We start from the raw sequence: 55,828 nt of genomic DNA on the forward strand, positions 1-55,828 counted from the left end.
CCAACGCCACCCCGTTCGGCCTGGCCGCCGGCATCTTCACCCGCGACCTGGCCCGCGCACACCGGGTCATCGCGCGGCTGGAGGCCGGCACCTGCTGGATCAACCAGTATAACGTCACGCCGATCGAACTCCCCTTCGGCGGCTACAAGCAATCGGGCCTGGGCCGCGAGAACAGCCGCGCGGCGCTCGATCACTACACCCAGCTCAAGAGCGTCTACGTGGCGCTGGGCGATGTCGAGGCACCCTATTGATGCGGGACTATGATTATATCGTCGTCGGCGCCGGCTCGGCCGGCTGCGTGCTGGCCAACCGCCTGACCGAGGACGGGCGCAGCCGCGTCCTGCTGCTGGAATTCGGCGGCAGCGACCGCTCGATCATCGTGCAGATGCCCAGCGCCCTGGCCATGCCCATGCATTCCAAACGCTTCAACTGGTTCTACGAAAGCGAGCCGGAGCCGCATCTGGACAATCGCCGCATGCACACCCCGCGCGGCAAGGGGCTCGGCGGCTCATCCTCCATCAACGGCATGGTCTATGTGCGCGGCCACGCGCTGGATTACCAGGAATGGGAGGAAAGCGGTGCTGCCGGCTGGGGCTATCGCCACGTCCTGCCTTATTTCCGCCGCGCCGAGGATTGCGCCGAGGGCGAGGATTCCTATCGCGGACGCGGCGGCCTGCTGCACACGCAATACGGCACGCTGGACAATCCCCTGCACGACGCCTGGATGAAGGCGGGCGAACAGGCCGGCTACGGCCGCACCGGCGATTATAACGGCTTCCGCCAGGAAGGTTTCGACCGGATGAGCATGACGGTGTATCGCGGCCGGCGCTGGAGCACCGCGAACGCCTATCTGCGCCCGGCGCTCAAGCGCCCCAACCTGTTTCTGGAAACCCATGCCCGCGTCACGCGCCTCCTCTTCGATGGCCGGCGCGCCACCGGCCTGTCCTATACGCGCCATGGCGTGTCCCATACCGTTCGCGCGACCCGCGAAATCATTCTCTGCGGCGGTCCCATCAACTCCCCGCAGCTTCTCAAACTATCGGGAATCGGCCCGGCGGCGGAACTGCGCGATCACGGCATCACGGTCCTGGCCGACCGGCCCGGCGTGGGCGAAAATCTCCAGGATCATCTGGAATTCTACTTCCAGGTCGCCTGCCGCCAGCCGGTCACGCTCTATTCCGCCATGTCCCCCTGGGCAAAGGCCCGGATCGGCCTGCGCTGGCTGCTGTTCAAGGACGGGCTGGGCGCCACCAACCATTTCGAAAGCTGCGGCTTCATCCGCAGCCGCGCCGGCATCCGCTATCCCGACATCCAGTTCCATTTCCTGCCCCTAGCCGTCACCTATGACGGCAAGGGCCTGGCCCAGGGCCATGGCTACCAGGCCCATGTCGGCCCGATGCGCTCGAAAAGCCGGGGCTGGGTCCGCCTGCGCTCGGCCGACCCGGCGGAAAAGCCGAAGATCCAGTTCAACTACATGAGCCATCCGGACGACTGGACCGACATGCGCGCCTGCGTGCGCCTGACGCGCGAGATCTTCGCCCAGCCCGCCTTCGACCCGTTCCGGGGCGAGGAACTGCAACCCGGCACCGACTGCACGAGCGACGACCGGATCGACGCCTTCATCCGCCGGAAGGTCGAAAGCGCGCTGCACCCCTCCTGCACCTGCAGGATGGGGGCCACGGACGACCCGATGGCCGTGGTCGATCCCGAGACCCGCGTGATCGGGGTCGAGGGCCTCCGCGTGGTCGATTCCTCGATCATGCCACGCGTCACCAACGGCAACCTGAACGGCCCGACCGTCATGATCGCGGAAAAGGCCGCCGATCACATCAGGGGCCTGCCCCCCCTGCCCGCCTCCAACGCCCCGTTCTTCGAAGCCCCGGACTGGCAGACCCGGCAGCGTCTCGGCAAAGCCTGACCACCGGCGCGCCCTCTGTCGTTTTCCGCCGTACAGATGGCGCGCGCCTCCTTGTGCCGTGCCGCTGGCGGGCGCACCATCGCCGCCCATGATCAGCCTCTTCGACCTCTTCAAGATCGGCATCGGCCCCTCCTCGTCCCATACGGTCGGGCCGATGCGCGCCGCCCGGCGCTTTATCGCGCATCTCACCCCCGCGATGCCCGTCGCACGCCTGCGCGTCACGCTCTACGGCTCGCTGGCATGGACCGCCAGCGGCCACGCCACCGACAAGGCCGTCATCCTCGGCCTGGCGGGCGAAACGCCGGAAAGCGTCGATCCCGACGCCGCCGACGACATCGTGCGCACGATCGGCGCCGATCGCACGGTGCCGGTCCATGGCCGCACCGTCGCCTTCGACCCCGCCCACGACATCGTGCTGGACCGCGACACGATTCCGCCCGTCCATCCCAACACAATGCAGTTCCAGGCCCTTTCCGCCGACGGCACGGTGCTGGACACCGCACGCTTCTGTTCGGTCGGCGGCGGCTTCATCGTGCCCGAGGACGCGACGAAACAGGCCGGCTACGCCCAGCCCGACATGAAGCTGGATTTCACCAGCGGCATCGAACTGCTGGACCGCACGCGCGAAAGCGGATTGAGCATCGCAGGAATTGTCCTGGCCAACGAGGCGTGTCTCCGCCCCCATGCCGAGATCACGGCCTATCTGGACCGGATCATCGACACCATGATGGCCTGCGTCGAACGCGGCCTGGTCCAGCACGGCACGCTGCCCGGCCGGATCAAGGTCCGCCGCCGCGCGGCCGCCCTGCACGACCGCCTGCGGGAGCGCGCCCGCCTCAACCAGCGCCCCCCGCACGAGGCGATGGACTGGGTCAGCCTGTTCGCCATTGCCGTCAACGAGGAAAACGCCGCCGGCGGCCGCGTCGTCACCGCGCCCACCAACGGCGCGGCGGGCGTGATCCCGGCCGTGCTGCGCTATTACCGCGATTTCTGCCCCGACGCCTCGCGCCAGGGCATGCATGATTTCCTGCTGACGGCATCGGCGGTCGGCGGATTGTTCAAGCTCAACGCCTCCATCTCGGGCGCCGAGGTCGGCTGCCAGGGCGAGGTCGGGGTGGCCTCGTCCATGGCGGCGGCGGGCCTGGCGGCGGCACTGGGCGCGACCCCGCTCCAGATCGAGAACGCCGCCGAGATCGGCATGGAACATCATCTGGGCATGACCTGCGACCCGGTCGCCGGCCTGGTGCAGATCCCCTGCATCGAACGCAACGCCTTCGGCGCGGTCAAGGCCATCAACGCCGCCTCGCTGGCCATGCATGGCGACGGCGCCCATCATGTCTCGCTCGATCAGGTCATCCGCACCATGGCGGAAACCGGCCGCGACATGAACCACCGCTACAAGGAAACGGCGCTGGGCGGCCTCGCGGTCAATTTCCCGGAATGCTGATCGTCCCCCCGCTGCCCGACGGCCCGCTCAACTGCCGATACGGATCGGCGAGACCAGGTCGCGCAGGCAGGCGACGATCGACCGAGGGGTCAACTGCCCGCTGCGGGGATTTTCCGCATTGGGCACGATCTCGATCGTCGCGGTAAAGCGCGCGGAATCCGCCTCGACCGTAATCGTGTGGATATTGCGATCCACCGCCGGGTCGGCGATGACGCGAACATCCGTGCGCGCGGGCCCCAGCCCGGCCAGCGCCAGGGCGGCGGCGACATTGGTATTGGCCGGAAAGGCGATGGCGGCCTCATCCGCCGTGCCGGTAAAAATCACGGTGGGCGCGGTCATGGCATGGATATCGATCGCATTCGCGACGATATGCGGCGCACCGGCCAGGCTGGCGGGTGATTTGCGGACGTCGATAGCATGCCGGCCTTCGCCTGGAAACTGACGGACGCCCAGGTCACCGACGTCACGACCTTCCTGCGCAACAGTTGGGGCAACCGCGCCGCCCCGTCACCCCGGCCGACGCGGCCCGCGCCCGCCAGGCACTCAACGCCCCACAATCCCTGCCACGCTAAGGCTGCTTGCAGAGGCGGCCACCGAAAGATGGTCAGAGAGGGCCGGACGAATTCGGACAGCGTGATAATACCAATTCCGCCTCGTGCAGACTCATGCCGGTCTTCGCCCCGACACAGGAATCCCCGGTCGGGTGCCGAAATTGGCCGCGCAGCCTATGCCTAGGATGAGAAGACACTGGCCGAATTGCCGCAGCCTTATGACATGCATCCGAACCAGATTACGGCCTGGAAGGCGCAACGTCTTTGTCGGGCGGTTGTGGCGATCGGTCAAATACGAGGATGTCTATCTCCGCGCCTATGACAGCATTGGCAACGCGCGCGGCTCTTGTGTCTGCTGTGTCCTTGGAGTGGTCTGGATGGCCGCGAAGTATGCCCTCAGGCGATCCCGGTCTATTCGGCTTATCCGTGAGCCACTGAGATGAACCGTTCCAATCGCTATACGACCCCACAAGGTTCCCCTGCGGGCAAGCACCCGGCCTTTCTCTCCGTATAGCGACGGCTCGCCCTGCGTCAGCCAGTCGAACGTTCCCAGACCTATGATAATCAGAAACTCCGGCCGGAGTGCCCGCACAATACGTTCCGCGTTGTGCAGACTGAAAATCTCAAGATCGTCTCGCAGTGTTTTCGCTATCCGGTTCCACGCTACGACGCTTGGAGCCCGGAAGAAGATCGCATTAAGCCCGGTGCATCGCGCCACCACTTCCGCTCCCCATATCGCCCTCACTTGTTTGGCAAGCGGCCAGTCCTCGGTGGCATAGTCGCAGGTCTCCGGCCACGTCTCGTGATGATCGACACAGTCAACCGCTCGACCTCCCGGCTGATACCCAAGGAACAGAAACGGCGCATCGACTACCGGCGGCCCATATAAGATGCGAAAGCCCAAGGCATATTCACCAAGAGCTTCTTCTGACTGGCAATAGTATTTCTTCGTATCCGCGTAGACATTCCGGCATATATCCTCGACGTCTTGGTTGTGCATCATTTTGCCTTTCTGTAGTCAAAGCCGAGCACCTTCCGATGCGGGGGTCAAGGCGGACGCTACAAGCGCCACAGCAGGCCCCTGGATCAGTCGCGAAGAGGGCCGACTAAGACTCCTCGGAAGCCTCAGGAGGCTTGCAGTGGTCCACTAGCTGTCAGCTAGTATCCTCCTGCGCTGACACAAACCAAAATAGGCAAGTAAATGTTACCTATTTCGCGTGCGTACCTCGTGAGTACTTTACGTCACCCCCAGTCCCCCGTTCTCTGCCACGAGCAGACGGCGCCAAACGGGGGTTCCAGGATGGTGGTTGCAGAAGCGCGTATTTAAGTCACTGTCAAAGAACTATAGATCTGAAAAATCTGACTTCTACAGTGAAGTGGCGCCGCCGGCTGGGGCTATCGCCACGCCCGGCCCTATTTCCGTATTGTACGGATCAAGTCCAGCCCCTAGCCGCCGGTGACCTGCCGCGTCCATTCCGGCAGGTTGTAGTAATTCGAAATCCGCGCGACCTTGCCCTCGCGCAGGGTAAAGAATGCCCCCGCCGGCAGCACATAGGTCTGGCCGGCGGCCTCCGGCAGCCCCTCGTCGGTACTCAGATAGGTGCCATGGACGACGAATTCCGCCGCCGCCCGGCTGCCATCGTCATTGACCATCACCACCACGTCGCGGATCTCCTCGCGATAGCAGCGGTCCATGCGCTGCAGAAAGGCGCGGAACGCCGTCGCCCCGCTCTCGCTGCCGCCCTGGTTGATGTCATGCACGACATCATCGGTCAGCAGGGCCAGAAAGGCCGCGCGGTCGCCGGAATTGAAGATGCGGTAATAGCTCTCGATGACCGCGCGCGCGGTGGCAATGGACATGACGGGCTCCGATCGGTCAGGCAGGATATCCGACAGTCTGATAAGGCCCTTGCCACGGCGAGGGAATGTCGGGGCCAGCCTGGCGGCACAAAAAAATCGACCCGATCCGGTTTTCCTGCGTTTCATGTCGGAACCGAACCGTCATCCGACGCGAACATTCGGGTGACGGGCCGGCAGGCCCGACATGATGGCCGGGAGCCCTGCCGGTCAGAAGGAGAATGTCCGAATGCCCAGCCGTACCGGCCGCCTGCTCGCGATGCTGGCCCTGCTGGCCTTCCCGACGGCCGGGTCGCGCGCCGCCGCCGATCCGGCCGCCTGCGCGCCGGTCCGCCTGTCCAATGTCGGCTGGACGGATGCCGAGGCCGTCACCGCCGTCGCCGCCACCCTGTTCGAGGCACTCGGCTACGCGCCCCGCACGCCGATGCTGGCCCTGACCATGACCTACGTGGCCATGCGCGACCGGCGCGTGGATGCGTTTCTCAGCAATTGGGAACCTTCGGGCAGCACCCCGATCGCGCCGTTCCTGGCCGACGGGTCGGTGGAACGGCTGGCCACCAACCTGTCGGGCGCGCATTACACGCTGGCGGTGCCCGATTATGTCTGGCAGGCGGGCCTGCGCGACTATCGCGATATCGCGGCATGGGGCTCGCGCCTGGGCTACATGATCTTCGGGCTGGAAGCCGGCAATGACGGCAACGCGCTGGTGCTGGACATGATCCGCGCCAACCAGTTCCAGCTTCAACGCTTCCGCCTGGTGGAAAGCAGCGAACAGGGCATGCTCAGCCAGGTCGACCGCACGATCCAGAGCCACCGCCCGATCGTGTTCCTGGCGTGGGAACCCCATCCCATGAACCTGCGCTTCGCCCTGCGCTACCTGACCGGCGGCGACAAGGTCTTCGGCCCCGATGGCGGCGCCACCGTCAATACCGTGATCCGGCGCGGCTACCGCACGGACTGCCCCAACGCGGCGCGCCTGCTGGCCCGGATCCGCTTCACGATCCCCGACGAGAACATCATGATGCTGGCCATCCAGCGCGACCATATGCCCCCGCCCCAGGTCGCCCGGCGCTGGCTGCGCGGCCATCCCGACGCCTGGCATGCATGGCTGGACGGCGTGACCACCCGCGACGGCGCGCCGTCCCTGCCCGCCATACGGGCATTTCTCGCGCCCGGCGGGTAAATCCGACGGATCGAATGAAATTTATGTCGTATCGGGACAAGATGTGCCTATTCATGGTTCCGTATCCTCGTTTCGGACAAGCAATCAAACTGCCCGGCACGGGCCGGCCACGATCGGGAGAATGATCATGTCAGAAGGGGCATCGGCCGGCATCAAGCCGCGCCTGCGCGTCGGCTTCATTCTCGCCGAGCATTTCACGCTGTCCGCCTTCGCCCTGTTCGTCGACCATCTGCGCCTCGCCGCCGACAAGGACGATCGCAGCCGCCCGATCCACTGTTCCTGGCAGGTCCTCTCCGCCTCGGTCCATCCGGTGCGCTCCAGTTGCGGCGTGGCCATCGCGCGCGACGCCCCGCTGGGCGATCCCAGGGCCTTCGACCATATCGTCGTGGTCGGCGGCCTGCTGCACGGGCAGGAGCAGATCGATTACGTCACCACCGCCTGGCTGCGCCGCGCCGCCGCCATGGGCATCACCCTGATCGGCGTCTGCACCGGCACCTTCGCCCTGTGCCGCGCCGGGCTGATGGACAATCGCCGCGTCTGCGTCAGCTGGTACCACCGCCAGGATTTCCAGGAGGCATTCCCCACCCACGAGCCGGTCAGCGACCAGATGTTCCTCGACGATGGCGACCGCATCACCTGCTCCGGCGGCGGGGCGGCGGCCGACGTGGCCATGCATCTGATCGAACGCAGCATCGGCCGCCCGGCGGGGCTCAAGGCCAGCCATATCCTGCTGATGGAACGCGCCGGCACCGCCGGCAACCAGACAAGGCTGCAACCCCAGCCGCCGACCCTGGCCTCGGCCACCCGCTTCGCCGACCCGCGGGTGCGGCGCGCGGTGTTGCACATGGAACAGAACATGGCGCGCCCGCTGCCGATCGCGCAGCTCGCCGCCCGGCTGGGGATCTCCAGCCGCCAGCTCGAACGGCTGTTCCAGACCACGCTGGGCCGCAAGCCGCAGGATTTCTATCGCACATTGCGCCTGCGCCACGCCCGCGCCCTGCTGGAAGCCGGCGAAATGAGCGTGACCGAAATCGCCATCGAGATGGGCTTTTCCGACTGCTCGCATTTCTCCCGTCATTTCAAGAACATGTTCGGCATCAGCCCCAGCGCCTGCCATCGCACGGCCCTGCCCGACTTCGCCGCCCGCCGCGCCGCGCCGGACGTGCTGTCCCATGCCGGCATCAGGCTGTTCTCCGACCGGTAAGGCCCCCCGAGCATGGCCTATGCCGACGCCCATATCCTCATCGTCACCTGCGCCAGCCAGACCGGTCTGGTCGCCGCCTGGTCGGGCTGCCTGTTCGACGCGGGCGCGAACATCATCGAGATCCATCAGCATGCGGATCTGGCGGAGGGCCAGTTCTTCATGCGCATCGCCTTCACCGCCGCCACCCCGCCCGACCGGGCGATCCTGGCCCAGGTGGCCGCACGGTTCGACGCGCACTGGCAGTTCTACCCGGCCGGCGCGCGGCAGCGCGTGCTGATCATGGTGTCGAAATTCGACCATTGCCTGGCCGACCTGCTCTATCGCTGGCGCATCGGCGAACTGGCGATGGACCCGGTGGCCATCGTGTCGAACCACCCGCGCGAGGCCACCCGCGCCGTCGCCACCGACGACATCCCGTTCCACTACCTGCCCGTCACCCCCATGACCAAGGCGGCGCAGGAAGAGCAGCTATGGCGCCTGGTGACCGAAACCGGGGCCGACCTGGTCGTGCTGGCCCGCTACATGCAGGTATTGTCGAACGAGATGGCGGCGAAACTCTCCGGCCGCTGCATCAACATCCACCATTCCTTCCTGCCCAGCTTCAAGGGATCGCGCCCCTATCACCAGGCCCAGGCCCGCGGCGTCAAGCTCATCGGCGCCACCGCCCACTATGTCACGGCAGACCTCGACGAAGGCCCGATCATCGAACAGGATGTCGAACGCATCTCGCATGCCGACACGCCCGACGACCTGATCCGCAAGGGCCGCGACGTGGAACGGCGCGTGCTGTCCAAGGCCGTGCATTACCATCTGCAACGGCGCGTGATCGTCAACGGGCATCGCACGGTGGTGTTTCCGGACTGACCGGGCCGGTCATGTCTTTCATCCCCGGGGACGTGTATAGGATCGCGGACATGTCCCGGAAGATGAATCTTTTCGATGAAAAAAGTCATTATCATTACAAATCCGACGGCCGGACATCATAGTCGCTCAAGAATTTCCCGCTTCGTACGCCATCTGGAGCAGGCCGGCCCGCGCGCGACAATCGCGCGGACGCAATATCCCGGCCACGCGACCATCCTCGCCCGCGACGCCGCCGCCAGCGGGCTCTATTCCCACATCATCGCGGCGGGCGGAGACGGCACGATCGCGGAAGTCGCGGCGGGCATGATCGGCACCTCCGCCATCCTGGGCATCCTCCCCCTCGGCTCGGCCAACGTGCTGGCGCACGAGCTGAAGATCCCCTTCAACGAGATCAGGAACGCCGCCCTGATCCAGGCCGGCCATTTCACGACCATCTGGCCCGGCTATCTCCACACAAAGGCGGGGCGCCAGCTTTTCGTACAGATGGCCAGCATCGGGTTCGACGCCCACATCGTCCACGGCACCTCGACGCGCCTGAAGGCATGGGTGGGCCGCGCCGCCTACGCCGTCAGCACGCTCTCATCCCTCTTCCGGTTCGAATTGACGGAATTTACCGTGCTGATCGACGATATTCCCCATCGGGCCACGACCGTCATTGTCTCGAAAGGCTCGCTCTACGCCGGAAAATACGAGCTGACGCACCATTCCGCACACGGGGACAGGAATTTTTCCGTCATCCTGTTCGAAACATCCGGCAAGCTGGCCCTGGTCAGGACCATTCTCTCGCTGTTCCTCGGCAGGATCGGGCAGCAGAAGGGCACACGGACCCTGACCGCCTCGACCGTCCGGATTCCGTCCCCCGCCGCCATTCCCATCCAGAGCGACGGCGACCGCAAAGGATTTTCCCCGGTTCATCTCGATATTTCCGCATCGCCACTGCACGTGGCGACGGGTCCTACCCCTCCGCCGGCAGGGTAAAGACCACCGGTTCCACCCCCAGATCGGCCAGCAGGCGGGTCAGCACGGCGCGGGGGATCACCCAGGTTTCGGTATTGTCCAGCGGATGACAGGTGATGGCATCGGCCTCCAGCAGCGAGGATTCGATGGCAAAGCGGACCTGGCGCCGCGTATCGGCCACCAGGCTGAGCGGCCCCAGCGCACCCGGTTCGGTATCAAGCACCGCACGCATCAGCTCCGGGCTGCCGAAGGACAGGCGCTTGGTCCCGATCAGCCCCGGCAGGGCCTTCATGTCCAGCCGCCGGTCCGCCGGCACGCTCACCAGCACCAGAACGCCCTTTGCATCTTTCAGGAAGGCATTCTTGGTATGCACCCCATCCAGCCCCGCATAATGCAGATGCGCCTCCTCCACCGTGCGGACGGGCGGATGGCTTATGCCGCGCGGCTGGAAATCCAGCCGCTCCAGCAGGGCACGCAGATCTTCACGCATCAATGGATGTTCCTTCTCATGCGTCCAGCATGCCGAGCGCCCGCAGATGGTCAAGCAGCACCCGCGCCGCCTCGGCCGGGTCCGGATTGTCCAGCACCCGCCCTCCGCCGGCCGGCGCGGCCGACCCGATCAGCCGGGGTCGCGCGCGATAGGGTCGCTCCGTCCCTTCCGGCGGGGCGATGGTCTCCGCATCCGCCACAGCGACCGCATGCATCGCCACCCGCCGCGCGCGGTCGAAGACAAAGGGCGGCGCCGGCGCCGCATCATGCGCGCACAGGATGCAGGGCAGCCTGATCCGCGCGTCCTGCCGCGCGCCCAACGGCAGGCCGATCGTCACCGGCAGCCAGCCGTCCGCCACGGTGCCGATCGCCACCACGCCGGCAAGCAGCGGCCAGCCAAGCCGCTCGGCCAGCAGATAGGGCAGCATGCCGCTATCCTCACCACCGCAGGCCCGCGACCCCGCCAGCACCAGATCGGGCGGCGCGGCAGACAGATGCGCGGCCAGAATCGCGACAGGATCGCCCACCCCCCGCAGACACGCGATCTGTCCCAGCCCATGACCGGCCGCCTGCCCCAGGGCCGCCGCCGGCAGACCCACATGCACCCCACCGACCGCCCCGCCCGCCGACAGCGCCAGCCCGATCGCCGCAATCTCGCCGCTTGGCGGAGCCGGACGGCCGGAGACAGGGTCGATCCCGCCCGAGAGCAGCACCACGCTGCGCATCACCCTTCCCCCCGCAGCAGGGCGATCAGCGCCGGCATGACCGCCTGCGCATCGGCAATGATCGACAACCCCGCCCGCGCAACGATCGCCGCATGCAGGTCGGTATTGACCGCCACCACATGCTCCACCTTGCCCAATCCCTGAAGATGCTGCGGCGCGCCGGCAATGCCGACCGCCAGATAGCAGCGCGCGTCCAGCACCGTGCCCGACGCGCCAACCTGCGCCGCGCGCGGCATCAGCCCGGCATCGCACACCACACGGCTCGCCCCCTCGGTCGCACCCAAAAGGCGGGACAGGGTATGGAAACTGTCAAAATCCCGCACCCCGTGCCCCGCCGCCATCACAAACGGCGCCTCGGCCAGGGGCATGCCGGCGGCCTGCGCCGCGATCACCGGCCCGACCTGTATCCGCGCCGCCATTGCCGGCACGTCCGGCGCCGGGCATGGCCGGCCTTCGCGCCGCGTCCCGCCATAGGGCGCGACACGATCGATCGGCAGGGTCAGCAATCGGGCCGGCACGGCCGCCCGCTCGCGCCGCACGCCCCCAACGGGCCGGATCGCCTGGCGCGCGCTCAGCATTTCGACTCCAGTCTGGATCGGCCACCCCGACCGCGCAGCCAGCCGACGCGCCCAATCCCCCCCCGCCGGGCTTTCCGCCAGCACCACATGACGCGGCGCAAACGGCGCCAGCGCCGCCAGCATCGCCCCCGGCATCGCGTCCGGGCCAATGGCCGTCTCCAGGCACACCACACGGTCCGCACCCGCCTCGCCAACCGCCTCGGCCACGTCTCTCCCAACCAGCAAGGCAACGACGCCACCATCCGTGCCGGCCAGCACGCGCGCGCTCCCCAGAGTCTGGCGCCCCCAACGGTCCAGCCGACCGTCCGGCGCCTCGACGACCGCCGCAACCCAGAAGGCAGGCGTTTCGAGGCGAATCATCACCGGTTCACGCGGCCCGGCATCCGGCACAATCGCCATACCGTCCCAGCCGGCGCGCACCAGGCGCGGCCGGGCACCGCCCGGCACCAGACAGCGCGCCCGTTCAGCACGCGGATCGCGTCTGGGCCGCCCCGTCATCACACCATTGCTCCTGCCACCACCGCCGCCAGCACCAGTTCGGCCACGTCACGGATCTCGGGGCGCGGGCCGGTCACGCCTTCCAGCATCGCGGTGCAGCCGGGGCAGGCCACCGCCACCAGGCCCGCTCCCGCCGCTCGCGCCTGCTCCATCCGCAGGTCCGGAATGCGGGTGACGGCATCGACATCGCTGACCGGACTGCCGCCCCCGCCGCCACAGCACATGGCGCGCATGCCATGACGCGCCATTTCCACCCGGTCGGTGCAGGCTGCATCCAGCAGGCGGCGGGGCGCATCGATCTCGCCATTATACCGGCCCAGATAGCAGGGATCGTGATAGGCAACGCGCGTACTCTCCCGCCGCTCCAGGCGCAGCCGCCCGTCGCGCACCAGCTCGTCCAGCAGGCCGGTATGGTGCTGAACCTCCCATCGGCCGCCCAGCGCCGGATATTCGTTGCGCAGCACATGCAGCGCATGCGGATCGGCGGTAACGATCTTCGTAAAGCGCCGCGCCTTCAGCGCCGAGATGGCTTCCGCCGCCAGAGACTGGAATGTCGCCTCATCCCCCAGGCGGCGCGCCAGATCCCCGCAATCGACCTCGTCCGCGCCCAAGGTGGCGAAGCGCAATCCGGCCCGGCGCATCAGCGTGACCAGCGCCCGCAATGTGCGGCCATAGCGCGCGTCGAACGCCCCCTCACCCAGCCACAGCAGGATGTCCGACTCGCCCCCCGGCGGCAGCACCGGCATATCAAGGGCCGCAATCATGTCCCCCCGCGCCGCCAGATCCCGGCCGCCCGGCTCGGCCCGCTCGCGCGAAGCCCGCAATGCCTGCGCCGCGCCGTCACGCGTGGCCCCCAGCATCAGGGTCTGTCCCCGACGCAGCGCCACCACCGCGTCGACATGCTCGATCAGCATCGGACACTCCTCGACACAGGCGCGACACGTGGTGCAGGCCCACAGCGTGTCGCGATGCAACACATTGCCGACGATGGGCTGCCCCATTCCCCCCTTGCCCTGCAACACCGGCACCGATGGCGCCGGCCGCCCCGCATAAGGAGGCGGCACGGCACGCATCGCCCCCGACAGGGTCTGGATCAGCGCCTTGGGGTTCAGGCGCTGCCCGGCGGCGAAAGCAGGGCACGCCTCCTCGCACCGCCCGCACTGGATGCAGGCATCAAAAGCAGCCAGTTCCGGCCCCGAAAAATCGGCAGGCACCAGTACGCCCAGACGCGGCGCCGCAAGATCGAGCGGCCGTAACCCCGTATCGCGCCCCTTCCCGGTGAAACGGCCCGGCCGCGTATGACCAGCCAGCCATGCCACGCCCGCCAACGCATGGCGCATCGGCCCCAGCGCCACCAACCGCAGCAGCGCCACCCCGCCCAAGCCGCCCAGCACCACCGACGGGATCACCGGCAATGCCGACGCGCCGATCGCCATGAACAGGGCGGCCAATCCGTTGCCCACACACCATGCGGCCAGAGCTGCCGGCAGCCACAGGAAGGCGCCTCCCGACAAGGCGGGCGGCGCCTTCGGCACCCGCCGCCGCCACACCAGCAGCGCACCGATACCCCCCATTCCAAAAGCCAGCGCCGCCAGCGCCCAGACGATCCCCCCCGCACCCAGCAGAGCCGCCAGCAGCGCCAGCGCCGCCCCGCCCAACACGCCCCCGGCCGCCATCGCATGCATCCGCGCCGCCGCCGGACGGCGCGCGACGACATGATGCACATCCACCAGATAGCGCCGGGGCACCTGACGCAGCCCGGCCAGCCAACCGGTCGCCGGGCGCCCCTTCAGCCAACGCGCCAGCAGCACCAGCCAACCCATCGCCGCCGCCAGCGCAATACCCCCGATCTCCCCCACGATCAGCACGCGCATCAGGCTAGAGATCCTTGCACAGCCGCAGCGCGTCATAGAGCGCGGCATGGACGTTACGCGCCGCCACGGCATCGCCGATACGGAACAGCGCATACTCCCCGACCCTGATCCGTTCCATCACCGGCTGGGGCCGTCCGGCGACCAGCGCGTGCGCGTCGGTCTGCCCTTCATTGACCGAGGCCGCCTTCAACCCGTCATAAACAATCGTATCCGGCGCCCCGCCGCGATCGACCACGATGTGATCGACCACCCGCTCCTCTTCCGCGCCCGTCATGGTGTTACGCAGCACGGCGACCAGCCGGTTGCCCTCGCGCCAGGTCTCGATCAGCTCCATGTTCGGCGTCGTCACAACGTTCAACCGATAGAATTCGCGCAGATGCACCGGCTGATTGGTGGTACCGACCTCCTGCGCCACCAGCCGATCATGCGTCACCAGTTCGATCAGACACCCCCGCGTGGCCAGCAATTCCGCCACCGAGGACGCATTATGCTGCCCCATTTCGTCGAAGATCAGCACGCTGCCCGTCGGCGCAACCCGCCCCGCCAGCACGTCCCGCGTCGTATGGTGCAGGTCGCTGCCCGGATCGTCACCCAGGATCGCATCGCCGCCCGTCGCCACAATCACCACATCCGGCGCACACAGCAGGATATCGGTCGCCGTCGCGTCCTCGCCCAGTCGCAGGTCGACCCCCAGCTTGCGCACTTGCCCGTCCAGCCAGCGCACAATGCCTGACAGCGCCTCGCGCCACGTCGCGCGGGCCGCCAGGTTCACCTGCCCACCAGTGCGGTCCTCCCGCTCGAACAGCGTCACATGATGGCCGCGCAGGGCACAGACCCGCGCGGCCTCCAGCCCCGCCACGCCGGCCCCGACAATGACCACGCGCCGCGTCACTGGCGCCGGCACGATCTCGTGCGGCATCGTTGCCTCGCGGCCCGTCGCCGCATTCTGCAGGCACAGCGCATCGCCACCGACATAAATCCGGTCGATGCAATAGCCCGCCCCCACACATTGGCGGATATCGTCCTCGTGCCCGGCCGCCAGTTTCCTGACCAGATGCGGGTCGGCGATATGCGCGCGGGTCATCGCCACCATGTCGACATGGCCCTCGGCCACCGCGCGGGCCGCCGTCGCCAGGTCGGTGATGCGCTGGGCGTGAAAAACGGGAATATCCACCGCCCACTTGATCGCGCTGGCCAAGCCGAGAAAAGGTGCGACGGGAAACGCCATGTTAGGCAGCGAGACCGCATGCGCCATCTCATCACGCGCCTGCCCGCCGATGACATTGACGAAATCGATCAATCCTCGACGCGCGTAGTCCTCGGCAATCGCAATACAATCCTCCTGCGTCAGCCCCCCCTTCATCAGTTCATCGCCCGACATGCGCATGCCGACCACGTAATCATCCCCGGTCGCCTCACGGATCGCGCTCAGCACCTCGATGCCGAAGCGCATCCGGTGTTCCAAGCTGCCACCATAGGCATCGTGCCGGTGATTGACCGATGGGCTCCAGAACTGGTCCAGCAGATGCCCATGCGCCCCCGAGATTTCCAGCCCGTCCAACCCGCCCTCGCGACATCGCCGCGCGGCAGCACCAAAGGCACGGACGACACGGGCAATATCCTCCGGCTCCATCTCCTTGGGGATCGACCGCGATGCCGGCTCGCGCCGGACCGAAGGCCCGATCACCGGCAGCCACGCATCGGTATCCCATCGCGTACGGCGCCCCATATGGGTCAACTGGATCATCAACCGGGCGCCATGGCCATGCACCCGGTCCGCGAACTGGCGGAAATACGGAATCACGCTGTCGTCGGAGACCGCGATCTGGCTCCACGGCGTGGCCGGGCTGTCCAGTTCGACCGAGGAGGAGCCACCGAACATGGTCAGCCCGATGCCGCCCTTCGCCTTCTCGGCGTGATAAAGCTGGTAGCGTTCCTGCGGTTTGCCATCGACGCCATAGCCCGGTGCATGGCTTGTGCTCATCACCCGGTTGCGGATGACCATCGACTTGATGCGCAACGGCTTCAGCAGGGCGTCGGCATAGGGGATCATATTCGTTCCTTCAGCCTGCCTGCCGCTGACGTTCCTGGCGCGGGGCATAGCCGAACCGGTTACGGAAGGCGGTCGAGAAATGGGCCAGGGACATGAAGCCACAGGCAATGCCGATATCCGTGATCGACATGCCGGTCTGCCGCAGCAGGCGCCGTGCGCGCTCCAGCCGTGTCGCGGCCAGATAAGCGACCGGCGTGGCACCGGTATAGGTGCGGAACAGCCGTTCCAACTGGCGTTCCGACAGGCCGGCGGCACGCGCGATCTCACCTATGCTCAGCTTCTGGTCGATACGGCTTTCCATCAGTCGCACGGCGCGGCCCATCGATGGCGGCAAGGGGTCCAGCGTGGTGACGGGCTGAACCTCGCTCCCCGCCCGGTCGCGCTCCAGCAGGAACTGCGTCGCGATTTCGCGGGCGCGCGCCGGACCGAGATGGGTGGCGATGATCCGCAGCATCATATCCAGCGGCACCGCGCCACCCGTGCAGGTGATGCGATCGCGATCGATCACGAACATCTCGTCCAAGATATCGATCTCGGGAAATTCCTCCCGGATCGCGCCCAGATTCTCCCAATGGATCGCACAGCGATAACCACGCAGCAGCCCGGCTTCAGCCAGGGCGAAAGTGCCGGTACACAATGCCCCGATCACGATCCGCTGCCGCGCCAGCCGGCGCAGCGCCACCCGCAGTTCCTGGCTGGTGGCGGCACGGACATCGATCCCCCCGCACACGAACAGCACATCCAGCCCCTCAGCGTCCCCCAGCGCTTCGGTTGGATGCAGCGACAATCCGTTGCTGGCGGCAATCGGCGCGCCATCCAGGCTCAGCACCCGCCAGGCATAATCCTCGCGCCCGGTCACCCGATTGGCCATGCGCAACGCCTCGATCGCGTTGCTGACAGCGATCAGCGAATAGGTCTTCAGCGTCAGGAACCCGAAACGGCGCAGGCTGGCGAGGTCGCTGGCGCGTGGGGCCATCGCTCTAACGCTCGATCACGAGATCGCTGGTGGGGCGCGCGCAGCAGATCAGGATCATGCCCTGGTCGATCTCACGCTGGCGGATACCACCGTCATGTTTCATCTCCACCGTACCGGATACCAACCTGCATTTGCACGTTCCGCACATGCCCCGCGCGCAGGAGGCCGGCAGGCGCATCCCGGCAGCCCGCGCGGCGGTCAGAACCGGCGTATCATCGGCACAGGCAATCTCGCGCCGGCTTCGGGTGAAACTGACCGCATATCGCACGCCGCCGGACACAGCATCCTGCTCGGAATCGTCGGCCTCCCGTGGCACCAGTTCGCCAAAATCGAAACTTTCCTCGTGGAAGCGCTCCATATCCAGCCCGGCTTGCGTGGCCAACGCCCGCACTGCCTGGCGATAGCCCTCGGGCCCGCAGACGAACCAGCGGCGGGTGAGCAGATCGGGCACCTCGCGCATCAGCAGTCCCGCGTCGATCCGACCCATCGCACCCGGCCAACGCCGCCAGGGCGTATCGTGCTCGCAGATCATCCGCACCCGCAGCGACGGCGCCTGGCTTTCCATCCATGCCAGTTCGCGTTCGAAAATCAGGTCGTTCGGCGAACGGGCGGAATGCAGGAACACGGCATCGACATCGAAGCGCGTATCGACCATGTGCCGCGCCATCGACATCACGGGCGTGATACCGCTGCCCGCCGACAGAAACACATATCGTTCCGCCGCACCGTCCGGCGGCACATCCAGCACGAAATCCCCCGCCGGGCCCAGCGCCGCGATCTCCATTCCCGGCCGCAGGTGATCATGCAGCCAGTTCGACACCGGACCGCCGGCCACGCGCTTGACCGTGATCGCCACCGCATCCGGCCGGCTGGGTGAGGAGGAGAGCGTGTAGCAGCGATGATACGTGACCCCTGCGATCATGACGGTAAAGGTCATGAACTGCCCCGGCCGGTAGCGGAACCGGCGCGGCGCGGGCGCGGTCAGGATAAAGGTCGCCACATCATGGGTCTGCCGCCGCACGGCACGGCAGACCAGCACTTCGTCGTGTTCCGGGTCCCAGAAGGGCGGCGAGGTCTCGACGGTCGTCATGCGGCGGTCAGCCCAGATGCGCGCGCAGGCGCGCCAGGTACCAGAGCATGAATTTCTCGACCAACCCCTCAGTGTAGGGCGAATAGGGGCCGGGCACATAGGCCGGATCAGCGACCCCGCGCTGCGTCATCTCCACCAGATCGGCATCCTGACGGTTGGTCACGTTCCAGACGTCGGTCAGCTTCTCCAAATCGTAATCCACACCTTCCACGGCATCCTTGTGGACCAGCCATTTGGTACGGACCAGCGTGCGCCCCTCATCCAGCGGCAATGCAGTGAAGGTCACGACATGGTCGCTCATGAAATGATGCCAGGAATTGGGCTGCGTCCAGAAATGCAACCCCCCGGCTACCTTGTCGCGGATCGCACCCAACGGGATTCGGCAGGCCGCCATCGTGTCCATCGTCTGGCTTTCGCCCGCGCCATCCAGCGGCAGGCGTTCGGTGCGAAACCCGGTCGGGCGGTCGTCCAGATGCTCGATCAGGCGCGAAGGCAGACCCGCCGCCTCCCACGCCGCATGAGACGATTGGCGCAGCGTTTCGTATCGCGCGGCCTGCTCCTGTCCTTCCGGTGTCAGTTCCTCGGGGGCGAAGCCGAACCCGTAGGCGAAAAGCGGAATCGTCAGTTCCGGATGATTGGGCGTGCAATGGTAGCATTCGCGATTATTTTCCATCACGAGCTTCCAGTTGCCATATTCGATCAGGTCTGCCGAATGCGCGACGCGCGTGTTGCGCAGATCATGCGGTGCCAGATACGGCTCGATCTGCCGCGCCAGATCGTCGATATCGTCGGGCGGCGTTTCCGCCAGGCATATGAACAGCAACCCGCCGACCGAGCGCATCGCCACCCGGCGCAGCCCGTGACAGGACGGGTCAAAACCATCCCCCATATGTTCGGCGAATTTCAGGGCGCCATCCAGCGCATAGGTCCAGGCATGGTAAGGACAGACCAGATTGCCGACGATGGACGGCCCCGACGGCAACAGCCGCGCCCCGCGATGGCGGCAGACATTGTGGAAGGCCCGGATCTGCTCGTCATCGCCCCGAACGATCACGACGGACGAAGCACCGATATCCACCGCCAGCGCGTCGCCAGCTTCCGGCACCTCGCATTCCACCGCGACATAGATCCAGTGCTGGTGAAAAATGGCGTCCATATCGGCCTGGAAGATCTCAGGGTCGGTATAGAACGCGCTTTCCAGCGCATGTCCCGGTCGACGACGGGCGATCAGGGCCCGTACCGCCTCGGCATCGTATTTCGGCATGGCACAACGCTCTCCATCGGCCGGCGGCCGTCCTGTTGCGAAGGAAACGGGCACGCCCGCCTCCCGATCTCCACCTCGGACATTACGATATCGATATGCTGTTCCTGTTTTCTTTTTCCGTCATCCGTTTTTTTCAGACCGTCAGAAGCGAGAAAGAAATGCCCTTCGCTACCTCGCGCAGTTGCGCCTCGACATAAGGCCCGAACGACCGCCAGACTTCGACATGAAAAGAGTGCGCGTCTGTCCGCCAGACCATCGCATCCGCTTTGTCCAGCAATGTGCGCGTCACCATCCCGACCGGAAAGGACGACAGGGCGAAATCCAGCGGACACAGACCGGCCAGGATATCGGCAGCCCGCGCACCCTCCAGCAGAAAGCCGACATTCCGGTCGCTGACCTCCACCAGGCTGTGCGGCACCGGAGCCAGAGCGGCGTCCAGCCCCGCGCGCGCCTCCCACGTAGGCAGGATCAGCAATTCGAACGGCCCCAGCCGCAGCGCCGAGCCGCCTATACCAGACGCCACGCGCAGCATCGGCGGCGGGGCCTCCAACCCCAGCGACGCGGCGGCGGCATCCAGCGCCGCTACGCGTCCCTGCACCACCAGCCGGACCATCGGGGGGAGGCCGGCAAGCGCGCAGCCTTCGGTGATCTCAACCATTCAGGCGCGCTCCCTCGGGATCGTAGAACACAGGATCAACCAGCATGACCTTGACCGCCGAGCCGTCCAGGCTCGGCGCATACAGGCTGGTGCCCATCCGGGCACGCCCCCCCTTCACCATCGCAATCGCAATGGAGCGGTCGAGCGCCGGGCTGAAATAGGACGAGGTCACATGCCCCTCCGCCGAGGTCGGCACCGGGCTATCGGCAGCGGGAACAAGCTGCATACCTTCTTCCAGCACCAATCGTGGATCTTCGGTCAGCACGCCCACCATCTGCAACCGGTCCGGCGCATTCAGGGCCGGCAGGGCGAGGGCCCGCTTGCCGATAAAATCAGGCTTGACCTTGCTGACCGCCCAGCTACAGCCGACATCGCCGGGGGTCATGGTGCCGTCGGTTTCCTGCCCGACGATCAGGTACCCCTTCTCGGCGCGCAGCACATGCATCGCCTCGGTACCATAGGGCGTCACGCCGAATGCGGCGCCGGCCTCCCAGACCCGGTCCCAGACCGCCTGCGCCTGACTGGACGGGACGTTGATCTCGTAACCCAGCTCGCCCGTAAAACTGACGCGGAACAGCCGCATCGGCACGCCGCCAATCGTACCCTCGCGCAACGTCATGTGCGGCATCGCGCCGGCCGAGATATCCAGCCCGTCCACCAGCGGCGCCAGGATGTCGCGCGCGCGCGGCCCCTGCAGCGCGATCACCGCCCATTGCTCGGTGATCGATGTCAGCCATACATCCAGATCGGGCCACTCGGTCTGGAGGTAATCCTCCATCATGTTCAGCACCCCCGCCGCCCCGCCGGTGGTGGTGGTGACGTGGAACCGGTCGGCGGCAATTCGTCCGACCACCCCGTCATCATAGACAAAGCCGCTATCCCGGCACACCAGCCCGTATCGACATTTGCCAACGCCCAGTTTCGTCCACGCATTGACGTAGAAGCGATTCATGAATTCCGCCGCGTCCGGGCCCGCCACCTCGATCTTGCCCAGGGTCGAGGCATCGAAGATCCCGGCCACCGCGCGCACCGCACGGCATTCGCGCGCCACCGCCACCGCCATGTCCTCGCCCGCGCGGGGAAAATAGCGCGCGCGGCGCCACGGCCCGACATCTTCGAATACCGCCCCTTGCGCGCGCGCCCATGCATCCATCGGCGGCAGACGCAGCGGATCGAACTGGTCGCCGCGCGCATGACCGGCAAAGGCGCCGAACGTCACCGGCGTATAAGGCGGCCGATAGGTCGTCAGCCCGATCTCCTCCGGTCTGCGCCCCAACACGTTGGAGACAATGGCCAGCGCGTTGACGTTGGAGCCCTTGCCCTGGTCAGTCGCCATGCCAGTGGTGGTGTAGCGCTTGACATGCTCGATGGAGCGGAAACCTTCCCGCACCGCGAGCTTCACGTCCTTGGCCGTGACGTCGTTCTGGAAATCAACAAAGGCCAACGCCAGATGGCCAGGGCCACGGCGCGGCAACGCACCCGCGAAGCCCCCCGTTCCCGGCGCATCCTGGCGCATCACCGTCCACGCCGGCCCGATCTCGCCACCCGCCGCTGCCAGCCCGGCCGCAACCCCATCGCGCAGCACGTCGTCCAGAGCGAAGACACCCCGGCAAGACCCGGCCGACCGCACGCGCTCGATCGATTCGCCTGGAAGATAGACACCCAGTGCATCGTCGAAACGCAGCGCCCCGCGCGCCTGGCTATGCAGATGCAGACTGGGCGTGAAGCCCCCCGACATCAGCACCAGATCACAGGAGACCCTCCATCCTTTCCCGACCGTGCCATCCGCCCCGACCGGTGCCAGTTCGGCTCCCGTCACCCGCAGATGGCCATGGGCACGCTGAATGGTGGTGGCCGGCAGAACCTCGATTCCCCGAGCCCGCGCCGCCTCGACCAGCGGGCCGCCCGGCGTAGGCCGCAGATCGGCAATCGCCGCGATTTTCACTCCGGCCTCAGCCAGATCCAACGCAACGCGATAAGCCGCATCGTCCGCCGTCACCACCACGGCCTTACGGCCGCAGGCCACCCCGTAGCGATGCAGATAGGCCCGCGCGGCACTGGCCAGCATGATGCCCGGTCGATCATTACCTTCGAACACCAGCGCCCGTTCCAGCGCACCCGCCGCCAGCACCACCTCGCAAGCCCGCACCTGCCAGATCCGCTCGCGCGGCATATCGGCCGGCGGCGTCGCCAGATGGTCGCTCAGGCGCTGGTTCAGCGCCACCATGTTGTGCGGGCCATAATGGAAGGCCGAACAACGGGTCAGCAGTTGTACATTCGGCAGCCGCTCCAGTTCGGCGACAATGCGCGCCACCCATTCCCCACAGGCCAGGCCATCGATGAGGCTGTACGTATCGGCCAGCAGGCTGCCGCCGAATTCGGCGTTCTCGTCGCACAGGATGACACGCGCCCCGACCTGCCCCGCCGCCAGCGCCGCCGCCAGACCGGCCGGGCCGCCGCCCACCACCAGCACGTCACAATGCGCGTAATGCAGCGCGTAATGATCGGGGTCAGGCGCGGTAGGTGCGCGGCCCAGCCCGGCGGCACGACGGATCAGCGGTTCGTAAACCTTGTCCCAGAATCTGCGCGGCCACATGAAGGTCTTGTAGTAGAAGCCGGCCGGCAGCAGCGGTGCCGCCAGCGTGTTCAACGCCCCGATATCGAAGCGCAGGCTGGGCGCGCGATTCTGGCTGACCGCAACCATCCCGTCATGGATCTCGACCTGGGTCGCACGCAGATTGGGCGTGTACCGCCCTCCCTCGCCCACGCCGATCAGCGCGTTCGGCTCGTCCGACCCGGCGGAAACCGGGCCGCGCGGCCGATGATATTTGAAGGACCGCCCCATCAGATGCCGGCCCTCAGCCAGCAGGGCGGAAGCCACAGTATCGCCAGCATACCCCCTGACCATTCGCCCGTCGAAGCGGAAGACGACAGGCCGCGTGGTATCGATGCAACCGCGACCGGCCAGCCGGAAAGCGCCGCTCATACCGCGTCTCTCACATCTGGCCGAGGCATCCCGATTTCATAAAAGGCGTGGAACTGGTCGGTCCGCGTATCGCGCAGCGCGTTGAAGAAGCGGCCACACCCATGAGAATGGCGCCAGCGCTCGGCCAGAACACCCTTGGTGTTGTCGCGCAGATACAGGAACGCGGACCATTCCGCCTCGGACACATCGGCGGCGGGGCGAGCGATATGCGCCTCCCCCCCATAGGCGAATTCGATTTCGGCCCGGGGGCCGCAATAGGGACAGTCGATCAGAAGCATGACAGTCTCCGCCGTTTCAGTGCGCGACCGCCGCCGCAGCGGCTTCGTCGATAAGGGTACCGTCGCGAAAGCGCTCGATGGTGAAAGGCGCGTTGATCGGGTGCGGCTCGTCGCGTGCGATCGTCCAGGCGAACAGGTTCGCCGCCCCAGGCGTCGCCTTGAAACCGCCGGTGCCCCAGCCGCAGTTCACATACAGGCCGGGCACCGACGTCTTCGCCGTAATGGGCGAGCGGTCGGGCGTGTTGTCGGTGATCCCGCCCCATGACCGCAGCATCCGCAGCCGGCGGAAATCCGGCACTAATTCGCAGATCGCCTCCAGCGTGTGGGCGGGAATGTGCAGCCCCCCGCGCTGGGTGTACGACACATAGGAATCGGTGCCGGCGCCGATCACCATCTCACCCTTGTCGGACTGGCTGATATAGGCGTGGATGGTGTTGGACATCACCACGCAGGGAAAGGCCGGCTTCACCGGTTCGGACACCAGCGCCTGCAACGGATTGACCTGCAAGGGCAGGCGGATGCCGGCCATCGCCAGCACCACCGAACTATGGCCCGCCGCCGACACGCCGATCTTGCCCGCACGGATCGGTCCCCGCGTCGTCTGCACGCCCGCCACCCTGCCAGACGGGTCACGGTCGATGCCCGTGACCTCGCAATTCTCGATGATGTCGACGCCCAGGTCGCTGGCCGCCCGCGCGAAACCCCAGGCCACCGCATCATGCCTTGCGGTACCGGCGCGGCGTTGCAGCGCGGCCCCCAGGACGGGATAGCGGATGTTGGGCGAGATGTTCAGCGGCGGACAGAAGGCCTTGGCCTCTTCCGGCGTCAGCCATTCATTATCGATGCCGTTCAACCGGTTGGCATAGACATGCCGCTTGAAGACCTGCACGTCATGAACCGTATGCGCCACCATCAGGCAGCCGCGCTGACTGAACATGACGTTGTAGTTCAGTTCTTCCGAGAGGCCTTCCCACAATTTCAACGCATGTTCGTAATAGGACGAACTCTGCTCGAACAGGTAATTCGACCGGATGATGGTGGTATTGCGCGCGGTATTGCCGCCCGCCAGCCATCCGCGTTCGACCACCGCGATATTGCGCAGCCCATGCTGCTTGGCCAGGTAATAGGCCGCGCCCAGCCCATGGCCACCGCCACCGACGATGATGATATCATAGCTCGGCTTCGGCGCGACCGAACGCCACTGAGGTCGCCACCCCAGATGACGTCCCACTGCCTGACGGGCCAGGGAAAACGCGGAAAATTTCTGCATGGCGATCTGACTTCACCTCCGCACCGACACGCGCGATCGTGGGCGATGATGGAAGCCGCACCCGGCAAAATCTTTTACAAAAATGACACGCCACTTGCATGTTCGCGACATCATGGCGATGCGTGGATCGCCCCGTCAGAGGCCGCGACAGACGACGTGCAGCTTGTTGCCCTCCGGATCGCGAACATAGGCGCCAAAATAATCGGGGCCATAATTGGGGCGCAGTCCCGGCTCACCCTCGTCGCTACCGCCATGAGCCATGGCGGCCTCCCAGACAGCGCGCACCGAATCATGGCTGTCCGCCACCAGCGCGCACATCCCTCCATTGCCCAGGGCCGCCGGCCGGCCATCGAACGGGCGGGTGAGGTATAGCTTCGGTCCCACCTCACCCTTGCCCCAGCCGGCAAAGCCACCGTCCTCGTCGGTCCAGATCCGGGCAATGCCCAGCGGGGCCAGAAATGCGTCATAGAACGGGATCGCGCGGGCAACGTCGTCAACACCGATGGTGACATGGCTGAACATCGATCAAGCGCCCGTCGCCAATGGTCAGGTCTCCACGGGCACATCCTCAAGATCGACGCACCAACCTGCCTGCGAGGCGGTGAAGATCTGCCGGCGCGGCCGTATACCAGGGTCATCGTCCAGCGTGCCGGCCGGAACGATCATCAGATGCCCGTTTCGCGTAGCGTGCGGAACCGGCGTGCCACAGGCACGACAGATCGCAGTGGCAAAGCTGCTGGCCGTCGGCAGGTCCCAGCGCATGATCCCATCCGGGCCGCCGGAGATCCAGACCATATCCTTCGGATGGGCAATCAGGTTGGCGGCGAAAGCCGACCCCGTCGTCTTGCGGCAGCGGCCGCAATGACACAGCACGAAATCCAACGGCGCACCGTCGAGACGATAGACGACCGCGCCGCACAGACAGCTTCCGGTCAGGGGGCGGCCAGCGTCCACGCTCCCGTCAGCGGATGACGACATGAATGTCGGTCGTCCAGGACCGTCCCAGCGGCGTTACGACCAATATGGAGAAGCGATCCTTTCCAAGCGCGCCGGGGGCGGGATGATAGATAGCCCGCACACCATGCTGAGGCCGCAGATTGCAGGTCCGCCGCTGACTGCCGACCGCATAGTTGGGATAATACGCACCCGGTTCGATCGTCACCGTGCCATGTGTCGGCGCCTCCTGCACCCGCACCGTGATTTGGCCCTCGACCGAGCAGTCGGGATTCAACATGAACCATGTATTGATTATGCCGGGCTGCCCAGCAGCCACCGCGAAGTCCCGGACGAAATGGGCATCGGCCGCCGGGCCCGCCAAGACATCGGACCTGGCGACGATCCCATCGGCACGCCGCTCGACACAACCGGCGAGCATGAGGGATGCAGCAAACAGAAGAGAAATGGCGGCTCTCATCGGCAACGCTCTCCACCGGGCACGTCCAGGGTGCCAGATTCCCTCCCTGCCGTCAGCCGTTCTCGGCCGCATTTCACGGATTATGAGGGCGATTTTAGAATCGCCTCCCCCACACCATCAGCGTCGGCGGGTCACCTCATACAGGGCGACCGCCGCGGCATTCGAGACATTCAGGCTTTCCATATCGCCCGGCATCGCCAATCCAGCGATCTCGTCGCAATGCTCGCGGGTCAGGCGCCGCAACCCGTCTCCCTCGGCCCCAAGGACCAGGGCGGCGCGTCGCTGCCCGAACGTTCCTCCATCCAGCACGCCCCCGCCGGCATCCAGTCCCACGACCCAGAAATTCCGTTCCTTCAGTAGATCCAAGGTACGGGCCAGATTCACCACGCGCACCAGCGGCACGACATCCAGCGCGCCCGAGGCGGCCTTGGCCAAGGCCCCGGTCTCATCGGGTGCATTGCGGTCCATCACCACGACGGCGGCGGCACCGAACGCAGCAGCGGAACGCAGGATCGCCCCGACATTGCGCGGATCGGTCACCTGGTCCAGCAACAGCAGCGGACCAGGCCGCTCCACGGCATCCTCGATCGCCAGGGGCGGCAGGATATCGGTCAGAATCGCGATGCCCTGATGCACGGCATCACGACCGCACAACGCCTCGAACCGTGCCCGATCGGCCCGCTGGGGCTGCATCGGCAGGGAGGAGTCCAACCGCTGGCGCAATGCGGCCTCGCCCTCTTCGGTCGTCAGAATCTGGCGGATTCGCCGCTCCGGATTGGCCAGGGCCGCCAGCGCCGGGTGCAGCCCATACAGCCAGTAGGTTCCGCGCGGCGTGGTCCCGCCACTGCGTCGGGGCGAGCGGAAAGTCTCCCGACCGGCGGTTTCCGCCCGGTTATCGGTCGAATGAGAAGCGATTCTGGCGTCCGGACGACGCGGGGGACGGGTGCGCATTTCCTCGATATAGGACGAACCGTTCCCCCCGTCACGACATGCAGCAAGAGAACGTACGACAAGACCATTGACACGTCCGGCCGATGGCCTTAACCACCCTCTGCAGCACGGAAGGGTGCCCGAGTGGCTAAAGGGGGCGGACTGTAAATCCGCTGGCGTGCGCCTACGTTGGTTCGAATCCAACCCCTTCCACCATTCTTTCAAAAAAGATGGTAAACAGAATTGTCACAATAAATGCAGAAGAACGTCATCTTCCTCTGCAATAATCAGACAATCTGCACAGAGCCAAGCCGGGCAGCGCCTTTAAGCCACGCTCCCGCTTACTCGACACAAGCGCACGGCCACTTGGCGGCTTGAAGCATCTCCCACCAGAAATGCATACTGACATCGCCCCTTGCCTTTTCAAAGGCTACACTTTATCCGGGCTGGGAGAAAATAGGCCGTCGGGCCATGGTCCGGCTTGACAGAAACCTTCATTCCCAGCATTTTTATTGTACGGTATTAAAAACATGTGATTACGGTTTCCGAATTACAACGTCCGTTGCATTCAATGCCTCCGGAGACCCTATAACTTGCAGAAACGCAAGACAGTTACATACTTTACGAGAACTCGCAGCGAATAGATCGCAAAAACCCGCGCCGAATTGTCTGTTTAAATCCAGTTAATTGCCCGCATTTCCGATTTGGGCCAACGTCATGTCATCGACACGAATCCGAAAGCCGATCAGGTTAAGATGCTGATACCTCGCCTGTCATTCGGGAAGCTTGTGCATGTTTCGTCAATTCTGATGACTCTGCTGCTGGCGATGAACATGCACGCCCTCGCCGGCCATCTGAAAGGCGACGCTATAGAGGCCGATGACTCGCCCACGCAGGACACAGTCCTGCAGCCACGCCAGAGCAGATCCGCAGAAAACACAGCCCCCAATCCAAACGCCGAGAGGAATGCCACCGAAGGATGGATCTCCGCCCTCCCTCCCGATGATCGCAACGCGGGGACGCGCCCCGCAACCGCGCAGGCAACCGTCGCCCGTCACGCCGAAGCATGCGCGGACGGCGATTGCCCCGATGTGGCGAAGGCAGCGGTGGCGACAGTAACGCCGAAACAGGGCGCCGATCCCGAAGTCGATAGGGTGGAAACAGATCTGGTCCAGAATATCCTGGCAAGACAGTCGACCTTCGAGAATGAACAGAAAAACTTGGAAGAGCAGAAACATATCCTCGACGCCGCCCAGGCGGCACTCAATGAAAAGATGCGAAACCTGGATAGCTCGATAGCCGCGCTGGCCGAACGGCAGGCCGCGCATCGTGAAACGATGTCGGCCGAGACAGACAGGCTGGTACGGATCTATGAGGAAATGCCTCCCAAGGAGGCCGCCGCAGTCTTCAACATCATGGACATCCACGTCCTCGTTTCCGTGGCCAACAAGATGGCCCCCCGTAAGATATCGGCCATCATGGGGTACATGATGCCCGAGCGGGTCAATATCGTTTCGCAATACATGGCGGGGGTGAGGACATTCCGCCCTCTTCGCACATCCTTCGACGGCACGACCGGACAGCCCGTGGATTCGGGGACATTGACCTGGTGGTCCAAATCCAAAGCCAACCAGAAGCAATCCGAAGCTGACCAGGACGCACTGAAATTGTCGCGCCAGTGACCGCTTCCTGCGCGGCCTGGCGGCTCCCTAACAGCTCATCCAGATTGGAATAATCATAGCTGAAGCTCAGGACGTATTACTTTCAAGAATTTCGCGGAAGGGGTTGTTTTCCTTACGAAGGTTTTTCATGGAAAAAATGATGCCACCAGTTGTGAAGGCACACGTGCGCGGGCATATTCCGCGTCATTCATCCATGCTGTATTTTGGATCGACCAGGCGCCACGCGACCGGAACGCAGTGTTACTGAGGGGCAGGAACTAGCAGTCATGACAATCAAGCGCGGAGCGATGGTTCTGATGACCGCACTTCTCGCGGGCTGCTCCGCCGACACCGTCACCCAGCATCTCACGGGCCGTGAGTGCAATGCCGGTTATATCCAGGAAGGCGAGGATTGGTGCGCGCCGCCGGCAAGACCACCTGTTCCGCAGCCATACTGTACGCAAAGCTGGAATGGCGTAGATTGCTGGGGCCGTCCGGACCAAATGCCAAATGTCGCGCGGCAGGTAGCCCAAGGACCCACCGGCCTGACTCAAGACCAGAATGCAGACCGACTGAACATGGACGTCAAACAGGCTCCGCCGACCAACGACTATCTTCCCTGATACAGTGAAACAGAACCTAAGTTTCGGAACGCGCACCCCCGCTCGGCAGATGCACCATCCGTCTGTCGTCTCATGATGAAATCCGGTTTTTTGGGGTTTTCGTCATGAATTGCCGTTTCTCCCTTCCTGAGAAGACGGGCTGCGCTATGATGGCGGCACAGTGCTTCCGGATCGCCTTGATGCGCCTGACAGCGCGATGGCAACGCGAACTGCAGAGATTTCGAATGATCAAACTTCCTGGGGATTGCGTGAAGTCCCGGTCCAGCGCTGTATCAACGTAGCGGTTTCCTTATGCAGAATTTATTGGCCGGCCTTAAGGGGCTGGGGCGTACACGATTGATGGTGATGGGGGCTGCTGCTGCAGTCCTCCTTGCTGCAATCGGTATCTTTGCCTCCCGGACCAGCGGCCAGTCGATGGCCCTTCTTTATGGTGGCATCGAGCTCAACGAAGCCGCCCATATGGTCGACGACCTGACCAAAGCCCATATCGCCACCAGAACGAGCAACGACGGCACAAGCATCTATGTGCCGCAGGACCAGGTTGCCAATGCGCGACTGCTCCTCGCCAAGGACGGCCTGCCGAGCGGTGGAAGCATCGGATACGAACTGTTTGACAAGAGCGCGACTCTCACCAGTACGCAGTTCGAACAGACGATCAACGAAACGCGGGCCATGGAAGGCGAACTGGAACGCTCCATTCGTCTCATCCAGGGGGTGCGCAACGTTCGGGTTCACCTCGTCCTTCCTCATCGCGACCTGTTCTCGACCCAGACCAGCCCGTCCCAGGCCAGCGTGGTACTCGATATCGGCCGCGCGGGCCGTATCGCGCCGGACGGTATCCAGGCCATCCAGAACCTGGTGGCGGCAGCCGTCCCCGGCCTGCGTCCGCAGAATATCTCGATCGTCGACACCCGCGGTGACGTCCTGGCCAAGCCTGGCGATCCGGACAGCACGGATGGGCAGGAAGCCTCGCTCGACAAATTCCGTCACGCGGAAGAACAGCGCCTTGCACAGGCCGCCGAAGAGATCCTGGTGCCCACGCTGGGCAGCGGCCATGTCCGCGCGCGGGCGGCCGTCACCATCAATACGGACGAAATTCGCGAAACGGAGGAAAGCTACGATCCCAATCAGCAGGTCCTGAGATCGCAGCAGACGACATCTGACAAGAGCGTCAATACCGAAGCGACGCCGAACACCTCAGTCGCGAACAACCTTCCTAATGCCAATGCGAACCAGAACAACCGCACCGGATCCAACGATGACCGCGAGGAAGAGACCGACAATTACGAGATCGGCAAGCGGGTCCGGGTCATAAACCAGACTCGACCAAGAGTCTCCAAGATCAGCCTGGCCGTTCTAGTAGACGGCACATACGCCAAGGACAAGAACGGCAACGATATCTGGAAGCCGCTGGACACCGCCGAGGTCGACAGGCTGACAGCCTTGGTCAGGACGGCTGTCGGCTACGACAAGAGCCGTGGCGACGAAGTCAGTGTCGTTTCCATGCGCTTCATGTCGGACCAGGAAGGCAGCTTCGCAGCGGACAAATCCAGCCTGTTTAGCCGCGATAACATGCTTTACGTGGCCGAATGGGTTGTTCCCATCCTCCTGGCGGTCGGCGCAATCTTTCTGGCGGTCCGGCCCATGCTACGACGCGGCAAGGATCTGCCGGCGCTTCTCGCGACGACGCACCTGGAATCCTTGCCGGGCGGGCCACCGGCCGCCGCTGCCGACCTTCCGGGTCAGGGCGCACCTGCCCTGGCCGCCGCCAAGGACGATGAAGACGAGACTATCTCTATTGCAGGGATCGAAGGCAAACTGCGGATGGCCGCGCTGGCAAGAGTGTCGGACCGTATAGAGCAGAGCCCCCGCGAGACCCTCTTCATTATCCGCAACTGGCTGTCGGCTCCCGATATCAAGAAAGGACGCGACCGTGAGTGAAACCGCGATGGAAGCCACGTCGGGACTCATGGCGCCCTCACCCCCTGTACTCCGTCTGTCCGGCAAGCAGAAAGCCGCAGTCCTTATGTTGGCCATCGGACGCGACAAGGCAGCGAATTTGCTGAAACTGCTGCATGAAGACGAAATCCGCGACATTTCCATTGCGATGGCCAGCCTCGGCATCGTGACGGCTGAAACCGTTGAGAGCGTCTGCCAGGAATTCACGAAGAACTTCGAATCGCCGGACGGGCTGGTGGGTACATATGAAACCACCGAGGAATTCCTGCGCCGGGCATTACCCCCCGACCAGGTTGAAAAGATCATGGATGAAATCCGTGGCCCCGCTGGCCGGACGATGTGGGACAAGCTGGGCAACGTGCAGGAAACCGTATTAGCCAGCTACTTGCGCAGCGAATACCCGCAGACCGCCGCGGTTATCCTGACCCGTCTGCAGCCAGCACACGCCGCCCGCGTCCTGACATTACTACCGGACGATTACGCCACCGATGTCATGATGCGGATACTGCACATGGAGACGGTGCAGCGCGAAGTTCTGGACAGCGTCGAAGCCACGCTGCGTTCCGAATTCATCTCGACTCTCGGCCGGCCGGCCCGGCGGGATAGCTACGAATTGCTTGCCGAAGTCTTTAATAATTTCGACCGCAAGACTGAGACCCGCCTGATGGAGGCGATGGACAAGCGCAATCACGACGATATGGAAAAAGTGAAGGCGCTGATGTTCACCTTCGAAGACATCAAGCGGTTGCCGCGCGACTCGCTCATGCGGATCATCAACGAAATCGACCGAGAGAAATTGCCGCTGGCCCTGAAGGGCGCCTCCGACACCATCCGGAAGCTCTTCCTGCAATGCATGTCCAAACGTGCCGGCAGCATCCTCCTCGAAGAGATCGCGTCGCTAGGTCCCGTCCGCGTCAAAGATGTCGAAACGGCACAGGGCGAAATCGTCGGCATGATCAAGAATCTGGCCAACGCCGGTGAAATCGACCTGACCGAAACCGCCGGCAATGACGAGATCATTCCGTGACCTCTCCATTTTCCTCCGGCTGGTCGGATCTGCCTGACATGGGGGAAGAAGGTGCCCGCCCCAAAGCCGCGCGGGCGGCCGACAGTAGGCGCGCGCCCCGTCCATTGATCGACCTGGAGGATTTTGGCACGGCCCCGGGGCTCGACCCGGACCGCATCGCGGCAACCGAAATCCCTGCCGCCGAGCCCACACCCGATCCCAACCTTGTCACGATGCATTGCGACGACCTCGCGTCTCTGCGCGAAGCAGCGTTCCGCGAAGGCCTCGAGCAAGGTGCGAAGGAGAGGGAGGAGGCGCTGCGCAGCGAATTCGTATCCCGTCTGTCGTCTCTCGCCGCGGCGTTCGAAACCGAGAACGTACGTCGGCATCAGGTCGTCGAGGACGCTACCCGAGCCTTCGTCGCTGCCGTGGTGGAGATCGTCGGGGGCCTGCTGGCTCTGGACGGCACGATGCTTGTCGGGCTGGAACGCGACCTAGTCGCGGACGCGGCGTGCTTCGCCAGGGAATGCGAAGGCGATGTCACAATCCGCTGCCGGGAGGCCGATGCGCATTCTCTGGGACCGGTCGCCGGGACAGACGGGCGCATTCGTATAGAAACCGTACCCGATACCGGACCCGCTGCCATCAGTATCGTTTCGGCAGCGAATAACATTGTCATCGATCCGCAACAGTGGCGAAAATCAATTGCGGAAAAAATTATCACCGCCGTCACGGCACTGGCCGGACAGCGCGCAGATCAGCCAACACCGAAGGCTTAGACCAGGCGGAGAGAAACATGAACTCGGATAGCGGACATATCGGACTGGAGGATTTCTCCACCAACGCGTCGGCGGCGTCTCCGGCCGCCAGTACACCGGAACAGGGCGACAAGGACGCGAGCACCGTCGGCGCCAGCCAGATGGAGGCAGTCTACGATATCCCGGTCCGAATCACGGCCGTCATCGGCACGGCAACGATGCCGGTCAGCCAGCTACTGCGGCTGGGCCGCGGCGCGGTCGTGGAACTGAACAAGAAACTGGGCGAAGCGGTGGACATCTATGCGAACAACCGCCTGATTGCGCGCGGTGAAGTCGTGGTCGTCGATGATAACCATATCGGCGTGACGATGACAGAAATCCTTTCCTCGTCGCCGGCCACGCAGGGCTGAAAGGGGCAGAATATGTCTGGGACAGGCCCTCTTACCACGTCCCAGACGGGATCACTGGCGTATGGTATCGGGTCGTTCGCATGGCTCGCCTATCTTGCGTCGTTCGCGATCGTCATCGCACTCATTCTCCTCAGCCGCCACGGGCTGAAATATCTGGAGCCCTATCTGCTGAAAGGGCGCCGGACCCGCACTCTGGCGATCGTCGAAAGCTTGGCCGTCGATCAGCGTCGCCGGCTCAGCATCATACGATGCAATAGGAAAACGGGACTGATCCTGACCGGTGGCGGAAACGACCTGTTCCTGGGATGGGTGGACGAGCAGGGCGCCTCCCCTCCGCCCATTCTGCCATCGGCCGCCCAGCCTTCGGATATCCATGCCGGCTGATAGCGTGCCAGCCCGAAGCGCGGAAGCCTGCGTGGTCACCGGCGGGCCACCCTGGGAATGTCTTATGAAATCTTACCGAACGTCCCTGAATGCGGATTCGGAGCTTCATCGCAATCGAGATGAACAGGGGAGCATGACGCGTTGACAGTCCGACTGCTCACGAGCCGTCCCACCGGTTCCGGGGCCATCATCACCGGCATTCTGGCCTTCGTGATGCTAGCTGTCATTCCGGATCTGGCCCAGGCGCAGGCTCTGACCCTCGATCTCGGCAAGGGGCTCGGAGACGCGGGCACGACGAGTCGCCTCATTCAGTTAACAGCGCTCATCACCGTGCTGTCCCTCGCCCCCAGCCTGCTGGTGATGGTCACCGCGTTCACACGCATCATCATCGTCCTGTCGCTCCTGCGCGGCGCCATTGGCGCGCAGGGAACACCGCCGAATACAGTGATCATCGGACTCGCGATGTTCCTCACCTTCTTTGTCATGCAGCCGGTCCTTGAACAGTCCTGGACCCACGGCATCGTCCCCATGATGGAAGGACAAGTCAGCGAGATCGATGGTCTGAAGGCGACGGCCGAACCCTTTCGCACCTTCATGCTTGCCAACGCCCGACCGGCCGACATCGCGACCTTCCAGCATCTGGCCAATCTACCGACGCCGAAGACGGCGGCCGAAACACCCTGGCGGGTCATCATGCCGGCTTTCATGATCGGTGAACTCAGTCGCGGCTTCGAAATGGGTTTCCTGCTTTATCTTCCGTTTCTCGTCATCGATATCGTCACCTCGAGCGTGCTGATGAGCCTGGGCATGATGATGCTGCCCCCGGCGACCATCTCGCTGCCGTTCAAGCTCATCTTCTTCGTCATGGTCGATGGCTGGCAGATGGTGGCGGGCGGCCTGGTCCGAAGCTTCGGCGGATGAACGAATCATGATGGTCCCGCCATGTCGGGGCCGGATGAATGAACGCGTTCCCGCATCATCCGATTGTTCAACAGGCGGGAAAACATATCCGCTGCGACTCGCAGCCAAAACCCGAATCCGGTAGAAGCGGCACCCCACTCACGATAAGATTTAACGACTTATTAATTGATTTAGGTCATGCCCGACATCAACACCTGAAGGGTAAAAGAGGTCTTCTCCCTGGCCCTTCTCTCGGGAAATGCTCCGTTCCGGCGGCGGCAGACAAAGCGGGAATGGCCGACAGGCAATGCAGGCGTTCGAAGTTGGCGAGCAATCTCATGCAAGGATCACGTCCTGCCGTCCGGCTCCAGGCGGGCCGACCGGGAAAGCCCGCCACGATCCTGCATCGTGCGCCACAGACCGCATCCAAATAAAAACATCTCTTTACAAGCGCCCCCAGGGGCCTTGGAGAACAAGCACCAGCCCATTATCCTCGGCGCAGGGCAGTAGGAAGCCGTGAAAAACCATCGGAATCCGGCGTGCCATCGAAGCGAGACCGCGCGTAGCTCCACATGACGGCGCCCCGCCAGGTGTGTAAGGAAAGTTAGATCAGCATGTTGAATTGGCTGTATCGGGACGCACCGTTCCGGAGCAAGATCAGAACCGTGATGCTGGGTCTGGAAGCCTATCTGTTGCTTCAGATCGTTATAGAAGCCTTCGGATATTTCATTCATGAACCGATCCAGCACATGTTCTTCGTGAACATGTGCGCCCTCGCCTTTGGTGCGGTCGTCGTCCAACTGATCTGGTTCATGCTGACGCGCGTAGTGACGGAGCCGCTTGAGACGCTGACCGATCTCGGCGAACGGCTTGGGCGTGGCGAAATTTCCGGCAATGTACCGTTTCTTGAAAACCAGGACGGTACCGGGCGCATGGCCCGTGTGATGGTCGAATTCGCCCGCATCGTTCAGGAGCAGAACGCGGCGCAGGCCCGCCAGGCCGCCATGGCTGCGGAAATTCAGCAATCGCTCGAACGCAGCCAAGCCCGCGACAAGCAGACCCACGAAGTGATCGACGCCCTCGGTTCCGCCCTGGCGGACATGGCGCGCGGCGATCTGCGGACACGGATCACCTCCACGATTTTCAACGGCGAATTCGCCCCCCTGCGCGACGCATTTAACAATTCGGCGTCGCACCTGAACGATGCACTGCGCGCCCTGGCCAGCAATTCGGAACTGATCGCGACTGGCGCCACCGAGATTTCGACCGCGTCCGACGATCTGGCGAAACGAACGGAGAAGCAGGCCGCCAATCTCGGTCAGGCCGCGGCTTCGGTCCGCACCATTACCGATGGTGTCCAGCGCACGGCCAAAGCCAGCTCCGAAGCCAGTTCCGAAGCGAAACAATCCCTGGACAAGGTGAAGTCGGCCACCGATATCATGACCGAGACGACGCGGGCCATGGATGGCATCAAGAAATCATCCGACGCGATCGGCGAGATCATTTCGGTTATCGACGGTATTGCCTTCCAGACCAACGTGCTGGCCCTGAACGCAGGCGTCGAGGCCGCCCGGGCCGGAGATGCCGGGCGAGGCTTCGCCGTGGTCGCGCAGGAAGTCAGGTCCCTTGCCGAAAAATCCGCCAAGTCGGCCAGCGAGATCAAACGCCTGATTTCCGTCTCGGCGGAGCAGGTCGACAAGGGCGTCGACCTGGTGCAGCAGACCGGACGGTACCTGAGCGAATTCGCCGGCAGCACGCAGAACATTTCGACGCGGGTAGAAGAGATTTCCGTCTCCACCCGCGATCAGGCCCAGCGCCTGTCCGAAGTCACCGCGTCGATCGGCGACATGGATCAGGTGACTCAGCAGAACGCCGCGATGGTCGAGGAAACGACAGCCGCCAGCCATAATCTCACGGCGGAAACCAGAACGCTGACCCAGACCATCAGCCGGTTCAAGGTCGGCAACGATCATCGGGAAAGCCTGTTCGACGAAAGCGCCTTTACTATTCCCTCGGGACGGGCGCCGGCGTCCAAGCCCCCGCGGTCGACCAATGCCAGCGTGTCAGCCACACCGCTGCTGACCACCTCATCCGATCAGGGATGGGAAGATTTCTGATGATCGCTGAAGACGAAGCAGGCCCCACGCTCTCCATCGCCCCGGTTCCATTGCCAGAACGCCTGGACACTGCGGCGGTCGAGGCGCTCAAGGATCTTGTCACGCAGGCCGAGGTGACGGGTTCCGCTCTGGACGCCTCAGGCGTTGCGTATATCGGCGGCCTGTGCCTTCAGGTTCTTCTGGCAAGCGGTCGCCCCCTGGTCGCGCCGTCAGAGAAAGTCAGGGAAGCGTTCGCCCTTTTCGGGGTTAGTGAATGCCTGTCAGAACCTTCCACTTCCTCCAGCGAGCTTTCAGCATGACGGAAAAAAAGATTTTGCGTGTTCTGACGATTGATGATTCCCGAACCATGCAGGGCATGCTGCGCAAGGCGCTGGAAGAAGCCGGCCACGATGTGATTCAGGGTGCGGACGGCGTGGAAGGCATCGAGGTCCTGGAAAGCGCCAGCCCCCCTCCCGACGTGATCATTACGGATATCAACATGCCGCGCATGGATGGTTTCGGCGTGATTGAGTCCGTTCGAAAGATGGCCGCGTTCAAGCATCTGCCGATTATCGTCCTGACCACGGAAAGCGATCCGGAGAAGAAGGCCAGGGCCAGGGCAGCCGGGGCGACGGGATGGATCATCAAACCGTTCAGCTCCGACAGTCTGGTTGCGGCAATCCGTCGGGTAACGGCCTGAAAAAAGCGGGGACGGCATGAGTTCCGATATGGACGATATCCTCCAGATCTTCTTCCAGGAATGTGACGAGCAGCTACAGGAGCTCGAACGCGGACTCTCGGCCTTGTCAGACGGCGAGTCCGAGCATGAAACCGTCAACGCTGTCTTTCGCGCCGTGCATTCCATCAAGGGTGGGGCAGCGTCTTTCGGGCTCGATAACCTTGTGCGGTTTTCGCACGTCTTCGAAAATTCTCTCGATGGCCTGCGTTCGGGGCGTTTCGCGCCGACCCACGACGTCGTCAAGACCTTCCTCAAGGCGATGGACGTCCTGAGCGATCTGGTCAACGAGGCCCGCGGCGGCGCGGCGGTCGATCCGACGCGCGTCGCCGAGAGCCACGCCGAACTGGCAGCCATCAACAGCATCGGAGGGGATCATGGCGGCGCCGCCTCGGCAGCGACGACCGAAGACGTCATTCCGGCCGATTTTTCCCCTGTCCCCATAGATTTCGAACCCGTCGCGGCGGATTTCGAACCGATTCCCTTTGATTTCGACTTCGGGGAAGAGAAACCCGCACCGGCCGCCGCCGCGCTGCGCGTGACCTTCCATCCTCATGACACGCTGTACGAACGCGGCGACGATGCACGAAACATCCTGATCGGCCTGGCCGACATAGCCCGGGAATGCGGCGGCGAGATCCAGACCAGTTGCGACAGGTCGGCACTCCCTCCCCTCGCCGATCTGGTTCCCGACAAATCCTACGTCACCTGGCATATCGTCCTGCCGCCCGAGGTCTCGGAAGAAAGCGCCAACGCGGTCTTCGACTGGGTCAGCGAAGACTGCGATTTCTCGATCGTCCGCGAATCTGCCGAGGACGAAGTCCCCGCGGAACAGGACGGAGAACAGGCCGAACCGGCGGAAACGGAAGCCGCAGCCGCCCCCCCTCCCGAGGAAGAACGCACGGCAGAGCCCCCCGCCCCCGAGTCTGCGTTACCGCCTGCAATCGAGGCACTTCTCCCCATGCCGGTTGCGGCGGCGCTCGATCTCCATGCCGGCAGCGCCACCACGCCCCCTCCGGCCACCGGGGCCGCGCAGGCCGCCGCCCGCAAGCCCGAGCAGGCATCGATTCGCGTCGACCTGCATCGGATCGACGACCTGATGGATCTGGTCGGCGAACTGGTGATTGCGCAGGCAGCGATCGAATCCCTCTCCCGCCGGACCGATGCCGCGGGACAGCATGAACTGGTCCAGAGCATCAGCAGCATGCAGTCCCTCACACGAGATATCCAGGATGCCGTCATGGCGGTACGGGCCCAGCCCGTCCGCGCCGTCTTCCAGCGCATGCAGCGCGTGGTGCGCGAAGCCTGTTCCATGACCGGCAAGGACATCGTCCTGACGCTCGAGGGCGAGGATACGGAAGTCGATCGGACTCTGGTCGAAAAGCTGACCGATCCGTTGACTCATATGCTGCGGAATGCCGTGGATCACGGCATTGAAAGCACGGAAGCCCGCATCGCCGCCGGCAAGCCGGCGGAAGGCCACATCGTCCTGTCCGCCGAGCACCGGTCGGGTAGGATCCTGATCACCATCAAGGACGACGGCGCCGGCATCAACCGTCAACGCGTCTTCGAGACGGCGGTCAAACGGGGCATCATCCCGCCCAATGCGGTCCTGTCGGATGACGAGATCAACAACCTGATCTTTATGCCGGGCTTTTCGACGGCAGCGACGGTTTCCAACCTCTCCGGCCGCGGCGTCGGCATGGATGTCGTCAAACAGGCCATTCAAAGCCTGGGCGGCAGAATCACGATCAGCAGCACGCCCGGCAAGGGAACCACATTCGGTTTCAGCCTGCCTCTGACCCTGGCCATTCTCGATGGCATGCTGATCGCCGCCGGCGGGTCGACCATGGTCATTCCGATCTCGTCGATCATCGAAACCATGATCGTCAAACAGAGCGATATTTATGCCCTGCCCGACGGCAGCAACGTGATTTCCATCCGCGGCGACTGCATGCCGCTGATTCCGCTGGCCACGGCGCTGAAACTGTCCGACGCACCGCCACGCGATTCCCTCGATGCGTCGATCATTCTTGTCGTCGAGAACGAATCCGGTGCCCGCGCCGCCCTCATTGTCGATGAAATCCGGGACCAGACCCAGGTTGTCATCAAGAGCATCGAGAGCAACTACCGGCAGATATTCGGCGTATCGGCGGCAACCATTCTCGGTGACGGCAGCGTTTCCCTGATCCTCGATGTCTCGGCGCTGGTGGCCTCCGCCATTGGACATATCGACAGCAAGCCATCAAACACCCGCCCGGAACTGGCAGCCTAGCCGTACCATACGGCAATCGACATTTAAGCAGGGAATCAAGATGACGGAGCAGATCGAACTCAAGAGGGCCACGGACCCCAGGATCGTCAAGATGATCGTGTTCGCCATCGGTGTGCAGGAATATTGCATTCCGATCCTCAGCGTTCGCGAGATCCGTGGGTTCGAAAAGACCACGACCCTGCCTTTCGCTCCCCCCTATGTCTGCGGAGCCATCAACCTGCGCGGGATCATCCTGACGGTGATCGACCTCGCGATCTACCTGAACGTGCCGCCGCAGCCCGACAATCCCCGCCGGGTCGCGGTCATCGTCGAATCGAAGGACGGCGTCGTCTGCGGACTGCTGGTGGATCGCGTCATCGACATGGCCGATATCGACCTCAAGGACGTGCAGGCAGTCTCTGAGGAAGGCAGTTGCCTGGCTGGGCTGGTACTGGTCGATGACCGGATGATCGGTATCCTGCGCCTGGACACCGTCGTCGGGCAATTGGTCGGGGATACGGTTTCCGAATGAAAGACCTGATGCCGGCCAGTGAATCTGAATATACGGATGCCGATTTCCAGAGAGTCCGGCAGATCGCGCGCGAGCAGGCAGGCATCCATCTTCCCACGACCAAGAAGGCCCTCGTCTATTCGCGCGTTTCCCGCCGGGTGCGGGAACGGGGTCAGGGTTCGTTCCACGCCTATCTGGATTTCGTGACCTCGTCCGCCGGCGAGGGCGAAATGCAGAACCTGATCTTCGCCCTGACCACGAACGTCACGAGTTTCTTCCGGGAAAAGAACCATTTCGATCATCTCGAATCCGTCGTGATCCCCCACCTCGCCCCCCAGGTTCGTGCGGGCAGACGGGGACGCATATGGTCGGCCGCCTGTTCCACGGGTCAGGAGCCCTGGAGCATCGCCATGTCCGTCATGACGACCTTTCCCGATGCGACCTCGCACGATTTTCGCATCCTCGCGACCGACATCAACGCCAATGTCGTCGCCCAGGCCACTGAAGGCGCTTACAACGCCGAAGAGGTCGAGGCCATTCCCGCCGGCAGGAAATCGCAGTTCATGGAGCCGTCCGGCGACGAGGATTACCGGTTTGCCGGCCCGATTCGCCGACTGCCCGCATTCCGCGTCCTCAATCTCAATGCCTCCTGGCCAATCCAGGGGTCTTTTTCAGCCATTTTCTGCCGGAACGTCGTCATCTATTTCGATGACGCCACCCGCGAACGCCTGTGGCAGCGCCTGGCCGACAAGCTCGAACCTGGTGGCTTTCTGTATGTCGGCCATTCCGAGCGCGTATCCTGTGCAAGCACGTGCGGTCTGATACAGGTTGCGCCGACCATTTACCGAAAGGATCATTGAAGCGTGGAGAAGCCGATAAAGGTTCTCGTGGTTGACGATTCACGAACGGCAAGGGCCCTGATCCGGCGCTCCTTCGCGCAGCATCCCGATATCGTCATCTGCGGTGAGGCGGCGAACCCGATCGAAGCCCGAGACCTGATCATCAAGGATCAGCCGGACGTGATCACGCTCGACGTCGAGATGCCGAGCATGAACGGCCTGCAGTTTCTCGACAAGATCATGCGGCTGCGCCCGATTCCCGTCGTGATGGTGTCGGGCTTGACGGCGCGCGGAGCGGATATCGCGATCACCGCCCTGCAGATGGGCGCGTTCGATTGCTTTCCCAAACCCTTGTCCGTGACGCCCGGTGACGACGCCTTTGCTGGCCTGGCCCGCCTCGTCCGGCAGGCGGCCCATTCCCCCGTCGCGAAATTCCAGCGCAACGATCCGGCCTCCGCGCAGCAGCACCAGAAAGCCTGGTCCCACGATTTCAGGCTGGTTGCGATCGGCGCGTCGACAGGCGGGGTGGAAGCCCTGGAACAGGTGCTGTCGGGTTTCCCGCGCCAGAGCCCGCCCATCGTCGTCTGCCAGCACATGCCGGCCTTGTTCACGGCGAGTTTCGCCAACAGGCTGAACCAGAAGATCGAGGCCCTCTCCATCAGCGAAGCCCGCAATGGCGAAGTCCTGCTGCCCGGCATGGTCCGCATTGCACCCGGAGGCGACCGCCACATGTCCGTGGAACGGCGCGACGGCCAATATGTGACACGATTGCTGAAAGCCGCCCCAGTCAATGGTCATTGTCCATCCGTCGATGTCCTGTTCGACTCCGTTGCGGAATATGCGGGCAACCATGCCATGGGCATCATCCTGACCGGCATGGGGCAGGATGGCGCCGAGGGCCTGCTTGCAATGCATCGGGCCGGAGCCTGGACAATTGCGCAAGACAGGGCATCCTCGGTCGTCTATGGAATGCCGCGGGTTGCCGCCGAACTCGGCGCAGCCTCCCAGATCGTCCCCCTTGATCAGATCAGTGCTGCCGCCATGAACGCCCCAATACGCTAATACGAGCTGAATAGCGCGCGATCACGCATTACTGCTATGCGCGCTCGCCATGCACGACGACTGATACCGGCGTGCCTCGCCGGACCTCAAAGGGAAGGAGGAAGAAAATGCCCGCGGCTTCACAAATCAGGGTCCTCATTGTCGATGACCAGTCTTCCATTCGCCAGATTCTGGCCAACAGCCTGCTGCAACTGGGCTTCGCCCATGTCGCGCAAAGGAAGGACGGCAAGGAAGCCATCGAGTACCTTGGCCAGAATCCGACGCATCTGGTCATCTCGGACTTCAACATGCCGGTCATGGACGGACTTGAACTGCTGCGTGCGGTCCGGGGCAATCCCAAGACGCAGAAGGTCGCATTCATCATCCTGACCGGCGAAGCCAGTCGGGACCTTGTTCAGGAAGCAGTCAAGGCAGGGGTGAACAATTTTCTCGCCAAGCCCTACACGGTCGCAAAACTGCGCGAAGTTCTCGAAAAGGTGTTCGGACCCATCACGTGACCCCCCCCCTGACACCGACGACGGTTGTACAAGGCGAAGTCATCGTTTCGAACAATCCGTCCGCACTTCTCGTGACCCTTCTGGGGTCCTGCATTTCGGTGTGCATGTTCGATCCGGTGACCGAGGTTGGCGGCATGAATCATTTTCTCTTGCCCGGCGGGGGCGAGAGACATGGCGGCACCGCCATGCGTTTCGGTGTCAATGCCATGGAAAAGCTCATCAACGGCATCCTGAAGGCAGGCGGCAAACGCGACCGCCTGCGCTGCAAGGCTTTCGGAGGGGCGGCCATCGTCCCGTCCCTGGGTCGCATCGGGCAGGAAAACAGCGTCTTTGTCCTGCAATATCTGGCGGACGAAGGCATTCCCTGCATCGCACGGAGCCTCGGCGGCACCCAGGCCAGGCGGGTGCGGTTCTGGCCGACATCCGGAAGAGCCCAGCAGAACCTGATACAGGATGGCCAGGCCATCGTCCGCCAGGAAGAAGCTTATAATCGGCAAGAGGCCGAAGCCGAACGCAGATGGGCACGCGAGGCCGGTTCCAGCGTTGAACTGTTCTGATCACCAGAGCGTGGAGAGAGAGACATCGCGATGACCATGCGTGCCACCGTCACCCAGGGACCGTCGGACTTGGAAATCACAGTGCATGACACCGTCTTCAAGGTCATGCATCTCCTGGACATGGCCGGCGAAGAACTCGCAGGCGCCCAGCAGGTCGTCGCGGAATGCATGCGCGATACCTCCATGACCAGTTCGGAAATATATCGCCTGCAAAAATTAGACCTGGCGACGCAGACGGTCGCATCCGTGGCAACGGTGCTGAGAAACCTGATGTCTCTTGCCCCGACCGGGATCGCGGACACTGTAAGCGTGGCCCACCTGTATGAAGGAATCACGCTGGGGGATGTCGTACAGGTCCTGAAGGGCGAAAACGCGCCGAATCAGCCCACAATGGCCGGTGAAATAGACCTCTTTTAAATCTCGTCATCTCACAAGACCGCTGCGCTCAGCCCGGAGCGGAAGCCGCCCTGGACCGGTAGCCTTCGGGTTACGCGGACGCAGGACCAGTTCCCTGTTCGTTTCCTCTTCCCGGAACCATTTCCAATCCGGCAAGGACGTTTTCCGCAATCTCGATGAGAGGCATCAGAGACAGGCTGGAATCCAGGATAGCTCTGATGCCATATTTCTGAGCCTGATCCGCCATTCTGACAAAAAGCTTCCGATCATCCTCGACGGCCAGCCCATTATCCAGAATGTTGGCCCTCATGATCATCGACCACAGGCGTTGATGCCTGTCCAGCACCCGATTGCGGACATGCGGATCGGAAGTCTGGCTGGCGGCTTCCAGTTCGTCGATAAGCATTCTGAAACAGACGGATTCGGCTTCCCTTCCCGTCAGGGCGGATTCCGTCACGGTCTGATAAGCACGAAGTGCCGGATGAATCATCGTCGTACCATCTGCGATTAGTCATACTCGATACTGGTCGTTCTAGCCTATTCCGTTGTTCAGGACCATCCCGCCCAGACCGCCGGAATGGAGAACTCCCAGCCTTGGCCGACCACATTTTACGTGAAAATTCTCTTCGGGGTCGCGCTGGTAACCTTCTCTTAGCCATTTCCCGATTTTCTGGCGTTGACCTGGTCCACCCCAGGATAGCCAGCATGGAGAAAATGCCGTGAGCCTTTCCATCAACAACAACGCCTCTTCGAAAATCGCTATCGAGACGCTGGATGCCGTCCAGCAGAGCCTGAGCAACACACAGAACGTCGTTTCGACGGGCCTGAAGGTTTCCACTGCCGCCGACAATGCCGCCGCCTTCGGCATCGCGCAGCAGATGCAGGGCAACGTGTCCGGCCAGAGCGCCGTGAATGACGGCCTGTCCTTCGCCGCTCAGACCGTCAGCTCGACGGCCAGCGCCGCCAACCAGATCATCAGCGTGCTGCAGGAAGTGCAGACCGCCGTGACCTCGCTGGGCAACAACCAGGGCAGCCCGGCCTCCCTGGACCAGATCGGCACGCAGATCACCGCCTATCTCGCGCAGATCGACACCATTGCCCGCAACGCGACGTTCAACGGCGTCAACCTGCTCAATGGCAGCACCACGGACGGCCTCGGCGTCACCTCCAACGATCTCACCTACGTCACGGGTCTGCAGGGTGACAGCTCGACCATCACCGGCTTCAACTCATCGATTGCTTCCTATATGGGCGGCACCCCGGTCGCGGGCGCAACCAAGTTTACAACGGGCACGACCGTCACCGGCGCAGCCGGCACGAGCCTGACGGACGCGCTGGGTCTGACGACCGGCAGCGGCACGGGAGGCACCGCTCCGACCGCCAATGTGTTCGAAACGATCGGCGGTCACCTCGGCTCCAGCTTCACCGGCACCAATAAGGTCGCCGACATGATCGCCCAGGTCCAGTCCGCCATCAAGGCGATGACCTTCGTCACCTCCTCGCTGGGTGCGAACTCCAACAACATCACCAACATGACCACCTATGGCACGACCATTTCCGACAACCTGGGCAACGGCATCGGCGCGCTGACCAACGCCGACATGGCGGCCGCCAGCGCGAAGCTGACCTCGCTGCAGACCAAGCAGCAGTTGGCCATCAAGTCGCTGACCATCGCGAACTCGCAGTCGCAGAACATCCTGTCGATGTTCCAGTAATCCCGTCCTACGCTTATAGTGTAAGATGGTCAGTGCCCCCGGCAGTCGCCGGGGGCATTTTCATTTATGCCTTGTCCGGGCCAATTGGAAAAAAGGCCAGCCCGGGTGTCACGAATTCGGGCCGCTCCCCCGAGCGGTATCAGGCCGTCATTCCACAGGTCCGTTCAGTATCCGGACGGCCAGCACGATCGGGTTCCCGGCGGAATCCGTTCCAGTCTGAAAGCTCTGCCATTTTCCCGCCGAAAACACCCATGTGCCGGCAAAACTCGCCACAAATCCATGCGGCCTGCATGTTCCGTTCGCGCCGTCCTGCTGCGGCGCGTCATCCCTTGCGCTACATTGTGCGATATCGGCGGCGGCAAGAGGAACATAGACGGTCGCGTCCATCTGCGCGGTGCGGCCACGAATCTGTATCGTTCCGTCGACACCCGTCTTCTGCCCCACCGAACCGCCCGTCACCGCTTCATCGGGCGCGCCGCGCGTCACGACATCGGTGAATTTGGTTGCATCCGTCGCGCAGACTTCCACCGAGGCCTCGCCGATCGGCAAATTCGGGTCCGCTTCATTATTCTGTCGCGTGATCGCCTGGATCTCGGCGATATGGACCCCACCCGCCGGACAGCGAAGACCGTCGTCTCCGATATGCGCGGTCGTGCCGACCCCGCTGCTGCCCCGGGCCATGCCAGCCCCGCAACCACACCCCAGCAAGGCGAGCAACGCGGTCGCGCAGGCCAGCAATTCCCTGCCGGCTCCGGCGCGGGCACCGTTCACCGAACGTCGCATATCGATTCTATATCACCTGTCAACGCCGTACTCCATGTACACGCAGCCTGGCGATCCTTTGTCGCCATGCCACGACGGCTCCGACGCCCCACGACTACTGGCGCGCGCGAAGACATCCTCTATCACGATACATATCCGCCGCACAGCATCCGACAAGCCTCGATTCCCACGAAGATCCTCCCTTCCCCCAACAATCCGCCCGGCGATTCCGCCCCGTCCAAAGCGGTTCCGATCAGTCATGGTGTTTTAATGAAGGGTGAAAACTACCGCCCTTGCCGTCAAGACGAGACTAGGATAGGCAGTGAGGCGCAATAACCTGCCAGGGATATCCTGCAAGGCAGAAGGGGCGCGGCACGTACACGATGATCAGCGACATCACCACACGCAGCTTCGATGCGCTCAATGCCTACGGACAGACACAGAAGGCCTTGCAGCCTTCCACCGATGACACGCAGAACGGCCTCCCCACCGACAGCGTGTCCAGCTTCGGCAATGTTCTGGACAGCGCGCTCAAAAACGCGATTCAAACCGGCAAGACGGCCGAAACGATGACGGCCCAGGGCCTCTCCGGCAAAGGCAGCCTCACCGATATCGCAACCTCCGTGGAAGAAGCGAAACTGACCCTGCAAACCGTCACCACGGTTCGGGACCGCATGGTGCAGGCCTATCAGGACGTCATGAAGATGTCGATCTAAGCTCTCGCACATGCATCATACGGTCGATGTTCACGAAATACTTCGTCAGACCCTGCTCGTTGCAGTCAAGATGGGCGCACCTTCCCTTCTGTCGTCCCTCTGCGCGGGCATCCTGGTTTCGTTACTTCAGGCCGTAACCCAGGTAAACGAGGCGACATTGTCTTTCGTGCCGAAATTCATGGCCGCGACAGCCGCCCTCATGCTGACGGGTTCGTTCATGTATGCCACGCTCCATACATATGCGCAGACCATCTTCGACCAGATGATCATGGTGGGCGGTTCGTGAAGACAGGCCGCACTCTGGCGGCGACCATTCTGAAATGACGGGGGATCTGGTCTTTCCCGGCGGCTCCATCCCCGTACTGGCCGCGATGTTCCTGCTGACCCTGTGCCGGGTCAGTGCCATGGTGATGACAGCCCCCGGCTTTGGCGAAACCACGTCCCCCATGGTGGTCCGGGCGGGAGTTGCGCTTGTCATCAGCATCACCATCCTGCCAGTGGTGGAGGATCATCTGGCAGCCGTATCCGGGCCGGCACTTCATCGCCCGTTCATGGTGCTGGCCGTCATCGCGGGCGAGCTTTTATGCGGTGCATTCATCGGGCTGCTGGCCCGACTCGTTTCCATGGCAATGATCATTGCGATGCAGATCATCGCCATCCTCGCAGGCCTGGCCAGCATCCTCCAGCCGGATCCGGAACTCGGCGCATCCAGCACGGCCATCAGCCACATGGCTTCCTCCCTCACGCCGGTCATCTTTCTCTCGACCGGCCTTTATGTCCTCCCCCTGGCTGCGGTGACGGGCTCGTACCACCTGTTTCCCCCGGGGCATATGCCGATGCTCGGCGACATGACAAAAAGCATCGTCACCGCCACGGCGCAGACATTCGTCCTGGCGCTGCAACTAGCTGCTCCCTTTATCCTAATCGGCACCTTGTGGCCTGCCATGCTGGGAGTATTGAACCGCCTGATGCCGGCGATCCAAGTCTACGGCATTGCCATGCCGGCCCAATTATTGGGTGGCGTCCTCCTGCTGGCCATGCTGATCCAGATCATGACCGGCGTCTGGCAGGAAAGGATGAGCGACCTGCTTGTCGCCCTGCCCGGCGTAAGTGCCCCACCGTCGCTGCGCTGAGTTACCATGGCGGAAGAAGGATCCAGCAGCGAAGACCGGTCGCAGGCCCCGACCGGAAAACGGCTGCAGAAGGCGCGCACGGACGGAAACGTCGCGCAATCCCGCGAAACGCAGATGCTCCTGGTCCTGAGCGCGTTCCTGACCGTCTTCACCACGACCACGACCTCCGCAGGCGGCACATTTCTCCGGCACATGCGCGGACTGATGGAGCATTTCGATACCATCTCGATGGATGGAGGATCGCTCTTCCTGGTCTTCCAGCAGGCTGTACGCGAAGGCATCCTGCTGGTGGCCCCCCTGGTGCTCGTCTGCGTGGCGGTTGTCATCGCCTGCGCCATGCTTCAGACGGGCCTGCTGTTCCGCCCCCAGGCCCTCATCCCCGATATCGGGCGCCTGTCTCCCCTGTCGGGGATCAAGCGCGTAGTCAGCACGAACAACCTGATCGAGATGCTGAAAAGCCTGGTCAAGTTCGTCGCCTTCGGCGCGGTGCTCTACGATGTGGCAAAAGGAACATTGCACGTCGCACCCGAGGCCGAACGCTGGACCCTTCATCACCTGACCTCGGAACTCGTATCGTGGTTCGTATACGCCACGCTGACCGTCCTGACGGTCCAGGCCGTGATCGCCATCCTCGACGAAGTATGGACACGATACCATCGGCTGCAAAAGCTGCGCATGAGCCATCAGGAGATCAAGGAGGAAGTACGCCAGGATGATGGGGACCCCAAGGTAAAGGCCAAACAGAAGCAGATCCGCATGCGGCGCGCCCGGCAGATGATGCTCCAGGCCGTGAAGAAGGCCACCGTCATCGTCACCAACCCGACCCATTATGCCGTGGCGCTATCTTACGAAAACGGTACGGATGCGGCGCCTAAAATCGTCGCCAAGGGCGCGGATGAACTCGCCGCCCGCATCCGCGAGGCGGCCGAGGATTCAAAGATCCCGATCGTCTCCAACCCGCCCGTGGCCCGCGCCCTCTATACGCTGCCGGTGGATTCCGAAATACCGCCGGAATATTTCCAGCCCGTTGCCGCGATCATCGCCTACGTCATGAAACTCAAGACACCGGGTTCACGCGTGCCCCGACAGTAATCGCCGCCACTCCGTATCGCATGCTCGGACAGGAATCCTTCCCGGCGGGTCCGTCATCCAGAACCGTATCGACCGCGTAGCCACTGAATCCACCGGCGGAAACAATTCGGTAACATCTTTCATGTACCAGTAGCATAAAAACGACACATGAAGTCCTTGCGTTTCACGCCGCGCATGCTACTCAGAAAGCCAGCAAGGCACAGATGTCGCGCGGGGAATGTTTCAGCCGCCATTCCATGTCCGTAAGATCACTGACCCGAAATCGCGTCACGCCGGAAATGGTCTGACGGGCATGACGTCATGAGCTGCCAGGCCATGATCGGGTTGTGATTTTCCTGCTTGACGGTGGGCGGAACAGATAGCTGCGCGCACAGGCAGGGACGGCACATGTCAGTTTTCAATGCCCTTACCACGGCTGTCAGCGGTATCAACGCCCAGTCGACCGCATTTACGAACCTCAGCAACAACATCGCCAACAGCCAGACGGTCGGCTACAAGGCCACCACGACGGCATTCCAGGATTTCGTTGCCGGGTCGCTCGTCGGAAACACGGCATCGGCCGATATCTCGGACTCCGTCTCCGCCGTCACCATCCAGCATGTGGATACCCAGGGTACGGCAGCCAGCAGCGCCGACAGCCTGGCGACATCGATCTCCGGCAACGGCCTGTATGTCGTGTCCAAGGAAACCGGCGCGTCCACAGCTACCCAGACCCAGTTCCAGAACACGCAGTATTACACCCGAAACGGTGAATTTTATGAAAACAAGACCGGCTACCTGGTCAACACCAGCGGCTACTATCTTGATGGCTATATGGTCGATCCGAGCGGGGCGCTCAACACGAACCTGACCCAGCTCAACGTCGCGAATGTCGCTTTCCGTCCCACGCAGAGCACCACCCTTTCGACAACCGGAACGCTGTCATCCACTGCCGCCGTGGGCGACACGGTTACCACCGCCGTAGCCACGGTGTACGATGGCAGTTACGACAGCGCCAACCCGACCAACAATTCGGGCGGCATTCAACTTCAATGGACGAAGACTGCCCCCAATACCTGGAATGTGGTAGCCCAGAGTAAAGCCGTAGCGGGCGCTGGCACCGCTACGCTGACCAATGCCGGTCCATATACCGTAACTTTCAATGCCAACGGCTCCATCGCCTCCATCACGAACGGCGCCACGCCCGTCGGCTCGACTCTGTTCGGTGCCGCCGCCAATATTCCGATCACAGTGTCATATCAGGATGGTTCGCAGCAGACCGTCAATCTTGACCTGGGCACAATCGGCGGCACAACCGGCATGACGACCGGCACCACCCCCACAGCGACTCCATCCCTGGCCAGCGATAGCGTGACCAGCGGCACCTACGAGGGCGTGTCGGTCCAGAGCGACGGCTCTATCATGGCCATTTTCGATAACGGCGATACCCAGCTCGTGGGCAAGATCGCCATGGCGAATTTCGCCAACGTCGACGGGCTGAATGCCGTCGACGGTCAGGCGTATACAGCCACGGCATCATCCGGCAACGCCAAAATCGGCAATGTCGGGGAAAATGGCACGGGCACGCTGTCGGTCGGGTATGTCGAGTCTTCCACGACCAATCTGACCAGCGATCTGTCCGCCCTGATCGTCGCGCAGGAGGCCTACTCCGCCAATACCAAGATCGTCACGACGGCAGACCAACTGCTACAGACCACGATCGCCATGAAGCAGTAAGAGCTTGACCTGCGGCTGGCTCGTGGCAAACACAGGCCAGCCGGCGCGACGTGCCAGAATCGCCGCCCGCCGATCCGGCATTGCGATCCGGAAAAATCGATTACCGGGCGTCTGATTTCTGTCCCTTTCTGGCAGGCGAACGGATGCAGTCCTGATATCTGCGCGCCCCCTGGCCCGCGAACCGGGGCGATCATGGCCTCGACCTTCGACCGGACGCCTCTCCCGATACAGATCGACCACACCAGCCTCATCGCAAGACGTTCCTGCGCGTTTTGTCCATGCTCCATGATGGCACGAGCAACGGATCGGCGCTCCGTCGACCTGCCCGCGATAGAGAAGCTGCCCAGGTGCCCCGCGATATCATGACAACGTCACACGAAACCGATTATCGGCCCGATTGATGGCGGCTGCTTCCTTCTATCGTCACGAACGCCCCACCCATGCCATTGAGCATGCCCCCTCCAGTAGCTACACTATCAATAAATCGTTTACCTACCCCCGGGAGCCCCCTGCATATGAGCGAGACTGCAACCGGCGGCGTACCGGAACCCTCTTCCCGAGACGAAAAGCGGCGATCCATGGCTACGGAAACGACCCCACGGCGTTCCACGACGAAACTCCTCTTCATCGGTCTGCTGGCTCTTCTTCTCGCTGTCGGCGGTGGCACCCTGTTCATGAAGAGGGACCATCTGTTCCATTCGGTTCGAACCGAGGTGGCAACCCGCACGGATCAGGTGCTGCATCCGCCGATCATTCTGGGCATTCCGCCGATCGTTTCCAATCTCGACAATGGCGATGGCCGGCCGGTCTATGTAAAGCTGACAGCCAAGGTCGAAATATCAGGCGCACGCGACGAGGCGTCGCTCCAGAACATGATCCCGCATGTTCAGGACATATTTCAAACTTACCTGCACGAGACACGTCCGCAGGACATCCGGGGCGACGGAATATACCGGCTGCGCGAAGCGATCATGCGTCGTCTCCGGGCGGAATTGTTGCCCTTGCAGGTCACGAATCTGTACCTGGTTGAATTCCTGATTCAGTAATCAAAGAATTTTACATGATATTCAGACCAAATACAGTTCAAACCGCGGCGAAAACAATATGCAGGACGTAAACGACACACCGGACGCCGGCCAGTCCGGCGAAACCAGCGCCGAGGTGCCTCCCGAAGCGCAGAGCCACGCGTCAGGGACGGGCCGTGACGCACGGGAAGATGCGTTCACGGGGTTTGAAGACAGCATGATCAGCAGTCACATGCTGGACCAATCCGAAATCGACAGCCTTCTGGGCAATACGTTCGCCGGACTTCCCGACCGGGAAGAGACCGGCATGGAACGTGTCATCAAGGCCGGCTTCGTCGCGTATGAGCGCCTGCCGATGCTGGAAATCGCATTGGATCGGTTTGTCAGACTCCTGTCGTCCACATTACGCAGCTTCACGAACGACAACGTCGAAATCACCATGGAGGGCACGCGCTCGATGTGTTTCGGCGACTACATGAACACCGTGCCATCATCCTCCCTGTTCGCGGTCTTCAAGGCCGTCCAATGGGAGAATTATGGCCTTGTCGTCGTCGATTCCGGATTGTCCTATTCCATCATCGATATCCTGATGGGCGGCCCCCGCGGCGTAGGCCACGCAGGGACCGAGGGCCGCCCGCATACGGCGATCGAACGCTCCCTGATCGAAAAACTGATCACGTTGACCCTCAACGACCTCTCGGCAGCGTTCAATCCCGTCTGCACGATCGATCTCACGTTCGAACGGCTCGAGGTCAGCTCCCGTTTCGCGGCAATCGCGCGAGCATCCAATGCCGTAGTGATGACGAAGCTGCATATCGATATGGAGGACAAGAGCGGCAACCTGGACCTCATCATCCCCTATGCAACCCTGGAGCCAGTGCGTGACCGCCTGTCCCAGCAATTCATGGGCGAACGGTTCGGCCGAGACTCGATCTGGGAAAACCATCTGATGTCCGAGATTCTCGAAACCGATGTTGAAGTGTCAGCCGTGTTCGAGGAAAAATTCCTCCCCCTCTCCCAGGTCCTCAATCTGCGCCCCGGTACGCAGATCGCATTTCCCTACCGGAGCGACACCCCGATTCATGTCACGCTGCAATGCGGGCAGAACTCCTTGTTCGAAGGACGACTCGGCCAGTTGCACGGCAAGGCAGCCGTGAAAATCGAACGACGACTGGTGCCACCCGACAGTCCGCATCCTCACACCATCCCTCCCCTCGCATCCTGCGAATAAGAGAACAGGACAACCCCAATTCCTTCCTTCTTTATCCGCCCGTCGCTTCACAATCGGGCCAGACTGGAGACATCTGGCAAATGCTGACTCAGATCCAGTTGATCATCGAGATCGTCTTATCGTTCTTCCTTCTCCTGGGGATTATCTACAGCTTTTATCTCAGTCGGATTCTCTCCAATCTGAAGCATGACCGCGAAAGCCTGATGGGACTGGTCGAAAAACTCGAAGCCAGCGTGAAGAGTGCGGAAGAAGGCGTGGAGAAATTGCGCGTGGCTGGGGAAGTCAGCGGCCGCCCGCTCAACCGCATGATCGAACTGGCCAAGGTGACAAGCACAGAGCTGGGCACCATGGTCGGCAAGGCGGATGCGACGGCAGATCGCCTTGAGACAGCAACGATCAAGGCCTCCCCCCATGAAAAGAAACTTGAACGACTGCTCGAAAAGGCATCCGAAATTGAGCTGAAGCAGAATGCCGAAGCACGAAGCGGCCTTGCTGCCGACGGCATGCAGCGAGAGGCTGCCACCATGCCTCCAGTGGACGCAGGAGAAAGCAACTCCGAATCCGCCCCCTCACTCCCACAGGACACGGCGCCCACAAATACCCCGTCTTCGACCGATGACGCGCCACTCAGGGCAACCCGCGAAGAAGGCGACACACCCCGGGATTGGAGCCCGGATGCACCATCGGCACAGCGCACCACCACTCCCGGCCCGACCAAGGGAAGTGATGGATCGAAGAATGCAAGAACTGGGGGCTCGGCCCGGCAGAAAAATCAGCAGTTGAAAAGGTTTGAGAACACCTTTCTCAGCCGACCATCCCGATAGGAACTCCCGCTTCTACCAGTATCCGCCAATGACATGCCGGGGCTGGGTGGGGCCGGGGTCGGCATTGGGCGACCACGCGCTCCAGTCCCACAAAGCCGTATCACGCCTGTTCTCGGCCGCCATCGCCGGGATCTCCGACACGACGGAGGGCGATGTCCGTTTATTCTTCCCAGCAGCGACCAGCGACACATAATAGCCGTATGCCGTCGCCGATCCCATATACACACACCCACAACCGATCGGATCGGCATAAAGGTAGACCGGACCGACCGAAGACGGTCGATAGGTGAGTTCACCGGGCGGAAGCGTATTCATCATGGCATAGCGCGCCGTGGTGTCCGCCTTATGCGCAACGAAGCCAGCATCCGCCAGGCGCCGGCCCATATCCAGATAGGGCTTGGCCGGCGACAGGCAGCCCGCCAACCCGGCGGATGCCACGACCACTGCACCCACCCGAAATGCATGCTGCCGGATATCAGTCAGCCGGACCGCGAAATGACGTCGTAGATCCATGAATTCTCTTTTCCGGATATCGAGAAGCCGAATAATTCGAACCCCATTTTTCTGGACGCCCCGGACCCGAAGAGGGCTCTTCACTCCATGCGGCATACCGTCCGGTCGCATACCAACGACACGGAAAAAGGAACGACAACCTGCGTCAGACATCGCTGCGCAATGTCAGTGCCGCCTGCGCACCTGTGCTCGGTATATATTGACCCGACGCACCATAACCGACACCTACGTCATGCACCGCATCCACGACGATCAGCCGGATCAGGACGTTCTGCGCGTCGATCGCGTTTTTCAGCAATGCCCGGTTGGCGCGGACCAATGCGCCGAAGCGGCCGGCCGCTTCTTCGGTTTCCGGCGTCATCAGGACAGGCGGCTGATCGGCCAGCAGCAAATCCGTCCCGTCGACCGAGAGAATGCTCTCCAGCGTGTCCATTTCCCTCTGTTTCGCTGGAAGCATGTCCACGACCTCCTGCAGCTTGCCCGCTTTCAAAAGATCGTTTTCAGCCTCGAGAACGGTGCAAAGCACCTGGAAGCTGGCCAGGAGAGAATCCGCAGTTCTGGCCGGTGCGCTGCTCATGACTGACTCGTTTCCTTCCGGGCCTGAGCCTGTTCCTGCATGGCCAGGATCTGGCGATAGACACTGTCGGCGATGCCAATACCGCCGTTATTGGCGATCTGCTTGCCGAGTTCCAGCACCTGGAGCGAGCGGAACTGCTTCTCCGCCGCGCCGCCTCCGAACATGCCATCAGAGGTATCGATCGTATCGAACATCGGTTGCAACAGTTCGCCGATGGTCACGCTTTCAAACGAAACGGCTGCTTTGCGGGCCTGCTCCGTCTGGGTCGAATCCGGCTGCCCAGCCGACATCTGCTGCCGGCCGATCACCGACAGCGAAGACGCGACACTGCCTACACCACTCATGCCTCGCTACCTTACTTCAAGATCGGCCTGAAGAGCGCCATCGGCTTTGATCGCCTGAAGGATGCCGATCATATCCCGCGGCCCCATGCCCAGAGCGTTCATGCCGGACACGAGACTGGCAAGAGTCGGCCCCTCGCGCAATATCCCCAGACGGTGGGAATTGTCAGTATTCGCGGTGATCTGCGTTCGCGGCAGAATAGCGGTCGTTCCGTTGGAAAACGGACCAGGTTGCGATGCAATAGGCGCTTCCGTGACCTGGATCGTCAGATTTCCCTGCGCGATCGCGACCGTGCTGATGCGCACATTGTCCCCCATGACGATCGTTCCGCTGGCTTCGTCGACGATAACCTTGGCCATCGTATCGGGTTCAATGCTCAGGTCGCCGATACGGTACAGGGTTTCCGCCGTCCCCCGCCCGGACAAGTCGATGGCGACGGTACGCGGGTCGTCAACCCGCGCCATGCCAC

Annotated in this window: 59 protein-coding genes and 1 tRNA gene (2 of these 60 cut by a window edge); 35 read left to right on the plus strand and 25 right to left on the minus strand. The window is 63.1% G+C overall.

Features of this window, described 5'->3' with window-relative positions:
• The 3 genes from betB to HLH36_RS04695 form a co-directional block, all read left to right on the plus strand.
• Positions 1 to 251: the 3' end of a betaine-aldehyde dehydrogenase gene (gene betB, locus HLH36_RS04685; protein WP_182985271.1), read on the plus strand. Its footprint begins 1,843 nt before the window's first position; 251 of the gene's 2,094 nt are visible here — the last part of the coding sequence; its start codon lies off the left edge, out of view; the stop codon is at positions 249 to 251.
• Positions 251 to 1,918, plus strand: a complete 1,668-nt coding sequence (betA, locus tag HLH36_RS04690; RefSeq protein WP_408871842.1) for a choline dehydrogenase — start codon at positions 251 to 253, stop codon at positions 1,916 to 1,918. Before betB ends, betA begins: the two co-directional genes overlap by 1 nt.
• Before the next feature lie 88 nt (positions 1,919 to 2,006).
• A complete protein-coding gene (locus HLH36_RS04695) occupies positions 2,007 to 3,365 on the plus strand; it encodes an L-serine ammonia-lyase (protein WP_182985273.1) in 1,359 nt (452 codons plus the stop codon).
• A 27-nt stretch (positions 3,366 to 3,392) separates the two neighbouring features.
• Here the strand turns inward: HLH36_RS04695 and HLH36_RS04700 are convergent, their stop codons facing one another.
• The 3 genes from HLH36_RS04700 to HLH36_RS04710 form a co-directional block, all read right to left on the minus strand.
• Positions 3,393 to 3,704, minus strand: coding sequence for an aspartate dehydrogenase domain-containing protein (locus HLH36_RS04700; protein WP_182985274.1), 312 nt, complete (start codon positions 3,702 to 3,704; stop codon positions 3,393 to 3,395).
• A 528-nt stretch (positions 3,705 to 4,232) separates the two neighbouring features.
• Positions 4,233 to 4,919, minus strand: a complete 687-nt coding sequence (locus tag HLH36_RS04705; RefSeq protein ID WP_182985275.1) for a hypothetical protein — start codon at positions 4,917 to 4,919, stop codon at positions 4,233 to 4,235.
• Between the two features lie 443 nt (positions 4,920 to 5,362).
• On the minus strand, positions 5,363 to 5,776 hold the full coding sequence (locus HLH36_RS04710; RefSeq protein WP_182985276.1) for a ketosteroid isomerase-related protein: 414 nt from the start codon (positions 5,774 to 5,776) through the stop codon (positions 5,363 to 5,365).
• A 226-nt stretch (positions 5,777 to 6,002) separates the two neighbouring features.
• Between HLH36_RS04710 and HLH36_RS04715 the strand changes: the two genes are divergently transcribed.
• From HLH36_RS04715 to HLH36_RS04730, 4 genes are all read left to right on the plus strand, one after another.
• A complete protein-coding gene (locus tag HLH36_RS04715; RefSeq protein WP_220792695.1) occupies positions 6,003 to 6,956 on the plus strand; it encodes a glycine betaine ABC transporter substrate-binding protein in 954 nt (317 codons plus the stop codon).
• A gap of 127 nt (positions 6,957 to 7,083) precedes the next feature.
• Entirely contained in the window at positions 7,084 to 8,160 is a 1,077-nt protein-coding gene (locus HLH36_RS04720) for a GlxA family transcriptional regulator (RefSeq protein ID WP_246376423.1), read from the plus strand.
• Positions 8,161 to 8,172: 12 nt separating this feature from the next.
• Complete coding sequence (purU, locus tag HLH36_RS04725) at positions 8,173 to 9,024, plus strand: formyltetrahydrofolate deformylase (protein WP_182985278.1); 852 nt, start codon at positions 8,173 to 8,175, stop codon at positions 9,022 to 9,024.
• A gap of 75 nt (positions 9,025 to 9,099) precedes the next feature.
• The gene (locus tag HLH36_RS04730) at positions 9,100 to 10,002 is read left to right on the plus strand and encodes a diacylglycerol/lipid kinase family protein (protein WP_182985279.1); all 903 of its coding nucleotides are present in this window, start codon (positions 9,100 to 9,102) and stop codon (positions 10,000 to 10,002) included.
• On the opposite strand, the gene HLH36_RS04735 is transcribed toward HLH36_RS04730, so the two are convergent.
• The 16 genes from HLH36_RS04735 to HLH36_RS04810 form a co-directional block, all read right to left on the minus strand.
• Positions 9,980 to 10,471 carry a prolyl-tRNA synthetase associated domain-containing protein gene (locus HLH36_RS04735; protein ID WP_182985280.1) on the minus strand — a complete coding sequence of 164 codons (492 nt, stop codon included), beginning with the start codon at positions 10,469 to 10,471 and terminating at the stop codon, positions 9,980 to 9,982. The genes HLH36_RS04730 and HLH36_RS04735 overlap by 23 nt on opposite strands.
• Before the next feature lie 16 nt (positions 10,472 to 10,487).
• Positions 10,488 to 11,195, minus strand: a complete 708-nt coding sequence (locus HLH36_RS04740) for an electron transfer flavoprotein subunit beta (protein ID WP_182985281.1) — start codon at positions 11,193 to 11,195, stop codon at positions 10,488 to 10,490.
• Positions 11,195 to 12,271 carry an electron transfer flavoprotein subunit alpha/FixB family protein gene (locus tag HLH36_RS04745; RefSeq protein ID WP_182985282.1) on the minus strand — a complete coding sequence of 359 codons (1,077 nt, stop codon included), beginning with the start codon at positions 12,269 to 12,271 and terminating at the stop codon, positions 11,195 to 11,197. The genes HLH36_RS04740 and HLH36_RS04745 overlap by 1 nt, the downstream gene beginning before the upstream one ends.
• Positions 12,271 to 14,145 (minus strand): DUF3483 domain-containing protein, encoded by a 1,875-nt coding sequence (locus HLH36_RS04750; RefSeq protein WP_182985283.1) that lies wholly within the window; start codon positions 14,143 to 14,145, stop codon positions 12,271 to 12,273. Before HLH36_RS04750 ends, HLH36_RS04745 begins: the two co-directional genes overlap by 1 nt.
• 4 nt (positions 14,146 to 14,149) lie before the next feature.
• Positions 14,150 to 16,198 (minus strand): NADH:flavin oxidoreductase, encoded by a 2,049-nt coding sequence (locus tag HLH36_RS04755; protein ID WP_182985284.1) that lies wholly within the window; start codon positions 16,196 to 16,198, stop codon positions 14,150 to 14,152.
• Positions 16,199 to 16,208: 10 nt separating this feature from the next.
• A complete protein-coding gene (locus tag HLH36_RS04760; protein ID WP_182985285.1) occupies positions 16,209 to 17,174 on the minus strand; it encodes a GlxA family transcriptional regulator in 966 nt (321 codons plus the stop codon).
• A 4-nt stretch (positions 17,175 to 17,178) separates the two neighbouring features.
• Positions 17,179 to 18,264: a hybrid-cluster NAD(P)-dependent oxidoreductase gene (locus tag HLH36_RS04765; protein WP_182985286.1), complete on the minus strand. Its 1,086-nt coding sequence runs from the start codon at positions 18,262 to 18,264 to the stop codon at positions 17,179 to 17,181.
• Between the two features lie 7 nt (positions 18,265 to 18,271).
• The gene (locus HLH36_RS04770) at positions 18,272 to 19,528 is read right to left on the minus strand and encodes an aromatic ring-hydroxylating oxygenase subunit alpha (protein ID WP_182985287.1); all 1,257 of its coding nucleotides are present in this window, start codon (positions 19,526 to 19,528) and stop codon (positions 18,272 to 18,274) included.
• Positions 19,529 to 19,661: 133 nt separating this feature from the next.
• Positions 19,662 to 20,186, minus strand: a complete 525-nt coding sequence (locus tag HLH36_RS04775; protein WP_182985288.1) for a sarcosine oxidase subunit gamma — start codon at positions 20,184 to 20,186, stop codon at positions 19,662 to 19,664.
• Positions 20,179 to 23,172, minus strand: coding sequence for a sarcosine oxidase subunit alpha family protein (locus HLH36_RS04780; RefSeq protein ID WP_182985289.1), 2,994 nt, complete (start codon positions 23,170 to 23,172; stop codon positions 20,179 to 20,181). Before HLH36_RS04780 ends, HLH36_RS04775 begins: the two co-directional genes overlap by 8 nt.
• Entirely contained in the window at positions 23,169 to 23,450 is a 282-nt protein-coding gene (locus HLH36_RS04785) for a sarcosine oxidase subunit delta (protein ID WP_182985290.1), read from the minus strand. The genes HLH36_RS04780 and HLH36_RS04785 overlap by 4 nt, the downstream gene beginning before the upstream one ends.
• Before the next feature lie 16 nt (positions 23,451 to 23,466).
• Positions 23,467 to 24,720, minus strand: coding sequence for a sarcosine oxidase subunit beta family protein (locus HLH36_RS04790; RefSeq protein ID WP_182985291.1), 1,254 nt, complete (start codon positions 24,718 to 24,720; stop codon positions 23,467 to 23,469).
• Between the two features lie 135 nt (positions 24,721 to 24,855).
• The gene (locus tag HLH36_RS04795; RefSeq protein ID WP_182985292.1) at positions 24,856 to 25,242 is read right to left on the minus strand and encodes a VOC family protein; all 387 of its coding nucleotides are present in this window, start codon (positions 25,240 to 25,242) and stop codon (positions 24,856 to 24,858) included.
• Positions 25,243 to 25,266: 24 nt separating this feature from the next.
• The gene (locus HLH36_RS04800) at positions 25,267 to 25,698 is read right to left on the minus strand and encodes a GFA family protein (protein ID WP_182985293.1); all 432 of its coding nucleotides are present in this window, start codon (positions 25,696 to 25,698) and stop codon (positions 25,267 to 25,269) included.
• Positions 25,682 to 26,134: a hypothetical protein gene (locus tag HLH36_RS04805; RefSeq protein ID WP_182985294.1), complete on the minus strand. Its 453-nt coding sequence runs from the start codon at positions 26,132 to 26,134 to the stop codon at positions 25,682 to 25,684. Before HLH36_RS04805 ends, HLH36_RS04800 begins: the two co-directional genes overlap by 17 nt.
• 117 nt (positions 26,135 to 26,251) lie before the next feature.
• Positions 26,252 to 27,085: a TrmH family RNA methyltransferase gene (locus tag HLH36_RS04810; protein WP_182985295.1), complete on the minus strand. Its 834-nt coding sequence runs from the start codon at positions 27,083 to 27,085 to the stop codon at positions 26,252 to 26,254.
• 109 nt (positions 27,086 to 27,194) lie between these two features.
• On the opposite strand from HLH36_RS04810, the gene HLH36_RS04815 reads away from it, so the two are divergent.
• From HLH36_RS04815 to HLH36_RS04905, 19 genes are all read left to right on the plus strand, one after another.
• Positions 27,195 to 27,280 (plus strand) — tRNA-Tyr (locus tag HLH36_RS04815).
• A gap of 593 nt (positions 27,281 to 27,873) precedes the next feature.
• Positions 27,874 to 28,746 (plus strand): MotE family protein, encoded by an 873-nt coding sequence (locus tag HLH36_RS04820; protein WP_246376424.1) that lies wholly within the window; start codon positions 27,874 to 27,876, stop codon positions 28,744 to 28,746.
• A gap of 266 nt (positions 28,747 to 29,012) precedes the next feature.
• Positions 29,013 to 29,348, plus strand: a complete 336-nt coding sequence (locus HLH36_RS04825; protein ID WP_182964287.1) for a hypothetical protein — start codon at positions 29,013 to 29,015, stop codon at positions 29,346 to 29,348.
• A gap of 291 nt (positions 29,349 to 29,639) precedes the next feature.
• A complete protein-coding gene (gene fliF, locus HLH36_RS04830; RefSeq protein WP_182985296.1) occupies positions 29,640 to 31,289 on the plus strand; it encodes a flagellar basal-body MS-ring/collar protein FliF in 1,650 nt (549 codons plus the stop codon).
• Positions 31,290 to 31,317: 28 nt separating this feature from the next.
• Positions 31,318 to 32,334 (plus strand): flagellar motor switch protein FliG, encoded by a 1,017-nt coding sequence (gene fliG / locus HLH36_RS04835; RefSeq protein WP_182985389.1) that lies wholly within the window; start codon positions 31,318 to 31,320, stop codon positions 32,332 to 32,334.
• 38 nt (positions 32,335 to 32,372) lie between these two features.
• Positions 32,373 to 33,092: a FliH/SctL family protein gene (locus tag HLH36_RS04840; RefSeq protein WP_182985297.1), complete on the plus strand. Its 720-nt coding sequence runs from the start codon at positions 32,373 to 32,375 to the stop codon at positions 33,090 to 33,092.
• Positions 33,093 to 33,109: 17 nt separating this feature from the next.
• Positions 33,110 to 33,481, plus strand: a complete 372-nt coding sequence (gene fliN / locus HLH36_RS04845) for a flagellar motor switch protein FliN (protein ID WP_182985298.1) — start codon at positions 33,110 to 33,112, stop codon at positions 33,479 to 33,481.
• Positions 33,482 to 33,493: 12 nt separating this feature from the next.
• Entirely contained in the window at positions 33,494 to 33,865 is a 372-nt protein-coding gene (locus HLH36_RS04850) for a hypothetical protein (RefSeq protein WP_182985299.1), read from the plus strand.
• Between the two features lie 213 nt (positions 33,866 to 34,078).
• Positions 34,079 to 34,786 (plus strand): flagellar type III secretion system pore protein FliP, encoded by a 708-nt coding sequence (gene fliP / locus HLH36_RS04855; RefSeq protein WP_182985390.1) that lies wholly within the window; start codon positions 34,079 to 34,081, stop codon positions 34,784 to 34,786.
• 593 nt (positions 34,787 to 35,379) lie between these two features.
• A complete protein-coding gene (locus tag HLH36_RS04860) occupies positions 35,380 to 36,882 on the plus strand; it encodes a methyl-accepting chemotaxis protein (RefSeq protein ID WP_182985300.1) in 1,503 nt (500 codons plus the stop codon).
• The gene (locus tag HLH36_RS04865) at positions 36,882 to 37,181 is read left to right on the plus strand and encodes an STAS domain-containing protein (protein ID WP_182985301.1); all 300 of its coding nucleotides are present in this window, start codon (positions 36,882 to 36,884) and stop codon (positions 37,179 to 37,181) included. Before HLH36_RS04860 ends, HLH36_RS04865 begins: the two co-directional genes overlap by 1 nt.
• Positions 37,178 to 37,561 carry a response regulator gene (locus HLH36_RS04870; protein ID WP_182985302.1) on the plus strand — a complete coding sequence of 128 codons (384 nt, stop codon included), beginning with the start codon at positions 37,178 to 37,180 and terminating at the stop codon, positions 37,559 to 37,561. Before HLH36_RS04865 ends, HLH36_RS04870 begins: the two co-directional genes overlap by 4 nt.
• Before the next feature lie 28 nt (positions 37,562 to 37,589).
• Positions 37,590 to 39,872 carry a chemotaxis protein CheA gene (locus HLH36_RS04875; RefSeq protein ID WP_246376426.1) on the plus strand — a complete coding sequence of 761 codons (2,283 nt, stop codon included), beginning with the start codon at positions 37,590 to 37,592 and terminating at the stop codon, positions 39,870 to 39,872.
• A gap of 40 nt (positions 39,873 to 39,912) precedes the next feature.
• The gene (locus HLH36_RS04880) at positions 39,913 to 40,383 is read left to right on the plus strand and encodes a chemotaxis protein CheW (RefSeq protein ID WP_182985304.1); all 471 of its coding nucleotides are present in this window, start codon (positions 39,913 to 39,915) and stop codon (positions 40,381 to 40,383) included.
• A gap of 8 nt (positions 40,384 to 40,391) precedes the next feature.
• On the plus strand, positions 40,392 to 41,222 hold the full coding sequence (locus HLH36_RS04885) for a CheR family methyltransferase (protein WP_246376428.1): 831 nt from the start codon (positions 40,392 to 40,394) through the stop codon (positions 41,220 to 41,222).
• 3 nt (positions 41,223 to 41,225) lie between these two features.
• Complete coding sequence (locus tag HLH36_RS04890) at positions 41,226 to 42,263, plus strand: chemotaxis-specific protein-glutamate methyltransferase CheB (protein ID WP_182985306.1); 1,038 nt, start codon at positions 41,226 to 41,228, stop codon at positions 42,261 to 42,263.
• Positions 42,264 to 42,370: 107 nt separating this feature from the next.
• Positions 42,371 to 42,760: a response regulator gene (locus tag HLH36_RS04895; RefSeq protein ID WP_182985307.1), complete on the plus strand. Its 390-nt coding sequence runs from the start codon at positions 42,371 to 42,373 to the stop codon at positions 42,758 to 42,760.
• Positions 42,757 to 43,317: a chemotaxis protein CheD gene (locus HLH36_RS04900; RefSeq protein ID WP_338030391.1), complete on the plus strand. Its 561-nt coding sequence runs from the start codon at positions 42,757 to 42,759 to the stop codon at positions 43,315 to 43,317. The genes HLH36_RS04895 and HLH36_RS04900 overlap by 4 nt, the downstream gene beginning before the upstream one ends.
• A 30-nt stretch (positions 43,318 to 43,347) precedes the next feature.
• Positions 43,348 to 43,734: a hypothetical protein gene (locus HLH36_RS04905; protein ID WP_182985308.1), complete on the plus strand. Its 387-nt coding sequence runs from the start codon at positions 43,348 to 43,350 to the stop codon at positions 43,732 to 43,734.
• A gap of 70 nt (positions 43,735 to 43,804) precedes the next feature.
• Here HLH36_RS04905 and HLH36_RS04910 read toward each other — a convergent pair whose 3' ends face one another.
• Positions 43,805 to 44,203 (minus strand): flagellar biosynthesis regulator FlaF, encoded by a 399-nt coding sequence (locus HLH36_RS04910; protein ID WP_182985309.1) that lies wholly within the window; start codon positions 44,201 to 44,203, stop codon positions 43,805 to 43,807.
• A gap of 229 nt (positions 44,204 to 44,432) precedes the next feature.
• Here HLH36_RS04910 and HLH36_RS20170 point away from each other — a divergent pair, with 229 nt between their 5' ends.
• The gene (locus HLH36_RS20170) at positions 44,433 to 45,428 is read left to right on the plus strand and encodes a flagellin N-terminal helical domain-containing protein (protein ID WP_182985310.1); all 996 of its coding nucleotides are present in this window, start codon (positions 44,433 to 44,435) and stop codon (positions 45,426 to 45,428) included.
• 147 nt (positions 45,429 to 45,575) lie between these two features.
• Here the strand turns inward: HLH36_RS20170 and HLH36_RS04920 are convergent, their stop codons facing one another.
• The gene (locus HLH36_RS04920; protein ID WP_182985311.1) at positions 45,576 to 46,211 is read right to left on the minus strand and encodes a hypothetical protein; all 636 of its coding nucleotides are present in this window, start codon (positions 46,209 to 46,211) and stop codon (positions 45,576 to 45,578) included.
• Between the two features lie 362 nt (positions 46,212 to 46,573).
• On the opposite strand from HLH36_RS04920, the gene HLH36_RS04925 reads away from it, so the two are divergent.
• From HLH36_RS04925 to HLH36_RS04960, 8 genes are all read left to right on the plus strand, one after another.
• Positions 46,574 to 46,906 carry a flagellar hook-basal body complex protein FliE gene (locus HLH36_RS04925; protein ID WP_182985312.1) on the plus strand — a complete coding sequence of 111 codons (333 nt, stop codon included), beginning with the start codon at positions 46,574 to 46,576 and terminating at the stop codon, positions 46,904 to 46,906.
• A gap of 10 nt (positions 46,907 to 46,916) precedes the next feature.
• Positions 46,917 to 47,192, plus strand: coding sequence for a flagellar biosynthetic protein FliQ (locus tag HLH36_RS04930; protein WP_182964269.1), 276 nt, complete (start codon positions 46,917 to 46,919; stop codon positions 47,190 to 47,192).
• A gap of 85 nt (positions 47,193 to 47,277) precedes the next feature.
• Positions 47,278 to 48,039 (plus strand): flagellar biosynthetic protein FliR, encoded by a 762-nt coding sequence (locus HLH36_RS04935; protein ID WP_246376429.1) that lies wholly within the window; start codon positions 47,278 to 47,280, stop codon positions 48,037 to 48,039.
• A gap of 6 nt (positions 48,040 to 48,045) precedes the next feature.
• Positions 48,046 to 49,131 (plus strand): EscU/YscU/HrcU family type III secretion system export apparatus switch protein, encoded by a 1,086-nt coding sequence (locus HLH36_RS04940; protein ID WP_182985314.1) that lies wholly within the window; start codon positions 48,046 to 48,048, stop codon positions 49,129 to 49,131.
• A gap of 387 nt (positions 49,132 to 49,518) precedes the next feature.
• Complete coding sequence (locus tag HLH36_RS04945) at positions 49,519 to 50,847, plus strand: flagellar hook protein FlgE (RefSeq protein ID WP_182985315.1); 1,329 nt, start codon at positions 49,519 to 49,521, stop codon at positions 50,845 to 50,847.
• A 578-nt stretch (positions 50,848 to 51,425) separates the two neighbouring features.
• Positions 51,426 to 51,893, plus strand: a complete 468-nt coding sequence (locus HLH36_RS04950; RefSeq protein ID WP_246376431.1) for a flagellar basal body-associated FliL family protein — start codon at positions 51,426 to 51,428, stop codon at positions 51,891 to 51,893.
• Positions 51,894 to 51,951: 58 nt separating this feature from the next.
• Positions 51,952 to 53,103, plus strand: a complete 1,152-nt coding sequence (gene fliM, locus HLH36_RS04955; RefSeq protein ID WP_182985317.1) for a flagellar motor switch protein FliM — start codon at positions 51,952 to 51,954, stop codon at positions 53,101 to 53,103.
• A gap of 80 nt (positions 53,104 to 53,183) precedes the next feature.
• Complete coding sequence (locus tag HLH36_RS04960) at positions 53,184 to 53,927, plus strand: DUF6468 domain-containing protein (protein ID WP_182985318.1); 744 nt, start codon at positions 53,184 to 53,186, stop codon at positions 53,925 to 53,927.
• A 12-nt stretch (positions 53,928 to 53,939) separates the two neighbouring features.
• Here the strand turns inward: HLH36_RS04960 and HLH36_RS04965 are convergent, their stop codons facing one another.
• From HLH36_RS04965 to HLH36_RS04980, 4 genes are all read right to left on the minus strand, one after another.
• On the minus strand, positions 53,940 to 54,440 hold the full coding sequence (locus HLH36_RS04965) for a hypothetical protein (RefSeq protein WP_182985319.1): 501 nt from the start codon (positions 54,438 to 54,440) through the stop codon (positions 53,940 to 53,942).
• Between the two features lie 145 nt (positions 54,441 to 54,585).
• Entirely contained in the window at positions 54,586 to 55,017 is a 432-nt protein-coding gene (locus tag HLH36_RS04970) for a hypothetical protein (RefSeq protein WP_182985320.1), read from the minus strand.
• Positions 55,014 to 55,361, minus strand: coding sequence for a rod-binding protein (locus tag HLH36_RS04975; protein ID WP_182985321.1), 348 nt, complete (start codon positions 55,359 to 55,361; stop codon positions 55,014 to 55,016). Before HLH36_RS04975 ends, HLH36_RS04970 begins: the two co-directional genes overlap by 4 nt.
• 6 nt (positions 55,362 to 55,367) lie before the next feature.
• Positions 55,368 to 55,828: the 3' end of a flagellar basal body P-ring protein FlgI gene (locus HLH36_RS04980; RefSeq protein WP_182985392.1), read on the minus strand. The gene runs 700 nt beyond the window's last position; only the last 461 of its 1,161 coding nucleotides appear in the window; its start codon lies beyond the right edge, outside the window; its stop codon occupies positions 55,368 to 55,370.

It is taken from the genome of Gluconacetobacter aggeris (genome assembly GCF_014174395.1).
Lineage (GTDB): Bacteria > Pseudomonadota > Alphaproteobacteria > Acetobacterales > Acetobacteraceae > Gluconacetobacter > Gluconacetobacter aggeris.

Excerpts from the sequence above, each read along its gene's own strand:
- HLH36_RS04960 (WP_182985318.1), top strand. The coding sequence starts at position 53,184 with ATGCTGACTCAGATCCAGTTGATCATCGAGATCGTCTTATCGTTCTTC.
- purU (WP_182985278.1), top strand. The coding sequence starts at position 8,173 with ATGGCCTATGCCGACGCCCATATCCTCATCGTCACCTGCGCCAGCCAG.
- HLH36_RS04765 (WP_182985286.1), bottom strand. The coding sequence starts at position 18,264 with ATGACGACCGTCGAGACCTCGCCGCCCTTCTGGGACCCGGAACACGAC.
- HLH36_RS04950 (WP_246376431.1), top strand. The coding sequence starts at position 51,426 with ATGGCTACGGAAACGACCCCACGGCGTTCCACGACGAAACTCCTCTTC.
- HLH36_RS04880 (WP_182985304.1), top strand. The coding sequence starts at position 39,913 with ATGACGGAGCAGATCGAACTCAAGAGGGCCACGGACCCCAGGATCGTC.
- HLH36_RS04705 (WP_182985275.1), bottom strand. The coding sequence starts at position 4,919 with ATGATGCACAACCAAGACGTCGAGGATATATGCCGGAATGTCTACGCG.
- HLH36_RS04940 (WP_182985314.1), top strand. The coding sequence starts at position 48,046 with ATGGCGGAAGAAGGATCCAGCAGCGAAGACCGGTCGCAGGCCCCGACC.
- HLH36_RS04920 (WP_182985311.1), bottom strand. The coding sequence starts at position 46,211 with ATGCGACGTTCGGTGAACGGTGCCCGCGCCGGAGCCGGCAGGGAATTG.
- HLH36_RS04970 (WP_182985320.1), bottom strand. The coding sequence starts at position 55,017 with ATGAGCAGCGCACCGGCCAGAACTGCGGATTCTCTCCTGGCCAGCTTC.
- HLH36_RS04770 (WP_182985287.1), bottom strand. The coding sequence starts at position 19,528 with ATGCCGAAATACGATGCCGAGGCGGTACGGGCCCTGATCGCCCGTCGT.
- HLH36_RS04795 (WP_182985292.1), bottom strand. The coding sequence starts at position 25,242 with ATGTTCAGCCATGTCACCATCGGTGTTGACGACGTTGCCCGCGCGATC.
- HLH36_RS04780 (WP_182985289.1), bottom strand. The coding sequence starts at position 23,172 with ATGAGCGGCGCTTTCCGGCTGGCCGGTCGCGGTTGCATCGATACCACG.
- HLH36_RS04865 (WP_182985301.1), top strand. The coding sequence starts at position 36,882 with ATGATCGCTGAAGACGAAGCAGGCCCCACGCTCTCCATCGCCCCGGTT.
- HLH36_RS04760 (WP_182985285.1), bottom strand. The coding sequence starts at position 17,174 with ATGGCCCCACGCGCCAGCGACCTCGCCAGCCTGCGCCGTTTCGGGTTC.
- HLH36_RS04790 (WP_182985291.1), bottom strand. The coding sequence starts at position 24,720 with ATGCAGAAATTTTCCGCGTTTTCCCTGGCCCGTCAGGCAGTGGGACGT.
- HLH36_RS04905 (WP_182985308.1), top strand. The coding sequence starts at position 43,348 with ATGACCATGCGTGCCACCGTCACCCAGGGACCGTCGGACTTGGAAATC.
- HLH36_RS04965 (WP_182985319.1), bottom strand. The coding sequence starts at position 54,440 with ATGGATCTACGACGTCATTTCGCGGTCCGGCTGACTGATATCCGGCAG.
- HLH36_RS04930 (WP_182964269.1), top strand. The coding sequence starts at position 46,917 with ATGCATCATACGGTCGATGTTCACGAAATACTTCGTCAGACCCTGCTC.
- HLH36_RS04925 (WP_182985312.1), top strand. The coding sequence starts at position 46,574 with ATGATCAGCGACATCACCACACGCAGCTTCGATGCGCTCAATGCCTAC.
- HLH36_RS04935 (WP_246376429.1), top strand. The coding sequence starts at position 47,278 with ATGTTCCTGCTGACCCTGTGCCGGGTCAGTGCCATGGTGATGACAGCC.
- HLH36_RS04740 (WP_182985281.1), bottom strand. The coding sequence starts at position 11,195 with ATGCGCAGCGTGGTGCTGCTCTCGGGCGGGATCGACCCTGTCTCCGGC.
- fliM (WP_182985317.1), top strand. The coding sequence starts at position 51,952 with ATGCAGGACGTAAACGACACACCGGACGCCGGCCAGTCCGGCGAAACC.
- fliG (WP_182985389.1), top strand. The coding sequence starts at position 31,318 with ATGGCGCCCTCACCCCCTGTACTCCGTCTGTCCGGCAAGCAGAAAGCC.
- HLH36_RS04715 (WP_220792695.1), top strand. The coding sequence starts at position 6,003 with ATGCCCAGCCGTACCGGCCGCCTGCTCGCGATGCTGGCCCTGCTGGCC.
- HLH36_RS04895 (WP_182985307.1), top strand. The coding sequence starts at position 42,371 with ATGCCCGCGGCTTCACAAATCAGGGTCCTCATTGTCGATGACCAGTCT.
- HLH36_RS04730 (WP_182985279.1), top strand. The coding sequence starts at position 9,100 with ATGAAAAAAGTCATTATCATTACAAATCCGACGGCCGGACATCATAGT.
- HLH36_RS04825 (WP_182964287.1), top strand. The coding sequence starts at position 29,013 with ATGACAATCAAGCGCGGAGCGATGGTTCTGATGACCGCACTTCTCGCG.
- HLH36_RS04805 (WP_182985294.1), bottom strand. The coding sequence starts at position 26,134 with ATGAGAGCCGCCATTTCTCTTCTGTTTGCTGCATCCCTCATGCTCGCC.
- HLH36_RS04750 (WP_182985283.1), bottom strand. The coding sequence starts at position 14,145 with ATGCGCGTGCTGATCGTGGGGGAGATCGGGGGTATTGCGCTGGCGGCG.
- HLH36_RS04800 (WP_182985293.1), bottom strand. The coding sequence starts at position 25,698 with ATGTCGTCATCCGCTGACGGGAGCGTGGACGCTGGCCGCCCCCTGACC.
- HLH36_RS04870 (WP_182985302.1), top strand. The coding sequence starts at position 37,178 with ATGACGGAAAAAAAGATTTTGCGTGTTCTGACGATTGATGATTCCCGA.
- HLH36_RS04945 (WP_182985315.1), top strand. The coding sequence starts at position 49,519 with ATGTCAGTTTTCAATGCCCTTACCACGGCTGTCAGCGGTATCAACGCC.
- HLH36_RS04720 (WP_246376423.1), top strand. The coding sequence starts at position 7,084 with ATGTCAGAAGGGGCATCGGCCGGCATCAAGCCGCGCCTGCGCGTCGGC.
- HLH36_RS04745 (WP_182985282.1), bottom strand. The coding sequence starts at position 12,271 with ATGACGGGGCGGCCCAGACGCGATCCGCGTGCTGAACGGGCGCGCTGT.
- HLH36_RS04735 (WP_182985280.1), bottom strand. The coding sequence starts at position 10,471 with ATGCGTGAAGATCTGCGTGCCCTGCTGGAGCGGCTGGATTTCCAGCCG.
- HLH36_RS04785 (WP_182985290.1), bottom strand. The coding sequence starts at position 23,450 with ATGCTTCTGATCGACTGTCCCTATTGCGGCCCCCGGGCCGAAATCGAA.
- HLH36_RS04820 (WP_246376424.1), top strand. The coding sequence starts at position 27,874 with ATGACTCTGCTGCTGGCGATGAACATGCACGCCCTCGCCGGCCATCTG.
- fliF (WP_182985296.1), top strand. The coding sequence starts at position 29,640 with ATGCAGAATTTATTGGCCGGCCTTAAGGGGCTGGGGCGTACACGATTG.
- HLH36_RS04810 (WP_182985295.1), bottom strand. The coding sequence starts at position 27,085 with ATGCGCACCCGTCCCCCGCGTCGTCCGGACGCCAGAATCGCTTCTCAT.
- HLH36_RS04860 (WP_182985300.1), top strand. The coding sequence starts at position 35,380 with ATGTTGAATTGGCTGTATCGGGACGCACCGTTCCGGAGCAAGATCAGA.
- HLH36_RS04710 (WP_182985276.1), bottom strand. The coding sequence starts at position 5,776 with ATGTCCATTGCCACCGCGCGCGCGGTCATCGAGAGCTATTACCGCATC.
- HLH36_RS04755 (WP_182985284.1), bottom strand. The coding sequence starts at position 16,198 with ATGATCCCCTATGCCGACGCCCTGCTGAAGCCGTTGCGCATCAAGTCG.
- HLH36_RS04695 (WP_182985273.1), top strand. The coding sequence starts at position 2,007 with ATGATCAGCCTCTTCGACCTCTTCAAGATCGGCATCGGCCCCTCCTCG.
- HLH36_RS04850 (WP_182985299.1), top strand. The coding sequence starts at position 33,494 with ATGTCTGGGACAGGCCCTCTTACCACGTCCCAGACGGGATCACTGGCG.
- fliN (WP_182985298.1), top strand. The coding sequence starts at position 33,110 with ATGAACTCGGATAGCGGACATATCGGACTGGAGGATTTCTCCACCAAC.
- HLH36_RS04840 (WP_182985297.1), top strand. The coding sequence starts at position 32,373 with ATGGGGGAAGAAGGTGCCCGCCCCAAAGCCGCGCGGGCGGCCGACAGT.
- HLH36_RS04775 (WP_182985288.1), bottom strand. The coding sequence starts at position 20,186 with ATGGTTGAGATCACCGAAGGCTGCGCGCTTGCCGGCCTCCCCCCGATG.
- HLH36_RS04975 (WP_182985321.1), bottom strand. The coding sequence starts at position 55,361 with ATGAGTGGTGTAGGCAGTGTCGCGTCTTCGCTGTCGGTGATCGGCCGG.
- betA (WP_408871842.1), top strand. The coding sequence starts at position 251 with ATGCGGGACTATGATTATATCGTCGTCGGCGCCGGCTCGGCCGGCTGC.
- fliP (WP_182985390.1), top strand. The coding sequence starts at position 34,079 with ATGCTAGCTGTCATTCCGGATCTGGCCCAGGCGCAGGCTCTGACCCTC.
- HLH36_RS04885 (WP_246376428.1), top strand. The coding sequence starts at position 40,392 with ATGCCGGCCAGTGAATCTGAATATACGGATGCCGATTTCCAGAGAGTC.
- HLH36_RS04700 (WP_182985274.1), bottom strand. The coding sequence starts at position 3,704 with ATGACCGCGCCCACCGTGATTTTTACCGGCACGGCGGATGAGGCCGCC.
- HLH36_RS04875 (WP_246376426.1), top strand. The coding sequence starts at position 37,590 with ATGGACGATATCCTCCAGATCTTCTTCCAGGAATGTGACGAGCAGCTA.
- HLH36_RS04910 (WP_182985309.1), bottom strand. The coding sequence starts at position 44,203 with ATGATTCATCCGGCACTTCGTGCTTATCAGACCGTGACGGAATCCGCC.